The organism is Pseudomonas sp. F-14 TE3623, from assembly GCF_053629015.1.
In genome coordinates this window covers 5,207,364-5,264,321 of sequence record NZ_JBRJHM010000001.1, presented here as the reverse complement: position 1 = coordinate 5,264,321, position 56,958 = coordinate 5,207,364, and the positions used below count along the sequence as shown (strand labels likewise).

Below are 56,958 nucleotides of genomic sequence, written 5' to 3'. Positions count from 1 at the left end.
TGAGCCAGTGTCCTCTATCAGAACTGAGGTGTTTCTGGCCAAAATGAAAGCAACTCATGCTCGCGGCGACCTAGGTTGCTATGCCTGGCCTTGCGTTTGGCAAGGATTGCTGGCCTGCCAGACATGTTGGAGGTCTATAAAGACAGTCGACGTAGTTGCGCGGCTTATACTGAATGCGTCACCTGTTCGATGATGGCGTATTGCCCAGCTAATTGATCTGTCAGTGTTCTTGATTCAGAGAGTAGGCATCGAAAGTGAGATTGATTTCTTTTACATTGCCCACTAACAATGCTCAGTCAGGTAATTTTAATGTGGGGCGGTGACAAAACAATGACAATGCAAATCATGACATTATTGATTATCCCTTTCATAAAACCAAGTTGCCTTGAGTGATAGCTATAGCTTGCTGGAATAGTGTTCGGTAAACCGAATGTGGCCACTAAAGACAGTAGTATTTTGGCAACAGAGGGGGCTGAATCGAAAGCCGATGTGGCACATACCCATCATTCATGGTATTCAAGATGAATCTAATTCATTTTGCGGCTGACTTCCCTTCCCGGAGTAATACGTTGATAGCGGGCGAATAAGGAGTCGGAGTGTATGAGTTAACCATTGGAGGATGCCGTTTTGCTTGGTACGGTACGGGAACCAAGAGTGGAACAGTTTCAGGTATTCCCAAGCTTCAATTGAAGAGATTATTGGGTTGGGGACTCTATGAATATTGAATGTTTACAGATGGATCATGAGATTCTCGATATCTTTGGCACGCTGCAGTCCTTCATAAGAAAGGCCGCCCCGCTCAAGGTCGATATGGTTCTGGAGGGCGAAACCGGGACGGGCAAGGATACGCTGGCGCGACGCATTCATCAGTTGTCTCGTCGTGAAGGCCCCCTGATTGCGCTGAACTGCGCAGCAGTGCCGGAGCAGTTGGCAGAAAGTGAATTGTTCGGTGTCATGGCGGGGGCCTACACCGGCGCATCAAAGTCCAGAGCGGGTTATATCGAGGCATCGGATCAGGGCACGCTGTATCTGGACGAAGTCGACAGTATGCCGTTGTTGTTGCAGGCCAAGCTGCTCAGGGTCCTTGAAATGCGCGGGATCGAACGTCTGGGCTCGACCCGCTTCGTATCCCTGGATCTGCGGGTGATCGTGGCCACGCAAACCCCATTGGAAAAGCTGGTCGAAGAAGGGCGATTCCGTCGGGATTTGTTCTTTCGTCTCAATGTCATCAAGATTCAGATGCCGACCCTGCGTTCGTGTCTGGACCATATACCGATATTGTTCGAGCGCTTCGTTCATGAAGCCACCTGCAAACATAGCCAGCCGACCCCGCTGAAGGGACCGGATCTGCTCAAGCTGCTACTTAGTCATCGCTGGCCGGGAAATATTCGGGAACTCAAATGCGCGGCCGAGCGTTTCGTTCTGGGCATGCCACCTTTGCAGGGGGAAGGCTGCTGTGCAATGAAACCGATGGCGCCGCTCAAGATCTATCTGCAACTGTTCGAAAAAGCATTGATTCAGGACTCCCTTTCCCGACATCCGAAATGCATCGACGCGGTGATCCGTGAGCTGGGCATACCCCGACGCACCCTCTATCACCGAATGAAAAGCCTGAACATCAATTCTGCTGGGGCTTAGGTCGCTACTCAATCGCCTGCGAGTGGCTGTGAACGTATTTAACTTTCGTATCTTTCAAATGACGTTGGAACTGGTTTGTCGAAGGGGCCACTCATTGATCGAACATCATTGATCCAAGGTGTTCGAACCCCCCTTCGACTATCAGGAGTAATAAAAATGGCGAGTCTTGCAGCATCGACCGCAGCTTCGGGCGTCATGGACGCAGCTTCAGCAGCAAACACAACGAAGCAGGCTGCAGCATCGGCGGCCAAAATGACGGCTGATACCGATAGTGCAATTTCAACGGGCCAACAGGATTCTGCAGTTAAAGCGCAGAACGCTGCCGTGCAAACCGCAAAGGCTATCACCTACTAAGTTGTTGTGTGCTCTCTCGACGGGTGTCGGGGGAGCCATGACTTACGCAGTTTCAAGGAGTAGAACTATGCAGCCTTCTTCAATTGGCGCCTCTCAGGCCGGGTTATCCCAGAGCAACTTCAGTCTTTCTACAGGTCCTGTCTTCAAGAGTGAAACGAGTAACCCTGCAGCAGGGAAGATCGCATCGTTGCTCCAAGACACCTTGTTCGAAAAGAACGGTGACGGCGCCAATATTCGCAATCAAGATAGCCCATTGCTGGGCATGGTCGCCGATTATATGGACAAGAAGCCGGACACGTTCGGCAAGCCTCACGATGCCACTGGCAACGTCGGGGGCTGGAAGGATGAAGTGAAGGAGGATGGCTACCTCAACAATCACGAGACGGAGTCTTTCACCAAAGGTCTGGAAGGGTTTATCAGCGATATGTTGGGTGGTGGCGCCGACTCGAAACAGGGCTTGGGCAACAACTCCTTCGGGGGACAATCATCCGGCGCCACTAACTCCGATTCGCCCGGGGAGCTCAAGGATATGCTGTCTTCGCTGCTGGGCAGCCTGGGTGAAGACAAGCTCGACAACATGCTCAAGACGCCAAGTGACCCGAGTCGTCAAATGCGCGGGGAAAAGGAGTTTAACCCTGACGATAAAGATCAGCTCAAAGAAGTGTCGCGCTTTATGGATATGCACCCGGAAGAGTTCGGCAAACCCGATGGTGATTCCAAGGACTGGATGGGTGAACTGTCGGAAGGCGACAACTTTATGTCCAAGCCCGAAGGCGAGCAGTTCCAGAAGGCGATCGACATGATGAAGTCAGAAGTCAAAGACAGCGCCCACGGTAATTCGATGAGTGGATTATTCCCCGACGCCGAACAGAACTTTCAGAATGGTGGTGCTGGCAACACGCTGAAAACCGATGCCAGTGTTGCGGCTGGTAATTTGCTGTCGGTGCTGACTCAGCAGAACACAACCCGCTAATACAGCTGAGTGAAAACCTTCGTCTTGGCAGGAGAAAAATGATGTCGATTGCACGTGTGACAGGTAGCAACTTGGGGCTGTCCGGTTTCGAAGTCGCATCAAGTGAGGCTCCTGCCCAGGCGGATGTTGCCTGGTTCAAGGCGGCGATGCACAAAGGCGCCGACCAGCCGACCACGGTCAGTGCCGATTCAGCAAGCCAACCGCTGACCATCGCTTCGATGTCCAGCCAGCACTCTTCCGAAAAGGCTTCCCGGGCGTTGCAAAAAGCCGCGAAGTCTGTTGATCCGCAACAGGTATTGCAGGCCAACCGCTCGCTGTCCTCGTTTTATCTAGAGAGCATGCTGAGCACCAAACTGGTCAGCAAGGCGACACAGAGTGTGGAAAAACTCACCAGTCTGCAATAAGGCGTGAACATGTATTGCAAGGCTTTGGGGTGGCTGGTGATCCCGTTATTGGTCGTGTTGCTGGCCGCCTGTGGCGATCGGATGGAGTTACATCGAGCACTGTCCGAGCAAGATGCCAACGAGGTACTGGCCGAACTCGCGAGCAAGCACATCGATGCGCAGAAACGCCTGGATAAAACCGGTGTTTCAGTATTGGTCCCGACCCAGGATATTTCGCGGGCGGTCAGGGCGCTGGAGGCTGTCGGTCTACCTCGTCAATCCCGTTCAAGCCTGGGTGATGTGTTTCGCAAGGAAGGGGTGATTTCCTCGCCCTTGGAGGAGCGCGCCCGCTACATCTACGCCCTGTCCCAGGAACTGGAGCAGACCCTGTCGCAAATCGATGGGGTGATCGTGGCAAGAGTGCATGTGGTCCTGCCTGAGCGGATAGCGCCAGGCGAGCCGGTACAGCCGGCTTCGGCGGCGGTGTTTATCAAACACAGTGCTGATTTCGATCCCGACAGCGTGCGGCCACGGATCCAGCGCATGGTCGCCAGTAGTATTCCGGGCATGGCCAATGCCAATCAGCAAAAACTCGCGGTGGTCTTCGTACCTGCCCAGAACTTTAAGGAACTCGAAGATAACGTGGCCCTGGGGCCCTTCACCATGACTCGCGAACGCCTAGAGTTCTGGCAATGGATAGCGGCCATTTGTGCAATCGGTGTGTTGCTCTTGTTCGCCGGGTTGTTGGCTCTTAATCCCGCATGGCGACAACGTCTGGCAGGCCGAGTCAAATCTGGCGCAAGCCCGGCATCTGATCCTCAGTGAGACTGGCTAACCCGAGTCAATCGCTCTATTGGGTTCGCTGGTGGGCTCAGGGTTGGTGCGATACCCATGCCGGTTGGCAATTACCTGCCGAACCGCAACTGCCTCTGCCGATGCTGGAGCTTCTGCGCAAAACCCGCGGTGCCTGGCTGGATCGCCGATTGGGCTTCATGACGAGTATACCGCCCCCGCCGCCTATCGCGCTGTTGCCCTTGTTGCCCTTGGCACCCGAGCAATGGCAATACGTGTTTAATCTGGTTGTCACGGTGTGCGGTGGCAGTGTGGTGCGATCACCGAACCTGGTCGCAGAGCCAGACCATATCTGGTGTCGGCGCCTGGGCAAAGCGTTGCAACCCGGGCAGTGGTTACCTGCAACCTGGCGAGAATGCCGGGCCGAGGCGGTGGGGCTGGCTTTATTGCGAGCCTGGGTCGGGGAAAGGGTCTGGGGGAAACTGCGGCTGAGATTTCTGCGCTTTGACGTCGAAGAGGCCGAGCGCATGACCTGCGACACCATTCCCCACGTCAAATTGACCGCTTTGTGGCAAGCCGTAGCCTGGTATGTCCTGAACTTCACCCAGCAAGGACCCCCTCATGTTGACCCGTCGGAGCCTGACACTCGTCAGCCATCAGCAACGCATCAGTGAACCGCTGTTGCGTCGAGAGGTCATCGAGCGTTGCCTGTTGGCCGAACAGTTGCTCGAAGCGGTACAGGCCCAGGCCGACGCGCTGATCGAAACGGCCCGCGAGGATGCCCGACAATTGCGCGAGGAAGCCGGTGACAGGGCGCGCGCTGAAGTCTGGCAAGAGGCGAAAACCCTCTTCGAGGACTGGCAGGCGCAGCGAGAGCACATGTGGTTGCACATCGAGCAAAGCGCTCGGGAGTTACTGCTCCAAGGGCTGCAAATCGTTCTTGGGGAACAGCCCTTGGCTGCCCGCGTGGATGCGTTGTTCCTGCACTTGAAGTCAGCACAACCGGCTGATGAAGCGGGGATCTTGCATTGCCATCCGGACTTGCTGGAAGTCGTCGCCGAGCGCATGAAGGTCGACGGCAGCCGACCTTGGACCCTGCGCGCCGACCCGCTCCTGGGGCACGACGCGTTGTGCCTGCAAGGTGAGCAGGGGGATTTCAAATTGAGCTGGAGTGTTTTGCAGAGGTGGGCCTTGCCTTCAGCACCCTAGTAGTAAGCGGCTGGCTATCCCACCTTGCGCAATTACACGACGTAACCGCACGCAGCCCGCTTCGGCATGTCGAAGGGCGTGCATATGTTCTGGAATGGGTCGTATGGTCAATGAGTCGTTTAGGAGTTGTTCCCGTTGAAATTCGATTTAACTGAACTAGACACAAAATATGCAGGCGCGGCAGACCCGGCCCTCGGCCATATTCCGAACGATCTGATAGCTGCTATCCAGGATGTGTACAAGCCGGCGGGAATGCAATTGACGGATCTGGCTCTACGCGAGGCTGAGAGTGTCGAGTATGGTGCCTCCCGCTTTGGCCTCGACGGACACACCATTGTCTTCCGTGTGGCTAAAACAACGCCGACGAAGATTGGACAGTTCGTCACAATATGGAAGCGCCCGACGTCAGGCGGCATCATTGCACCTCTCGATGTCGATGATGGCGTAGCCTTTGTTGTGGTGAGTGTGTTCGATGCAACTCATCGCGGACAGTTTGTTTTCGACCAGAAAATACTGGCATCAAAGGGCATCATGGCGATTAACGGTAAAGGCGGTAAGCGCGCTATCCGCGTTTATCCACCTTGGGTCAAACCAGTCGCCAAAGAGGCCGTTAGGACACAACAATGGCAACTACGATACTTCCTTCCTCTTGAACAAAGCGGAAGCGCCGATTCCGTGCAGGTGCGTCGGTTATTTGAAGTTTAAGATCCTTATCCGTCATTCTTGAGCGTTCTGGGTAAGCCCGACGTCCACCTATGCGGCAGCAACTGATCAATTTCACTCGCCCGCTGCGTCGGCAGACGCGTGAGAACGTCCTTCAAATAAGCATACGGATCATGCCCGTTGAGTCGCGCAGATTGGATCAAACTCATGATCGCCGCCGCCCGTTTTCCGCTGCGTAGCGACCCTGCGAAGAGCCAGTTCTTGCGTCCAAGAGCCCAAGGCCGGATCTGGTTCTCTGCCCAATTATTATCAATGGGAACAGTTCCGTCATCGAGGTAGCGCGACAGCGCTGCCCAGCGTTGCAGACTGTAATCCAACGCTCTGCTGATAGCCGATCCTTCGGGTACAAGATCACGCTGCGCGATCATCCAGGCATGCAGCCTATCCATCACCGGTACGGCTTTTTCTTGCCGTATTCGGCGCCGTAAATCCGGATCCAGGTCGCGGACTTCACTTTCGATTTCGTACAGCAACTGGATATAGCGCAGGGCTTGCTCGGCGAGCATGCTCTTGTTGGTGGCATGCAATTCGAAGAACTTACGCCGCGCATGGGCCATGCAACCGATCTCCGTCACGCCGAGTTCGAAGCTGGCCTTGTAACCGCCAAAATCATCACAGACCAGCTTGCCCTTCCAGCCTTGCAGGAAGTTGCGAGCATGCTCACCAGCGCGGCTGGGACTGAAGTCATAGACGACAGCCGCTGTTTCGCAGAACTGGCTGGTGGCGTAGGCCCACACATAAGAGCGGTGAGTTTTCTTCGAGCCCGGAGCGAGCATCTGCGCCGGTGTTTCATCAGCATGGATGACTTGCTGCCCAAGCACCACGTCGCGCAGCGCGTCGACCAGAGGCTGCAACTGCACGCCAGCTACGCCAACCCATTGAGCCAACGTTGAGCGCGGAATCGCCAAGCCAGCTCGACCGAAAATCGACTCCTGGCGGTAAAGCGGAAGATGGTCGGCAAACTTGGCGATCATGACGTGGGCCAGCAGCCCGGCAGTCGGGATGCCCTTGTCGATGACCTGCGCCGGAACGGGTGCCTGGATCAGCGTTTCGCAGTCATCGCAGACCCACTTGCCACGGACATGGCGCTCGACGGTAAATACGCCGGGCGTGTAGTCCAGCTTCTCGCTGACGTCCTCACCGGGCGCTTGAGTGCACAGCCGCATGGGCAGTGGGTGTTGTCCGGTTCGTGATGGATCAACGTGCGTGGAAATTCTGCCGGCAGCGCGGTGCGCTTGGGCTTTTGCTTTTTCTCGGTCGCCGCTGACGCGGTTTGCAAGGCTTGAAGCTCAGCTTCAATCGCCGCGATATCGGTATCGATCAAGTCATCGAGCAAGTTGGCCTGCTGCGGATTCAACTGCTCGCTGCGCTTGGCAAACTTCAAGCGCTTGAGTTGTGCGATCTCATGGGTCAGTTTCTCGATCACCGTTTGGTCGCGGTTGATCTCTTGCCCATGGTCTCGACCGTCTTACCCATCGTCTCGACTTGCTGGTCGAGCGTCTCGACACGCTGTATCAACTGCGCCGCCAAAGCGCGCAGTTGTTCAGGGGTAAGGTGATCGAGATTGGGGAGCGAAATCATGCACTTTTGGTTGGCCAGTTCGCTTTGACGGTACCGCGCGGGTGCTGGATTTCAACGCAGATATTTGATGATGCTGCGTGCGAATTTGCTACGACCAGCTGCATGGGTAACGGAATGAATGCAGATTGCAGCGCCGTGCTTTTCTGCGCTTGCACCCGAATCCATTTGTGTACGAGGTTTGCGTTGAGACCATGGCTGAGCGCGATGCAGGCAATCGAAGCGCCGGGCTGGGCACACTCTTGAATGACTTGGGCCTTGAAGGACTTGGAGTAGGAACGGCGTTGTGGCTGCATGAAATACCCGCTTAAAAGGCTGGAACTGGTGTGCACTTAAATTTAGGTGCACACCATGTCCTGGCCTTGCGGGGCTGGGTAGATGAGTTGGCCGGACGGTTACCCCTAGCAGCCGTTGCCGCTTGAGTTCAGGGGGGCTGCCGGGAATGTATGTCGCGGGATAGAACCCTGCGACCGCCGCGCACTATTTCTCCATGCCGGGGAACCAAATTCGGCCGGTGGCCACTCAGGGAGCAGCAAACAAACCTGGAGTATCAAAATGCTTTCTTCAGACGCACTTCGACGCCGCCTCGACAACAACTTTGATCATGCGCAGAAAGGTCTGGATTCGGCAGCCATGAATATGGATGCCTTCTCCCAGGATGACTGGCATGCTTTCAACTCGGCCATGCGTCAATCCGCCACTGCCAGTTGGGCGGCCAACCAGGAAGTCCTAGTCAAACACAACCTGGCCAAGGCGATCCTCAATGAAATCCGCTGAGCTCATCGCCACTGTCGAAGGTTGGCTCGATAGTGGCGATGTTGAGCTGAAACTGAGTATTGATCACGCACCGATCAAGATTCAGCGGCGTCATAACGGTTTGTTGTGTATCGCGATGCTCAGCGTTAGCTGGTGCGGGGATGACGCAAGCCTTGAAGCGGCCCTGAGCCTTTGCGGTCCAAGCCTCGAGCGCTTCAGCGGTGCCTTGGCGCTCGACCCGACCGAGCGCCGCCTCTGCCTGCTGCTGCAACTGGAGTTTGATTGCACCGCCACGATCATTCATGCACTCGAGTCCCTGGCTAATCAGCGGGATGTCTGGGAGTCGATGCTCGATAACACGGCCACGCCGTTGCCCAGGCGTTTGAACCAATCCGGTTCAACAGGAAGGCTGTATGTTTAGGCGTCTCTGCGGGTGGTCGTTGCTCAGTGCTTTGGCTTGGCCGAGCCCTGCCACTGCCGCCGTTCCCGAGCAATGGCGGCAGTCGCCTTATGCCTATGAGGCGACGCAAACACCCTTGGCAACAGTGCTCGCTGATTTTGCCAATTCATTTGGCGTGAGTCTGGACGTGGGGGGGGTGTCAGGTGTGGTGGACGCCAAAATCCGTTCGGCCAATGCCCAGGAGTTTCTCGATCGGCTGGCCCTGGAGCATCAGTTCCAATGGTTTCTTTACAACGGCAAGTTGTATATCAGCCCGCAGAACACGCAATCGGCACGGCGCCTTGAAGTGTCTGCCGACGCTGTGCCCGATCTGAAACAGGCCCTGACCGACATTGGTCTGCTGGACAAGCGCTTTGGTTGGGGAGAGTTACCCGATGAAGGGATGGTGCTGGTGAGTGGACCGGCGCGCTATGTGGAGTTGGTCCGTAATTTCAGCAAAGAGAAAGTCAAGGCAGAAGACAAGCAGCAGATCATGATGTTTCCGTTGCGTTATGCGACGGTCGCGGACCGAAAGGTCAATTATCGGGACCAGAGCATAACGATTCCGGGAGTCGCCAATATTCTCGATGACCTGCTCAGCAGTCGGAGCTCACGATCCGTGACCCAGGATCCCCAGGCTAATATCCAGGCCTTGAAGAACATGAGCGATTTCAGTCGCAACAAAATCATGAGTTCGGCTAACGAGCGCACTTCCGGGCAAGCCGAAACCAATGGCAGCAAGACTTCGAGCAAGACATCGAGCAACCGCCGCGTGGCTGCGGATGTACGTAACAACGCGGTGTTGATTTTCGATAACCCGGAGAAACGCCCGATTTATGAGCAGTTGATCGCCCAGCTTGATGTCCCGCGTAACCTGGTGGAAATCGATGCAATCATTCTGGATATCGATCGTACGCAACTGTGGCGTCTGGAGTCGCGCTGGGGAGGCCGGGCCGGCTCTGTGCAGTTTGGCAGTAACTTGCTGACGGGTGGAGCTTCTACATTGTCCATTTCTGACTTCAACCGCTTTTTTGCCGATATTCAGGCCCTCGAAGGGCAGGGCGTGGCCTCGGTCGTCGCCCAGCCCTCGGTGCTGACCCTGGAGAATCAACCCGCTGTCATCGATTTCAGTCGCACAGCCTATATCCAGACCACCGGGGAGCGGGTCGCCAATGTCCAGCCCGTCACCGCCGGCACCAGCCTGCAAGTGATCCCCCGGAGCATCCCGGGGGGGGAGCAGAACCGCTTTCAGTTGATCGTCGACATCGAAGACGGTCAGCTCGAGCAAAGTCAGGATGACGCGATCCCTGGCGTAAAAAAAGGCACCGTCAGCACCCAGGCTGTGATCAGTGAGAACCGCTCTTTGGTGATCGGCGGATTTCATGTCGACGAAAGTGCTGACCATAATGATCGGGTCCCCATACTGGGCAGTCTTCCACTGATCGGGTCGTTTTTTTCCTCCAAACGTCAAAACGTTTCAAAGCGAGAACGAATGTTTATTCTGACCCCCAAATTGATTGGCGATCAGGTCGATCCTGCCCGCTATGTTGCTGCCGAGAACAAGCCGCAACTGGATACAGCGTTGGCACGCGCCAGGCAACCGGATAAAACCACGTTGCTGCGTGAAGCAATTTCCGTGGCGTTTGCCGACCTGGCAAAAGGGCGGGTTCCCGGTAATGCCAAAGAGGCAGTATCTGGAGCGATGGTGCATAACGTGTGTAGAGTGGGGCCAGGCTTGGTAATGGATCCAAAGCGTGGCCAGTGGTTTAGTGGTGCTGATTTCGATATTGCCGTAGGCGTGGTGCGAAATGCCAGCGATCACCCCGAACTGCTCGATGAAGCTTTTTGCGCGGGTTCGCAGACACTAGCAGTAACTGTTTCTCCGAGAGCGCGCTTGCAACCCGGTGAATCGGTTGAGGTTTTCATTGCGTTGCGACCAGCCGTTACACCGACAGTGCCAGGGCGAACATCCAGGGTATCGATGTTGCCTCTTTGAACGCTGGCACCCATTAAGTCATTACTTAGCCCCCAACCAAGTTGTTTCTATAGAGTGGCGCGCCTACGGAATAAGGCCGTCAGTAGACTCCAGCGACAGGAGACTGAAACATGAAATTCAGGTATTTCAGATTTTTTCTGATAATAAGCGTTTTATTTTTGAACGCCTGTTCTGCAATGACAGATAACACCTGCTCTTCAGTTGAGTGTCAGCAATTTGAGGCCCAGAACACTGAGCTGAAAGTCTGGTGGTCACCGGCTTTACGTAACAGCGTTGATGAATACAGCCTGGTACCTGTTCATGAGTGAGATGATTACGCATAGCGCTGATCAGCAGGATTTTCTGGCCTGTGTTGGCAAGGAGCGAGCAAGCATCTGGCGATGGGCGCCGGGTATCGAGTTTGTTTACCGCAAGGAAAGTATCGGCTGGGGGGTGGCATTGAATATTCAACGCAAAGCCCAGCGCCCCCACCTGTTTTCCGACACCCTCAAACGCCGCTTCGAGGATGTCGAGTCTTATGATGGCTATTATCTGTGTCTGGACAGCCAGCAAACCTTTGTGGTCTGGCACGCGGTGTCCAATGAGTGCCTCAGTGTGGCACTTATGCAAGGCCTGATAAACGGCTTGCTGGAGTTGGTGGGTTTGACGCATTTATCCTCCACTTCATCTTTAGTGGAACCCTTCGCCGTTATTCGTCCACTCAGAACGCGCCATTCCCTGGCGTAATCAATCCGAGGAAATGACGATGGCGAATACCAAACCTGATATCCAGCGTTTCATCGCCTGTTTGAGCGAAAAACTGGGCACTCCTCTGACGCTGCAGAACGGGGTGTGTGCGCTCTACGATCATGAGCAGCGTCAGGTAGCAGTGATCGAGTTACCCGAGCACAGTGACAGTGTGGTGTTTCACTGCCGGCTGGGTGGGATGCAAAAGGACGCAGGCAACCTGCAGCACCTGTTGGAGATGAATTTCGATGTGTCGACCTTGCGCGGTTGCTGGTTCGCCCTGGACCAGGGAGATGTGCGTCTGTGCACCCAACGCGAACTGACGGGGCTTGATGAAGAACACTTTTGTAATGTGGTCAGTGGGTTTATGGCTCAAGTGCAAGAGACTCGCGTCACCCTGGGGCGTTTGTTGAGTTGAGGGGAGGTCGAACTGCCCGGTGAAGTGTATTGAGGTTTAGCCGTTCAAGGCTTTGCCAGAACCTGAAATGAAAACGGACTCATAGCAATATGAGTCCGTTTTTTATGCGTGGGGACTTCCGGACAGAGATTTTGAGGCTGCCTTCTCGAACTCCGGGTACTGAATGATCAACCAGATTCAGGCCGGCCTGGCCGGCGTGGGAACGATCGAAAGAACCCTCAGCTTTTTAGCTCAAACCCATCTTTCTTCAGCGCACCAACTGTACTTTTCAGGCTTTGCGTGGGCTTGCCGAGTTCGCCGTCCAAGACGTATTTTTTTGGCGTGTCCTGATTCTCGCCATAAGAAAAGCTGATCTTGCCCAGGGTTTTAGTGACGATCAGAGCGGCGGAGCTGTTGGAGCTGAGTAACGGCAGCGGGGAGGTAAAATCTTCCTTTTGGCTGGCGCTCTGGAACACGGTAATGGCTTTGATCCGCATATTGTCGCGGTCAGCCAGCAGGGCTGCCAGAGCCGTTTGTGACAGCGCGCCGCTGCGACTGCCTTGATCGATCTTGTCCTGGACGTGATCCTTGAGTTCAAGTCGAACCCTAGCCAGGTTGCCATCGGAGGATTGCAGCTGTTTGATCAGGGACTTGAGCGTTGGGTCATCACGCAGCAATGCGCAGACTTGTTCGGCGTTGCTGGGTGAATGCATCGAACTCACCAGACTCATGACTTTGGACACCACCCCTTGCTCGCTCAGGCGCGACAAGTTGGTGTAGGAACTCTCGAAGCGTGCGCTGTCAAGCATGCTGTGTTTCTTGTCCGCCGCCTCCTGTTGAACCGAGGAGCGTTTCAACGCTCGCAGGGCCGCATATTGTTCGTCGTTTGCCACGGGCTTGTCGCAAAAGTACTGACTCAGCCCCTCAAGGTGTCGCTGGATTTTTTCCTTGGGTGTTGCTTCGGCGAATTCCGGCTGCCGATCATTGGCCAGCCTGCTGAGTTCTGCCTGAGAAGCACGATCCTTGAAGGCTGTGCCGAGACTCTTGGAGAGTTTGCTCAGGTTGGCGGTGGTCAAGGGGTTGGCTTGTGTATAAGACAAATCGATTCGCTTGGTGGTTTTCGAGTCCGCGGAAGCGCTCAGATTGGCACTTATCAAGGGTATGGCAATCGATTGCGATGCAGTGGCTTTCGTCGGATCCGTTGGATTCTTGGGGGCCGTGTGCGCTGCACTGAGTGGGGTACGGAAATAAACCCCGGCATCCAGCTTGTTCATCAGGCGCGCACGGTTCATCCCGCCTTCGCGCAGTTCGCTTTTATCGCTGCTTTTGGTCAGTGAATAATCAGTGAAGTTCAGCAAGTTGACGTTGACTGTTCCACCCATCCCGATACGGCTGGCGACTGATAATGGAGAGCTGTTCTTATCGGTTATGCCCAGCCCGACATTAAGTTCGGCTGTGCCGCTGGCATTAAGGTCGAAACTCAAGTGCATGCCATTTTGGGTTTTATGGTCGACGCCTTTTGTCATGATCTCCAGTGGGTTGAGTTTGCCGCTGAACAGGTTGTCGACAAAGTGATCGATGTCCTCGTCCGGTACGGTAAACACCACGCCATGGTGTTGGGTTGCGGTGGCTGTGGCGGTGAGATTCGCTCCCAAACGAATAGCCGGTACAAGTTGACGTTCGTTGCCCATATCGACCTTGGGTTCGTTTGGCCAAAAATTCTTGCTGGCGCCTACACCTGCGTTTGCCGTGCCTATACCCGCGTGTGACAGGTCAGCGATGATGCCATTTTCGCCTCGCGCGAACTTCAGGCTGTATTTGCGTCCGCCTGCCACTGAACCGCTGGGAAAGGGGCCTGTACCGAGTTGGGCCAGGCTAATGAAGGGGGTGCTCAGGCTCACCCCATAGCCGCTCTGCAGGCTGATCTCATCGTCGGGATGCTCCAGTTGCTTGAGCGATGCCTTGAGTTTATCTGCCAACTCCGCCTGGCTCTTGCTGCCGGTGGCCGCGCGCAAGTTGACGCTAATGGCATGGTCTTCTTTCTTGAGCCCTTTGCTGAATGCCTTGATCGCGTCATAGGAGTTTTCGAGGCTGGTGTGGTCGATAAAACCCATATCGGTAATTTGTTTGATCGGGTGTTCGGCATAGGTGTTGTCGCGCAACAGGTTGAATTTTTGCTGCAGTTGGTCCAGTTTTTTGCTGTTGTCCGCACCGGGAGGGATGGGCATCTCGGCGTAGTCGAGCAACATGCCGAAGTCTTTGAGGGTAATCACGTCAAGGGTCAGGCGAGACTTGGTCAGGGCCTGGCCGTCGCTGAAGTCGCGTCGCTGTCCGAGGGGCACATCGGCTTTCTGGTGGGCGATTTTCATGCCGTTGTCTTGTAACGTTTTGAGCAGCGCGCCCGTGTGGTTCTCGGCCGAAGGGGCGAATTGGGTCAAGACGTCTTGCAGTTCCTTGAGCAAGTCGTGCCCGGAGCTGTTCAGGTTGCGTTTCTCGGACGCAGTGGACAGTGCCATGCTCAGCGCAGTGCGCTTCGATGGCTCGGAAACTTCGCCATGAATGTTCAGCAGGCCCTCTTTCTGGCGCAGCAGTTTCGACTGCCCGTGCTGGTGCCCCAAGTGCATGGCCGCCCGGTGGCTGTTGTCTTCCAGCTCAGTGCGGAAGGCTTCCAGATCCGTGAGCAACCCGGCACCTGGCGCACCGAGGTCGAGCCTGGCGATACGCGATTTGAAGTCGTTCCCAGCTCCAGGAGCCTTACCTGAATCTTTGTGGATCATATCCAGGCGCTCAAACAGCTTGGACTCGGTTTCGTAAATCGGGCGCAGACCTTCACGGCCGTGATGATGATGTTGGATGTTGTTGCCGATATTTTTCAGCGGCCGAGGTATTTCCAGAGTGTTCTTGTAAATATGGGCCCGGAAAAATTCGGACGCGCTCGATTTGTTGCTGCTTTCCCCCGAGCGCCCCATCAGATTGATGGCGACGCGCAGGGTGCCACCCGTGAACGGGATGCGTTTGCTGTTTTCGCTGCCGCGTACATTGGTGAACAAGTCGTTCAAGGCATTGTGGTCGGTGGGACGCGGTATCAGTGGTTGCCATTCGCCCTGTTTGAGATGCACCTGGGTATGGCTTCTGTTACGCACGGTGGCACTCAGGCTGCCGTCGTCAGCGGTACGGATACTGGCTAGTAATCGCGGAGGATTGTCCGATGTCACGACCGGCTTCCAGTTGGCCTCGGGGCGTGCTTCGGGGGCTTGCCAGTCATCCTTGGCCAGGACAAACAACTCACCCTGAGTGGTCAATGCATGGAGGTTGTGGTTCTCGTCCAGCGCAAGGGAGCTTACTTTGTCGGGCAGACCATGGTGCGTCAGCTCGCTAGGGTCGCCGGTCTTGTGATGAGCCGTGAGCCTGTTTTGGTCGTCGCAGACGGCAAACTGCTTATCGTTGAGCATGGTGAAGGTGGTGACGGTGCGATTTTCCAGTCCCGGAAGTTCGTCGCCGACGCTCACGTTGGTCGAACGTGACGTTTGGGTCAGGGTGTGGCCGGTACCGACGGCCACCGGGGTGTAGTGGGGGCTGACATCGAGCTTGGCGATCTTTCCGTCCTTGAGCATGTAGGCCTTGTTGTCGGCGCCGCGCTGCAATTGCTCGACATCTTTGATGCCGGTGTCTTTCCAGTCCTGGGTGGTTGGGTCCCATTGCTGGATTCGCTTGTCGGTGATACCCATGCGGCCGGAAGGACCGAGGTCGAAGGTGTTGGCCGGGGTTGGGTCGGCACCACCGGCCAGGCCGCGCTTATTGTCCAGCACCAGCGCATCGGTGAGATTCCAGCTGCTCTTGAGACCCTTGCTCTGCTCGTCGAGCGGGTGTGCATGAGTCTGGCCCAAATGATCAGTGACCAGAATATGCAGCGCGCCGTCGTCGCCATGCATAAAGCCGGTCACCTGTTTGCCAGCACCGAACTTTTCTCCGACGGGCTGGAAGTCCTGCTCGGGTGCCAGGTTCAGGTTCCGTTCCCCGGTGTTCAACTCGTTGCGCCCGACGCTGTAGAGCTTGCCTTCGGTGTCGGCGATAAACAGTCGGTCGTTGCTCAGTCCGACACTCAGCGCCTCGGACTTCCCGTCATTGAGCTTCAGTCTCCTGGACGGCGACAGCTGGGCTTCCTGAAGCACATCCACTAAACGAATATCTTGCTGATCATGCTTGTGGATCAGACAAACAGCGACGTTGTCCGAGGCCACGGAGAACGTCTTGAGGTTCTTGAATATGTCGTCACCTTGCCCGTAGACAGCGCCATTGCCATGGGTCGATAGCTGACTCAAGACCTTACCCTCGCTGCCAGGTTTCGGCTCCCAACTGGTGGTAGAGGCGTTGAAACGATGCAGACGCCCCTCATGCACGCGCAGTTGCTCGCCATTCTTTTCTTCATGAATGCCAGTCAGTTGCGCGAGATGTGCTTTTCCGGGGATTTGCAAGGGGGTACTTTTGAGGCCGCCGGTGGCGATCTGAGTGTTGTTACCGTGGACTTCGAAAGTGGACGCGTCCCTGGTGAGGGCGCTCGATGGGGCTTCTGCCTGGCTGCTTCTCAGCACCACCAAGGCTGTGGGTGACTGCTTCAGGTGCAGCACACTGCCTTGTTGATCGAGCAGCAGATGATCCTGGCCGTTCTCCAGGCTGTGCTGCGCCTGGTAGGTTTGCTTCGGTTGGCCCAGGATGCTTTTCAGCAGGTCGGTTAGAGCCGGTGGGGTGAAGCCCAGGAAGTCGGGCTGGCCTTTGGCATTCAGGCTGATACCTGGTTTTTGCGCCGTGGTGGAATTGGGCTGCTGAAGATGGGCATTCTGGCCGCTGGAGGTGCCGGCCGTGTGATGGTTGGGTGGCAAGTAAAGACGAGGTTGCCGGTTCGTTAATTGCCGTAAATTCTCCGCGGTGTAATTGGGCTGCTGAGGATGGGCATTCTGGCCGCTGGTAGTGCCGTCCGTGTGACGGCTGGGTGGCAAGTAAAGATGAGGTTCCTTGATCATTAATTGTCGTAATTTTTCTGCGGCGTATTGGGGCGGCTGAGGATGGGTATTCTGGTCGCTGGAAGCGCCTGCCGTGTGACGGCTGGGTGGTAAGTGAGCATCAGGTTGCACCCTTTTCGAGGGTTGCGCCCCGGTGTTCTGATGCGGTCGGTCAACCCACTGCTTCTGGCGCATGCCGAAATTGGCGAGGCTGGACGAGGCGTTTTGGGTCGGCCGTTCGGACCGTTGCTCCAGCCCCGGTCGAACTGTCAGCCCTTGCACATTCGGGGTGCTGACAGCGGGTGTCGAGTTGATCGAATTATGAGGCATGGCGCTTTTCCTTCACGGGGACAGACATCGCAACTTCATTACGGCTACTCAGGATGTTCAGGTAAATTCCTTTGCTCTGAGTGGGATGGCCGCAGGGTCTGGTTCCTCGCGAACAGGGGAGAAGCCTGCTCAGGCGCATCCGGCATCTCAATCAGCTCTTTGTCGGAGTGCTCATCCAGTTCCCGCAGCAGGCGGTAGACCTGTGCCACGGCTTGCAAGGTTGCGCGCGGGATAAAGTGGCCGACATCGCTGTGATACAGCGTGCGCGCGAGCCAGACGAAACGGATCACCGGTACCCCGGCCTGACGGGCACGTTCGATCAGCTCTCGGGCCTGGGCATCATGACCTTTGCAGACGATGCGTGGCAGAGGTGTTTGTTCCGGCCGGTAGAACAAGGCCACCGCGTAGTGCGTCGGGTTGACCAACAGCATATCGGCATCTTCCACGGGGGCCCTGATGGAGGCCTGGGAGCCGGGTTCCTTGGTCAGCTCGCGGGCCAGCGACTTGCGTTGAGACTTCATATGGGGGTCGCCTTCCATCTCCTTGTACTCTTTACGTATGTCTTCGTGGTCCATGCGCTGACCCTTCATGAAGAAATACTTTTGCAAGCCGAAGTCGATGGCCGCGAGTACCAGCAGCACGCCCAGACAGGTGTGCGAAAGGCGAGAAAACAGATCGATCATCGCCAGCCAATAGGTGTCCAGATCGGTGTTGGCCAAGCCGATCAAGTCGCCCAGCGCCGGTGGCAATACCAGGTACAGCACGGTTGAAATCAGCACGGCCTTGCACAGGCTATTGAACAGATTGAACAACTGCTTGGAAGAAAACATCTGCTTGAATTGATTCAGTGGGTTGAGTCGATTGAAGTCGAGCTTGATGGCTGCGGGCGCGAACAATAGACCGAACTGGATCCAGCCGCCGATCAGACGCATCGCCACTGCCACTCCTAATACAGGCAGCATGAATAGCAGCAAGTCCCAGCCGGCCTTGCTCAAGACCTCATTCACTCCGGCGGCGAAGGGGCGGTCCAATTGGGCGAGGGGTAGGGCGACCAGTGCCTTGAGCTTGGCAATACCGCTGCTGGCGAGAGTGAGGATCAGCTCCAGCAGGGCGGCAAAGATAAACAGTTTGTGCACGTCCTGACTCTGCCCTACTTCGCCTTTTTTGCGGCCATCGTCGAGTTTTTTCTGGGTTGGCTGTTCGGTTTTTTCACCCATGGACGATTCCTTTTGATTCCTGGTCGATGGCGAGCATTACGCGCCCGTTCATCCCGGTGGCTTCAATAGCAATGGCAGGAGGTGACGAAGATCGCTCAACTCGTTCAGGCGACCATCGCCGAGCCAGCAGAGCATCGGCAGATACACCACCAGGAAGCCCAGGCCGACCAGACTCTTGGCCGGCATTGCCAGGGTTGAGACTTGCAGTTGCGGGCTGTACAGACTGAGGATCGCCATGCCGAATTCGATTAACAGCAGTAGGCCCACCAGTGGTGCGGCATAGAGCACCATAAAGCGAAAGGTGCTGGCCAGAAGCGTCAGGTAGACGTTGAAGCCCTCGGCTCTGGGGATGGGTGTCCATTGGGTCGCGGGCCAGACGCTGTAACTGTCCCAGATAATCTGGGTCAGGCTTGAGTAGCCGCCACCGAGAATCATCAGCAAAATCAATACCTGCTTGAACATATGCCCCAGCTCCGAGGTGTTATCACCGAGGGCCGGATTGATCTGCCCGCCGATCAGGGCACCGCGCTGGTTATCAAACAGGCAGCCGACTGATTCGAACAGCCAGAATGGCATGGCTATCAGCAACCCGAGCAGCAGGCCGATGACGCTTTCCTTGAGTACCAGTGCGCCGACGTCCAGCCAGCCCAACTCCTGACCGGCCAAGGCTGCGCGGATACCCGGCATCGGCACAAGGGCCAAGGCCAGGACAACGGAGTTACGCAACATCCCCTTGATTTCGTGAAAAGAGAACGCCGGGATCAGAAACAGACAGGGGTACAGGCGGGCCATGCCCAGGGTGAGGGCGAGGATCGATTCGGACAGTTCGTGCAAGGCCGGCTCGAACATCTCAGGCCCTCGTCTGCGCGATCATACCGAACGCCAGGTTGGTCAATTGCATCAGCTCGATTCCGATCCAGCGCCCGGTCAGCGCCAAAGCGATGCCCACCGCCACCAGCTTGACGGCGAATGGCAGGGTCTGGTCCTGCAATTGCATCACCGCTTGCAGCAATGAGGTGATGATGCCGACGACCACCGCCACGATCAGCGCCGGGGCAGACAGCACCACCACCAGCAGCATGGCCTGCTTGAACAGCGTCAGGGTTTCCATAAAGCCTCGGTTTGTCACAGATAGCTGTAGAACAGCCCGTCGAGCAAACGCGTCCAGCCGTCCACCAGAACGAACAGCAGAATTTTCAGCGGCAATGAGATGGTCATGGGTGCAACCATCTGCATGCCCAAGGCAAGCAGGATGTTGGACACGATCAGATCGATGACGATGAACGGGATGTAGATCAAGAATCCGATTTGAAAACCGGCCTGCAACTCCGATAGAACAAAGGCCGGTACGGTGAGCAGTAAGTCGTCGCGGCTGGCCTTGGCCGACATTTCCGCTGGCCACATTCGCTGGGTGTTTTCCAGCAGGTGGGTCTGGATATCCGGGTTGACGTTACGCGCCATAAACTGACGCAAGGGTTCGACCACGTGATTGGCGCCGCTTTGCATGGCCTCGAAATCCTCCATTTGCTCCGGCAGGCTCTTGACGCGTTGCCCCATATCGCTGAATACCGGGGCCATGATGAATAACGTCGCCGCCAGGGCGATGCCATACAGGGCCATGTTCGGCGGTACCTGCTGCACGCCGATGGCGTTGCGAGTGATCAGCAGGACCATGGAGATTTTCAGAAAAGCGGTGCAGATCATCATCAGCAACGGCACCAGGGACAAGGCACCGAGAAATAGCGCCAACGTCAGCGGATCGACGTTCTGCAGGTTCACCGTTGTGTTTCCAGGCGGGTGATTTGCAGACCCAGGCGCCCCTCGACATCTACCAGTTCGCCATGGGCCAGCGGTCGTTCGCCATGGCACAGGGTTGCATTGCCTGGGGCACAGCCGCTGAAAGTCAGTACCGAACCCACCGCCAGCGTACTCATTTGTCCCAGCGTCAAGGACAGGCTGCCCGCGCGCAGGGTCAGGGCAAGGGGCAGGTCGGCGAAACGTGCGAGTCTGTCATCGGCTTGTCGCGCATCGTTGAGTTCCGGGAGCTCTGGGTCGAGAGTCGCGAGTGCGTCGACAGCAGCAAGATTATCGATCGATGCATTCATAAGATTTTCTTCCAGGTCGGTGATGCTGAAACGCAGCGGGTTCGTCTCGTCCTGACGCAGGCCGAGGCGACAACCGCCAATGTGCAGGGTGCCTTGGCCGTCGGGGGCGAACAGGGGGTGCTCGGGCAAGAGAATGTCACCTGGACGCAGGGAGGCTGTTTGTGAACTGCTCAGCTCGGTGCGACCCAACAGAAGCGGGAGGATAACCAGCCAGTCGGCCTGCATGCTGCTCTGCCGGGGTTCCCAGCCGCCCTGGCCGAGCAGACCGAGAAGAGTCGCTGGGAGTAAGCGGACGCGGCTGTAAACCCGTAAACCATTGATTTGCGCCTCCAACAGACATTCCATGGCCCCTTCGACGACCGTTACCGTCGGCTGTAAATGGCCAAACAGGGTTTGCAGCTCGGGGCTCAGGTAGTGGTTGTAGAGCTGCCAGTACCAAGCATCATCCGGATCTTCGGACGCCGTTTCAGGTAGCAGCGCCGGACAGCTGGAGAGCAGGCCGAGCAAGGCTGTGGCGTCGCTGAGCCAGAGTGCGCCGGACTCGCTGGCGAGAACTCTGCCAGGCGTCCGGCCGAATGGTGTGGGCGCCAGGCGCAGGTTCAGGGAACCGGATGCCTGCTCAAGGCGAAACCGCAGGCTCAGGCCCTGACCTACACGTTGTCGGGCCAGGGCTTCATCGGCGGGCATGGCGCGAAAACTCAAGGTGCGAACCGACATTTCAATGCGCCTGCGCATCGAGAGTCAGTTGCACGCGGCGCCCGAGTCGTTGGCTGAGCCATTCGCGGAACACCTCACGGTTTGGCTGGCAGCGCTTGCAGGCTTCGCTCTGAGCGAAACGTACGGCGATCTCCAGGCTGTCACCGCAATTGATCAGCTGTACCGCCACTTTGCCCAGTTGCGGAAACTCGAAAAACGCTTCCATGGGGGCTTCACTGGATGGCGTCAGGTGGGTGTCGATGTGCGCGAGCAAGGCATCCCACAACTGCGTGGTGTGGGCGGGTGGCGAAGACGTCAGGGTGGATACGTGTTGCTCGTCGGCAAAACCGTCCGAGAAGCCGTCACCATTGAAGTCGGGGAAAAATGCCAGGCTGTTCGCGTCCGGATTCATCAGGTTCTGGAACAGTTCGCCTTCCTGCCGGGTCTCGCTCTCAAACTCGCGCGTGAACTCGATACGTGGTGCCCAATGGGGCTGTTCTGGGCGTGGCGGTTGCTCGGTACTGCGAGCGTTTGGTTTGAGCGGGGGATGCCTGGGGTTCATGACGCCTCCTGGGCCAGGTCAATCAGGTAATCGAGCTTTTCCATTTCGCGCTGACGCCGACGCATTTCCAGGCGGCTTCCCTCGACCCATTGAGACTGCTGCCGATACTCCTGCTCCAAGGCTTTATAAGTCCGTTCGTCGTCCTCGATACGGCGGATCGATTGTTGCTCCCTGGCTAGCCAGGTGTTCATTTCGCTGATGGACAGCGGCCGGTTGGCGTGCTGCTCGCGCAGTTCAATACGACTCTGACGATGGGCCTCATGCAACAGCTGCCGCTCCTGTTCCATGACTTCCAGGCGCTCGCGCAAGGTCTTGAGCACCTTCTGCTGGCGGTGCCAGCTCAGCTCGGCCATGCTCATGCGGTGTCGGCGAATCGGCGCCAGCAGGTCGAGGGTCTGGCCGAGGACGACCCTGCCAGGATCGTTGACGGGAACTTGCGAGTCGGGGTCAGAGTGGGACATCGGCAGTTACCTGTGAGAGGTGATCCAGGGTTTCTTCCAAAGACCGGGGTTCACGCAGCGACTGCTGCAAAAAGGCCGCGATCCGGGCATGTGAGTCCACTGCGCAATCGGTCAGGGGGTCGTTGCCTTGTTGGTACTCGCCGAGCTTGAGGAGCATCTCCACCTGCTGGTAAGCCGCCATGAGTTTGCGTATCTGCGTGGCATTACGCAGCTGTTTGGTTCCCACCACATTGCCCATTGTCCGGCTCAGGCTGGCGAGTACATCCACTGCCGGGAAATGCCCACGCTCGGCGAGTTGTCGAGACAGGACGATGTGCCCGTCGAGCAGCGAGCGAACTTCATCGGCAATCGGGTCATTCATCGAGTCTTGTTCGATCAGCACCGAGTACAGGGCGGTGATCACCCCGCTGTTGGTGCGTCCGGCCCGTTCCACCAGACGTGGCAATAGCCCATAGACCGACGGTGGCAACCCGCCACGCCCAGCAGGTTCACCACTGGCCAGGCCGATTTCTCGCTGGGCCCGGGCAAAGCGGGTCAGGGAGTCGATAATCAGCAAGGTCGACTTGCCTTGCTGGCGAAAGCCCTCGGCGATGGCAGTCGCGGTAAAGGCTGCGCGGGCGCGTTCCATGCTGCTGCGGTCCGAGGTGGCACAGACCAGCACCGTGCGGCTGCGCAGTTCGTCGTCGAGTTCGTGGTCGAGAAACTCGCGCAGTTCCCGTCCGCGCTCACCGATCAAGCCAAACACAATCGCTTTGCACGGGGTGTTACGCGCCAGCTCGGCCAACAGGGTGGTCTTGCCGCAGCCGGCCCCGGCAAAGATGCCGACGCGCTGGCCTTCACCCAGGGTCAGCAGGCCATCGATGGAACGCAGCCCGGTCGACAACGGTGACTCGATACGGGGTCGCTCGGTCGCTGCCGGTGCATCGCGGATCACCGGCAGTGCACCTGGGGTGCCCGCCTCGGCAAAGGCCGAAGGCCCGTCGTTGCTCAAGGATCTGCCGAAACCATCAAGCACCGCCCCTAACAGCTCATCCCCGACCACCAGGCTGTGGGGCTGGAACAAAGGGATGACCCGCGCGCCGATGGCAATGCCGTCCAGCGCTCCAAGGGCCGCCAGCAGGGTGTGCTGTCGGTCGAAGCCGACGATTTCCGCCATGACTTCAGTGCCATCGGCACGCTGGATCTGACACAGGTCACCGATCCGCGCCCTCGGCATCCGGCTGTGCAACAGGATGCCGTTGACCCCGACTATACGGCCATTGATTTCCACCGGCGCGCGGCGTTCCAGGCGTTCACGTTCGCTCTGGTGCCAGTGAGTGAGGCGCTCAAGAGCGGCCTGCATCACCAACTCAACTCGACACGACGGTCGCCTTCAAAGATCACTCGATGATCATTGATTTCCACTAGACGTACACCGTCCACTTCATCACCGAGAAACAGTCGCCGTCCATCGCTGGTCAGTATATGGGCCGGTCGGGTACCGCTGATCTGCACCACGTGGAACGGCAACAATGGGGCGGCTTCAGGCAGGGCGCTGAGCACTTGCAGTGGGCTTTGATAAAGATGCTCGAAGCGTTGCAGCATGCGCTCGGTCAATTGCAGGAGGTCATCTTCTTCAAAGCGCCCGTGCAGGTAGATCTTGCCATTTTCTTCGACGACGCTGATCCGCCCTTGCAGCTCACGCTCATTGAGCATTTTGCCCAGCACCTTTTGCACCTGGGCCGAGTCTTTGAGAATGCTCTTGGGCGCCGGTCCCTGGACCACCGGCAAAGGTTCCTGCCGGTTGTAGACCCAGAGCAGGGCCATCAGGAACGTCACCAGGGCACCGATCAGCAGCAGCGGTCCGAGCAACGATCGGGGGGCGCGAGCAGCCTGCACCCGGGACTCATCGTGTTCGGCGATCAACAGCTGGGGCTCCGTCGCCGGCTCGGTAGTGTCCCGAGGCTCGTCGTCCTCAGGCGGCCAATCGGTATTGGCACTGACCACTGATAACCAGACTCCATTCAGGGCGAAGGGCGTGCCGGGTTTGAACATGGCAATTTCGTCGACCCGGTGCCCTTCGCTGTCGGTAATGGCGCCTTCCTTGCGCACCAGGGACCATGTGTCGTCGATCAGTTGCAACAGGCAATGGTGATCCTTGATCCCGGGGTCATACAGGGCAAGGTCAGCGCTGGACGAAGAACCGATGCTCCATTGTTCACCTGTCAGTGGCAAGGCTGCCCCTCGGTGCAGGCCGGTGAGCACGCGTAACTCATACAGCATGTTGGGTTTCATGAGCATGCTCCGTCAGGCAACGTGTGCCTCCTCCAGATCGATGCGTCCGAGTACGTTGACTTGCGCGGAGGACAACAATTCGGCGAAAGACAGCACTGGCACATGATTGAACTCGTCGTTCAGCAGGCCATGCAGCGGGCTGCGCAGGTCCTGGGCTACCAGCAGCACCGGTGCTGGCCGTGTCCGCAACGGGAAGGCTTCGCGCAATTGCTCAATCAACGCACTACCCATTTCCGGCTCGAGGGCGAAGTAGGACTCACTCTGGGTCTGGCGCAGGGCATCGCGCAGCAACACTTCGGTTTCCGGGGTCACCAGCCAGGCGTGGAGGGTGCCGAGTTCAGAGTGCTGATGGCAGATCTGCGCCTTGAGTGCGATGCGCACGTAATCGGTCAGGACATTCAGGTCGCGTTCATGCTGGCCTTGCTCGATCAGGGTCTCGGCAATCGGTCGCATCGACCGCAGCGACACCAGTTCGGCGGACAGCCGCTGCAGTACGGAGGCGAAACGAGCCAGGGGCAGGGTGCGTTGCAGCTCCTGGGCCAGTTCCGGTTGTTCTCTTTCCAGCCAGCCGATGATCGCCTTGCTTTCCTGCAAACCGAGAAATTGCGGCCCGGTGGACTGGAAGGCGCGCCCCATACGCTCAAGGATCAATTCGTTGGCATGAATGCTCTCCACAACGTCTTTGAGCAGCAGCGGATCATCGGCCTCGAACCACAGCCATAGCCCCTCGTCGCGATCGGCGCGGCCGGGCAAGCCACCATCGTTTTCGTCAACCTGGCGATAGTCCACGGCGCGTCGGCTGGTGGTGAAAGTGGCGCGAATAAACGGCACTTCATAGACACAGAAGCGGAATTCGTCGACCTCGTGCAACTCGATGAATTCGATATCGAATGAGGGCAGTGTCAAGCCGAACTGATGCACCAGGGTATTACGTCGTTGACGGATGCTTTGCAGCAGTTGTTCCAGCTCGGGACTGTCCTTGTGGCTCGGATGAAATTGCAGCAGGTAAGCCCGTGAGGGGTTGAAACGCCGGATATCTTCGTACCCGTTCAGTTCCGGGGCGCCATTGCGCGAAGCATCGTCGTGGTCTTGCTGGATCTGTTTTTGGCGAATGCGCCAGAGCTGGAGCAAACCGCAGAACATACACAGCAGGCTGATGCTGACGAACACCAGGCTGGGCATCCCCGGAATGGCGGCAAAGCCGAGCATGCCGATGGACGAAAAAACCCAGGCCTTGGGTTGGCTGGTCAGTTGCTCGGCGATTTCGTGGCCGATGTTGGCATCCATCGCCTGGCTGTCCGGTGCCACGCGGGTGATGATCATCCCCGCCGTCAGAGAGATCAGCAGTGCCGGAATCTGTGCGATAAGGCCGTCACCGATGGTCAGCACCGAGTACAGGTGCATCGAGTCCGCCGGTTCCATATCGTTTTGCAACACGCCGATGGAAAAGCCGCCGATCAAGTTAATGAAGACGATAACCAGGCCGGCGATGGCATCGCCCTTGACGAATTTCATGGCGCCATCCATAGCGCCGAACAGCTGGCTTTCCTTGGACAATTGCTCGCGCCGCACGCGCGCTTCGTGGACATTGATAAGGTTGGCGCGCAGGTCACTGTCGATGGACATCTGCTTGCCCGGCATGGCGTCGAGGGTGAACCGTGCTGCCACTTCGGCGACCCGTTCCGAGCCTTTGGTAATCACCAGGAAGTTGACGATGGTCAGAATCAGGAAGATCACCAGCCCGACCGCCAGGTTGCCGCCAACCACGAAACTGCCAAAGGCTTCGACGATATGCCCGGCGTCCTGTTGCAGCAGAATCAGCCGGGTGGTAGCGATGGACAGCGCCAGGCGGAACATCGTGGTCAGCAACAGCACTGCCGGAAAGGTCGAGAATGCCAACGGGCGCGGCAAGTACATGGCCAGCACAATCAGCAGCGATGAAATGCAAATGTTCAGCGCAATCAGCACATCTACCAAGGCGGTGGGCAGGGGCAGGATCATCATAAAGACAATCGCCATGACCATCATCGCTCCGACGATTTCGGTGCGGCGCACTACCGCGATCGCCAGGCGGTTGAGCCAGTAGATCAAACGGTTCATGGTGCGGGGCGGCCGGTATCGGGCACGCCCATTATCTGACGCTCGTGCCTTGCGTGTTCATCCATCAGGTTCTGCAACAGCCGCAGGCCGTTCTGGCGGGATTTCAGGTCTTTCCACAGGGTAAGTGGCAGAGCCTGTAATAACGGATACAAACCATTGAAAAACAGCGGCTGCAAACGAGGTGCGTGGCCGATGGTTTCTTCGGCGAGCAGGGTCAGGTCGCGGGCGAAGACTCCGATGCCACAGAAACGCAGTACCCGCTTACCCATGGTCATTGCGGTCATGGTGTCGCCAGGTTTTTGGGGGGGGAATCGCTCAAGTAGGGCCTGGCAGGTTTTAAGCAGGTTGTTCAGCTGACCGGAGGCTCCCAGTCCCCGCAACATCGAACGTAGAACACTGGTGGGCAAGGACGGCGCAAGGGCGGCGATATCATCCGCCAGAGCCCGCTGCAACGTGCGCAGGCCCCGTGGAAACTGCTCTTCAGTGAAGCGTTCGAGCAGGGCTTCGAGCAAGATGGCCAGCGGCTGCTGCTGCCCGATTGCTTTGTAATACACCTGGCGCATGGCACTGCGTTGTTCCGGATCGCGGCTGAACAAGGCAATCGCGCTGGCGGTATTCAAGCCCGCGCGGATCTTCTCGCCATGCAACTGACGCAGTTCGTCGATGGCCGTGCGAGTGATGTCCGTGTCTGTTTCACGACCTTCGGCCATGGCCAGGCGCAAGGTCTGTTGAAGAACAATATCGGTGAGTGCTGGATCGTTACCGGTCGTCTGCAACAGGTCCGGCATTGAAGGCTGCTGTTGCAACAGCGACTGCATGCGCCGGGCCTGCTGCTCCAGACTTGGCTGGTCGGTGCGTTCGAGCAGGCGATACATCTCGACCAGCTTCTCGACCCGCTCGACCCGCTGCGATTTGCTTGACTCACTGACATTGCGCTCATCAAGGCCCTTGCTGTGACGCTCCACACTTTCGCTGAACTTCAGTGCCACCTCTTCCATGGAGTCGACCAATGGGTTTCTGGCACTGGTTGCCCTTTCACTGCCGAATGCTTGCCGGGGAGCGATATCGAGAGGGGGCATCACATCGTTATCGTTTCTGATCTTCATCGGGGATCGCCACAGCACATGTGTGTTCTGTGTGGCGAATGGAGGCTGCCGGTTCCATGGTTTTTTTAACAACATGAATGCTGTGCCAGAACAGGCACGGCGTTTGTGTCGATAGTGCAACAAGTGGCAAAAAAAGCTTATTTCTGAACAATAAAACCATATGTATCAACTACTTGATAATGTAAAAAAGTTGGTACATTCGCTGCTCTCTCTTCTCCCTCACCAATGTTGGCAATCATGAGTGATGAGGGATTAAACGTGGAACTGAACAACGTTCAGAAGGAAGTGAAAGTCGCTGGCGCGACCCATATGGATCTGGGTGAGGTAGTTAAAGGCAGTGAGAAAAAACTCCGGTTTTTTATCATGAAACGGGTCTTCAATCGGGCCGATGTCGATGACCTGATGCAAATGACTTATCTGGAAGCCCTGCGCAATCAACATAAATTTCTTGGTGCCTCGAAACCGGAAACCTGGTTATTCGGCATTGCTCGCAACCTCGTGAGCAACTACTTCAAAAGAATGTATAACCAGCCTCAGTTCGGTGTGCTGGAAGAACTGGCAGTCGAACGTCTTGAGTGCGGTCACGACCCGAGCCATGTCAGTGAGCATCATCGGGTGTTGAACCGGACCATGGCGGCAATCGACGAACTGTCCATGGAAATGCGCACAGTGATCAACCTGGTGGTCGATTCCGATATCACTTACCAGGATGCGGCCGAACGCTTGGGCATACCCATTGGCACCGTGCGTTCGCGAATCGCCAGGGCGCGCGACAAGCTGAAAATGAGCGTTTACGCAGGGAGGATCCAATCATGAATGACTTCATTGCAATAACCCCTGCAACACCTGCGCAAATCCTGCCCCGGGGTATTCGCGAGTCAACGGACAGCGATCTGCCGGCGATGATGGAGATATTCAATGAAACCGCCGGCACTGGCTCCAACTCGCCGGTGACGCGGGCATTGACCCTGGAGGAGGTGGCTTTCCAGATTAACCTCTACAAGTGCGACAAAATGCCTGTGTACGTCCTCGAGCGCGACGGCGAAGTGCTTGGCTGGTTGTCGATCAATCGTTTCTGTTGGGGCAGTCAGGCCTGCCACACTACCGGAGAAATGGGGATTTATGTGCGTGCCGATCACTGTGGCACCGGGATGGGCGTGCGCCTCGCCCGGACCGCGGTGATCCTCGGCCGACAGTATGGTCTTGAAACCATCGTAGGCTGGATCATGGCTGCGAACCTTCCGAGTCAGCGCATGGCTCAGGCCATTGGCGCACGTTTGTGGGCGCGAATGCCGAACATCGCACGCTTTGGTCAAAAGCGTGCCGATGTATTGATGTTCGGTCTGCCATTGTACGAGGAGTTGCCCACGGAACCAGGCGACGAGGCGGCTTCGGCGGCGAATGGAATGCAGACCTCATAACTCTGAAACCCCTGAAGGGCAGTGAGCTACCGCACCACAGGCCGACCCGCCCAGCCGCGATCTGTCGTTGCACCATGAGTCTTTTCATGGAGACCGATCGCGGTGTGGGGCTTCTCTTCAAATCGGTAGCGGTCCCATCCACGGCCACTTCACCGCGGGCGATGACTAACGCAGTTAACCTCATCACCTTTTCAGCACGTTCCAACCTCTGATGGAACACAACAACCACTCATCATTGAAATACAAAGCAACCTAACTATTGCGTTGACATTCGCTGCCTAGGCAGTAACATCTCGTCATACATTCTCTGCCTAGGCAGCTAATCGGTGGTTAGATGAAGCATTTCACCCCAGAAAATTTCCAGCATTGCCATCTCGGCCTTCTGCTCGGGCGTGCCGCGCTGCTCAAGGACCGGATCATCGACACACACATGGAACCCCACGGCATCACGGCCGCGCAGTTCAAAGTGCTGATCATCATGGCCCAGTTCGGCGTCAACACTCCGGCTGAGCTGTGCCGTCACCTGTCGCTGGACAGCGGTTCGATGACCCGCATGCTCGATCGTCTGGAACAGAAAAGTTTCCTCGCCCGCCAACGCTCCGAGGCAGACCGGCGTCAGGTGCAGCTGGTGCTGACCGAACAGGGCCAGCAGTTGACCGATCAGCTGCCGCAGATCGGCGCCGATGCCATGAATGAGCTGGCCGGCGCCATTACCCCGGAAGAATTGAAAACCCTGGAACAAATCCTGAAGAAAATTCTGGTAGCCGCGGGTGACTCGATCACGTTGCTGCGGGTAGGTGGCAATGAACAGTAAAAGCCTGCGTAGCGGCCTGAGCCTGGTGCTGTTGGCCATGAGCCTCGCCGGCTGCGCCAGTTACAGCGGCCTGACCACCGAAGGCGTCAGCCTCGATGCGAAAAATCTTAAGGCCGGGCAATCCCTCACCGGCGTGACCCTATCGCCCGCGGCATGGCCAAAAAGCGATTGGTGGAAAAGCCTTGGCGATCCGCAGCTCGACGGTCTGATCCGCGAAGCCCTGCACGACAGCCCCGACATGCAAATCGCCGACGCCCGCGCCCATCAGGCCAGCGCTGCCGCGTATGCCGCCGGCGCCGCGCGGATGCCGACCCTGGATGCCAGCGCCGGCGTCAGCCGTTCGCGTCTGGCTCGCGATCAGGACCCGAGCGGGCAGGGTGGCACCTATTCCACCGTGCGTAATCTCGGTGCGAGTTTCAACTACAACTTCGACCTTTGGGGCGGCCAGCGCGATGCCTGGGAAGCCGCATTGGGTCAGGCCCGTGCCGCCGAAGTCGATCAGCAGGCCGCACAGCTGACCTTGTCCGCTGACGTCGCCCGCGCCTACAGCGATCTGGGGCAGGCGCACATCATCCATGACCTGGCCAGCGAAGACCTCAAGCGCACCCAACAAATGCTCGACCTCAGCCAACGTCGCCTGAGCTCGGGGATCGACAGCCAGTACCAGTTCCAGCAGACCGAAAGCCTGGAAGCCAGCGCCCAGGCCAGCCTGATCGACGCCGAGAAACGCCTGCAAAGCGCAAAAATCGCCTTGGCGGTGCTGCTGGGCAAAGGCCCGGATCGCGGCAATGAAATCGCCCGACCGAAAGTTCTTCAGGCCAGCGCCGTGGCTTTGCCGTCGGTGCTGCCGGCGGAATTGCTTGGGCGTCGTCCGGACCTGGTGGCGGCACGCTGGCGGGTTGAAGCCGCGAGCAAAAACATCGCGGCGGGCAAGACTCAGTTCTACCCCAACCTCAACCTGAGCGCGGCGGCGGGTGTCGAGTCGTTGCTGGGCGATGCGATGTTCGGTTCCGCCAGTCGCTTCTTCAATGTCGCGCCGACGATCTCGGTGCCGATTTTTGACGGTGGCCGTTTGCGGGCCGACCTCGACTCCCGTGACGCCGATTACGACCTCGCGGTGGCGCAGTACAACAAAAGCCTGGTGAAAGCCTTGGGCGATGTCAGCGACACCATCAACCAGTTGCGCGATATCGGTCGGCAAATCGGCGCCCAGCAGCACGCCACCGACATTGCCCAGGATTCTTACAACACCGTGGTCCAGCGTTACGGTTCCGGCATCGGTAACTACCTGGACGTACTCAGCATCGAGCAGCAATTGCTCCAGGCCCAGCGTCAGCTGGCCAACCTGAATGCCGAGCAGATCGACCTGTCGATTCAACTGATGCAAGCGCTGGGCGGCGGCTTCCAGGGCGAAACCCTGACCGCGGCCAACGCAACCCCAGCCACGCAGCACAACTAATTCAAGGTACCCGTCATGGCCACTGTCGATACATCCCAAGCCCCTGACAACGCTCAAGACACGAGCAATCCACGCAAACGCAAAGTGATGCTGTTTGTACTAACCATCGTGGTGATCCTCGCCGGGCTCGGAGTCTGGGGTTATCACGAATTCTTCGGTCGCTGGAATGAAAGCACCGACGACGCCTATGTGAACGGCAACGTGGTGGAAATCACTCCGCTGGTCACCGGCACCGTGGTCAGTATTGGCGCTGATGATGGCGATCTGGTCCACGAAGGCCAGGTGCTGGTCAACTTCGACCCGAACGACGCCGAAGTCGGTCTGCAAAGTGCCCAGGCCAATCTGGCCCGCACCGTGCGCCAGGTGCGCGGTTTGTACAGCAACGTCGACGGCATGAAAGCCCAGGTCAATGCGCAGCAGGCCGAGGTGCAAAAGGCTCAGGACAACTTCAATCGCCGGAAAAACCTCGCCGCTGGTGGGGCGATTTCCCAGGAAGAACTGTCCCATGCCCGCGACGATCTGACCTCGGCGCAAAACGCCTTGGCCAACGCCAAACAACAGCTCATGACCACCAGCGCGCTAGTGGATGACACCGTGGTGTCGTCGCACCCGGACGTGATGTCCGCCGCCGCGCAATTGCGTCAGGCGTACCTCACCCATGCCCGCAGCACTTTGATCGCGCCGGTCACCGGTTACGTTGCCAAACGCAGTGTGCAACTCGGTCAGCGGGTCCAGCCGGGCACCGCGCTGATGGCGGTGATCCCGCTGGATCAGCTGTGGATCGACGCCAACTTCAAGGAAACCCAACTGCGTGACATGCGCATCGGTCAGCCGGTAGACATCGAGGCCGACCTCTACGGCAGCGACGTCAAATACAGCGGCACCATCGACAGCCTCGGTGCCGGGACCGGCAGCGCGTTTGCCTTGCTGCCGGCGCAGAACGCCACCGGTAACTGGATCAAGATCGTCCAGCGGGTGCCGGTGCGGATTCACATCAACGCCGAAGAACTGGCCAAGCACCCATTGCGGGTCGGCCTGTCGACTCAGGTCGATGTGAACCTGCGTGACCAGAGCGGTCCGGTGCTGGCGCAACAGCCGCCGCAAAAGGCTTCGTTCAGCACCGGCATCTACGACCGTCAGTTGGCCGAGGCCGATGCGATGATCACCCAGCTAATCCACGACAACAGCGCCGCGGTCACTAAAACCGCGCACCGCTGATTCGCCATCACACCGACCCTGTGGGAGCGAGCTTTTGTGGCGAGGGGGCTTGTCGGAACGCCGCATCGCCCCGTTGGACTGCGCAGCAGTCCCATCTTCTAGGGCCGCTTCGCGACCCAACGGGGGCAAGCCCCCTCGCCACAGCTCGCTCCCATAAGGTCAGCTGCGTCAGTAACAGGCGCTGCGCCAATCAGGTTTCAAAGGATTTGCGATGAGCAATAACGCGTCTTTCACGCCGCCCAGCCTGCTGCTCAGCACCATCGGCCTGTCGCTGGCGACCTTCATGCAGGTGCTCGACACCACTATCGCCAACGTGGCCTTGCCGACGATTTCCGGCAACCTGGGCGTGAGTTCGGAGCAGGGCACCTGGGTCATCACCTCGTTTGCCGTAAGCAACGCCATTGCGCTGCCGCTGACCGGTTGGCTCAGCCGGCGTTTTGGTGAGGTGAAGCTGTTTCTCTGGGCGACGATGCTGTTCGTGCTGGCGTCGTTTCTCTGTGGCATCTCGACCTCAATGCCGGAGCTGATCGGCTTTCGGGTGCTTCAAGGCCTGGTGGCCGGGCCGTTGTATCCGATGACGCAGACGCTGTTGATCGCGGTCTATCCGCCCGCCAGGCGAGGCATGGCCCTGGCGTTGCTGGCGATGGTCACGGTGGTGGCGCCGATTGCCGGGCCGATTCTCGGCGGTTGGATCACCGACAGTTACAGCTGGCCGTGGATCTTCTTTATCAACGTACCGATCGGGATTTTCGCGGTGATGGTAGTGCGCCAGCAACTCAAGGCGCGTCCAGTGGTGACCAGTTACCAGCCAATGGATTACGTGGGTTTGATCACGTTGATCATCGGTGTCGGCGCGTTGCAGGTGATCCTCGACAAGGGCAATGACCTGGACTGGTTTGAGTCGAATTTCATCATCATCGGCGCGGCTATTTCAGTGATTGCGCTGGCGGTGTTCGTGATCTGGGAAATGACCGACAAGCATCCGGTGGTCAACCTGCGGCTGTTCGCCCACCGCAACTTCCGCATCGGCACCATCGTGCTGGTGGGCGGTTACGCCGGTTTCTTCGGCATCAACCTGATCCTGCCGCAATGGCTGCAAACCCAAATGGGCTACACCGCCACCTGGGCCGGATTGGCGGTGGCACCGATCGGCATTCTGCCGGTGCTGCTGTCGCCGTTTGTCGGCAAGTACGCGCACAAATTCGACCTGCGACTGTTGGCCGGTGGCGCGTTCCTGTGCATCGGGTTGAGTTGCTTCATGCGCGCCGGGTTTACCAACGAAGTGGACTTCCAGCACATCGCCCTGGTGCAGCTGTTCATGGGCATTGGCGTGGCGCTGTTCTTCATGCCGACCTTGAGCATTTTGATGTCGGATTTGCCGCCGAGCCAGATTGCCGATGGCGCGGGCCTTGCGACGTTCCTGCGGACCTTGGGCGGCAGTTTTGCGGCGTCGTTGACCACCTGGATCTGGATTCGCCGCGCCGATCAGCACCATGCGTATTTGAGTGAAAGCATCACCACGTACGAGCCGGCGACCCGGGATGCCTTGAATGCGTTGGGCGGGGCGGGTAACCCGGCTTACGCGCAGCTGGATCATGTGCTGACCAGCCAAGCGTACATGCTCTCCACCGTTGATTACTTCACGTTGCTGGGATGGGCGTTCATGGGGTTGATTCTGCTGGTGTGGCTGGCGAAACCGCCGTTTGCGGCGAAGGCAGGACCGGCCTCGGCAGGCCATTGAGGCAAAACGCGGTCAATGTGGGAGCGGGCTTGCTCGCGAAGGCGGTGTGACAGTCAACAGAGATGCTGAATGTGAATCCGTCTTCGCGAGCAAGCCCGCTCCCACAAGGGTTTTGTGTTTGGCCGTTAGTTTGCGGGTGCTGCCAGTTGTGGCGGCGGGGTGAAATCAAACGGCGCCAACGCAAACCCTTGCTCATCCACCTGCAACGCCCAGCCCTGACGATCCCAATCCCCCAACACAATGCGTTTGGCCGACTGCTCGCCAATCTGCAATTTGTGGATGGCGGGGCGATGGGTGTGCCCGTGGATCAAGGTCTTCACACCATATTGCTGCATGACCCGCGGCACTTCTTCCGGAGTGACATCAACAATGTCATTGGCCTTCATCCGCGTTTGTGCACGGCTTTCACTTCGCAGCTTGCGCCCCAGTTTGTGGCGAGTGCGCAAGGGCAGATGCCGCAGGATGAACAGGGTAATCGGGTTGCGCAGGTAGCGCCGCAGCTTCATATAAGCTTCGTCGCGGGTGCAGAGGCTGTCGCCGTGCATCAACAGCACAGGCTCGCCGTAAAACTGCACGACACTCGGGTCTTTCAACAACGTGCAGCCGGCCTGTTTGCAGAAGGCCTGGCCAAGCATGAAGTCGCGATTGCCGTGCATCAGAAAAATGGCCGTGCCGCTGTCGCTAAGTTCGCGCAGGGCCTGGCAGATGGAACGCTGGAAGGCTGTCATGGCATCGTCGCCAATCCACGCCTCGAAAAAGTCGCCCAGAATGTACAGCGCACTCGCGGAGCGGGCACGTCTAGCGAGCAAATCCAGAAACGCCCGGGTAATGTCCGGGCGCTCCTCTTCCAGATGCAAGTCTGAAATCAGCAGTATCACTCAATGATCTCGGCTTTCTCGATGATCACGTCTTCTGCTGGTACGTCCTGGTGGCCGGCTTTGGAAGTCGTGGCCACGCCTTTGATCTTGTCGACCACGTCGGTGCCTTCAACTACTTTAGCGAATACGGCGTAGCCCCAACCCTGAGCGGTTTTGCCGCTGTGGTTCAGGAAGCTGTTGTCAGCCACGTTGATGAAGAACTGGGCGGAAGCCGAATGCGGCTCCATGGTCCGGGCCATGGCTACGCTGTACTTCACGTTCGGCAGGCCGTTGTCGGCTTCGTTCTGGATGCTTGGGCGCTTGTCTTTCTTTTCTTTCATGCCTGGCTCGAAACCGCCGCCCTGGATCATGAAGTTACCGATGACACGGTGGAAAACAGTGTTTTCGTAGTGACCGGCTTTAACGTACTCGATGAAGTTGGCCACGGTGATCGGGGCTTTCTCAGCGTTCAGCTCCAGGACGATGTCGCCATGGTTGGTGGTCAGTTTGACTTGGGTCATGATCGGTACTCTTTTTTCTATGAATTCGTGGGTTTCGGGGCGTTCAGGCCCTCAACCAGTCCGGCCAGTGTCGGCCAAGGCAGGCAGTTTAGCGTGCCGGGCGCGAATTTCGAGGCTGTTTTTCATTGGCAGCCGATTAAATGCAGCCGATTGCCGGCCTGCTCTGTCAGCCACTTGACAGCATCGGCTATGATAAGCCCCTTTGATTTATAACAGCCGCTTTGATTTGGCCAACTGGCCGCGCACTTGTACGTTCAAGGATCCTATGAGCAAGCCCACTGTCGACCCTACCTCGAATTCCAAGACCGGCCCTGCCGTGCCGGTCAATTTCCTGCGCCCGATCATCCAGGCGGACCTGGACTCGGGTAAGCACACGCAGATCGTCACCCGTTTCCCGCCTGAGCCCAACGGCTACCTGCACATCGGTCACGCCAAGTCGATCTGTGTGAACTTCGGTCTGGCTCAGGAATTCGGCGGCGTCACGCACCTGCGTTTCGACGACACCAACCCGGCCAAGGAAGACCAGGAATACATCGACGCGATCGAAAGCGACGTCAAATGGCTGGGCTTCGAATGGTCCGGTGAAGTGCGCTATGCCTCGCAGTATTTCGACCAGTTGCACGACTGGGCGGTTGAGCTGATCAAGGCCGGCAAGGCTTACGTTGATGACTTGAGCCCTGAACAAGCCAAGGAATATCGCGGCACGCTGACCGAGCCGGGCAAGAACAGCCCGTTCCGTGACCGCTCCGTGGAAGAAAACCTCGACTGGTTCGCCCGCATGCGCGCCGGTGAATTCCCGGACGGCGCACGTGTGCTGCGGGCCAAGATCGACATGGCCTCGCCGAACATGAACCTGCGCGACCCGATCATGTATCGCATCCGTCACGCGCATCACCACCAGACCGGCGACAAGTGGTGCATCTACCCGAACTACGACTTCACCCACGGTCAGTCGGACGCCATCGAAGGCATCACCCATTCGATCTGCACCCTGGAGTTCGAAAGCCACCGTCCGCTGTACGAGTGGTTCCTCGACAACCTGCCCGTACCGGCGAAGCCGCGTCAGTATGAGTTCAGCCGCCTGAACCTGAACTACACCATCACCAGCAAGCGCAAGCTCAAGCAACTGGTCGATGAAAAGCACGTTCATGGCTGGGACGATCCGCGCATGTCCACGCTGTCGGGCTTCCGCCGCCGTGGCTACACGCCGAAATCGATCCGCAACTTCTGCGAAATGATCGGCACCAACCGTTCCGACGGCGTCGTCGATTTCGGCATGCTCGAATTCAGCATCCGTGACGACCTCGACCACAGCGCCCCGCGTGCCATGTGCGTATTGCGTCCGCTGAAAGTCGTGATCACCAACTACCCGGAAGGCCAGGTCGAAAACCTCGAATTGGCGTGCCACCCGAAAGAAGACATGGGCGTGCGCGTATTGCCATTTGCCCGTGAACTCTACATCGACCGTGAAGACTTCATGGAAGAGCCGCCAAAAGGCTACAAGCGCCTGGAGCCGAACGGCGAAGTGCGTCTGCGCGGCAGCTACGTGATCCGTGCCGACGAAGCGATCAAGGACGCCGATGGCAACATCGTCGAACTGCGTTGCTCCTACGATCCGCAAACCCTGGGCAAGAACCCTGAAGGCCGCAAGGTCAAAGGCGTGGTGCACTGGGTGCCGGCCGCGGCCAGCGTCGAATGCGAAGTGCGTCTGTACGATCGCCTGTTCCGTTCGGCCAACCCTGAAAAGGCCGAAGACAGCGCCAGTTTCCTGGACAACATCAACCCTGACTCGCTGCAAGTCCTCACCGGTTGTCGTGCCGAACCTTCGCTTGGCAATGCACAGCCGGAAGACCGTTTCCAGTTCGAGCGCGAAGGTTACTTCGTCGCGGATATCAAGGACTCGAAGCCCGGTCATCCGGTGTTCAACCGTACCGTGACCCTGCGCGATTCGTGGGGCCAGTGATTCAGCGTTAAGGAAGGAGCATTCGTGCTTACGATCTACAACACGCTCACCAAGAGCAAAGAAGTCTTCAAGCCTCTGGATGGCAACAATGTGCGCATGTACGTCTGCGGGATGACCGTGTACGACTACTGCCACATTGGCCATGGCCGCAGCATGGTCGCGTTCGACCTGGTGACCCGCTGGTTGCGGTTCAGCGGTTATAACCTGACCTATGTGCGCAACATCACCGACATCGAAGACAAGATCATCAATCGGGCGAAGGAAAACGGCGAGCCGTTCGATGCGCTGACCGAGCGCATGATTACCGCGATGCACGAGGACGAGGCGCGCCTCAACATCCTCAAGCCGGACATGGAACCGCGGGCCACCGATCATATCCCTGGCATGCAGAGCATGATCCAGACCCTGATCGACAAGGGCTATGCCTATGCACCGGGCAATGGCGACGTGTACTACCGCGTCGCCAAGTTCATGGGCTACGGCAAGCTGTCGCGCAAGAAGATCGAAGACCTGCGCATCGGCGCACGGATCGAAGTCGACGAGTCGAAGCAGGATCCGCTGGACTTCGTGCTGTGGAAAGGCGCCAAGCCGGGCGAGCCGAGCTGGCCTTCGCCGTGGGGCGATGGACGTCCGGGCTGGCACATCGAGTGCTCGGTGATGTCGACCTGCTGCCTCGGCGAGACCTTCGACATTCATGGCGGCGGCAGCGACCTTGAGTTCCCGCACCATGAAAACGAAATCGCCCAGAGCGAAGCGGCCACTGGCAAGACCTACGCCAACACGTGGATGCATTGCGGCATGATTCGCATCAATGGCGAGAAGATGTCCAAGTCCTTGAACAACTTCTTCACCATTCGCGACGTGCTGGAAAAGTACCACCCGGAAGTCGTGCGTTATCTGCTGGTGTCGAGCCACTACCGCAGCGCGATCAACTATTCGGAAGACAATCTCAAGGACGCCAAGGGCGCACTCGAGCGTTTCTACCACGCGTTGAAAGGCCTGCCGAAGGTGGCGCCGGCTGGTGGCGAACCCTTCGTCGAGCGCTTCACTCAGGTGATGAACGACGACTTCGGTACTCCGGAAGCTTGTGCGGTACTGTTCGAGATGGTTCGCGAGATCAACCGTCTGCGCGAGAGCGATCTCGATGCGGCGGCGGGTTTGGCGGCTCGTTTGAAAGAATTGGCGAGCGTGTTGGGTGTGTTGCAACTTGAAGCCGATGACTTCCTGCAGGCCGGTGCCGAAGGGCGGGTTGATGCGGCTGAGGTTGATGCTCTGATTCAGGCGCGTTTGACGGCTCGTGCCAATAAAGACTGGGCCGAATCCGACCGTATCCGCGACCAGCTCACCGCCATGGGCGTAGTGCTGGAAGACGGGAAGGGCGGGACGACCTGGCGATTGGCTGACTGATTGCTGTGTAGTGCTTACAAAACAAAACCCGCCTTGTGCGGGTTTTTGTTTTTGGGGTGGCCGCTAATTCTGCAGTGACAGGACTGACGCCTTCGCGAGCAAGCCCGCTCCCACACTGGATTTGTGACGTACACAAAACTCAAACACACCGAAGATCAAATGTGGGAGCGGGCTTGCTCGCGAAGGTCTCAAGCCGAACGCCGCTAGTGCGGCTCACTCAATTATTTAGCCTGGCGTAGGCGTTTATAGAGGGTATTGCGGCTCACCCCGAGCCGACGGGCTAAATGGGAAATATTCCCCCCAGCCGCCTGCAACTGCCGATTCAATTGCTCGGCATCATTCAAATCAACCGCCAATGTCTCCGGTGAATCCACCGGCTCCATCTCCAGATCGACAAAAAAATCATCCGGCAAATGCTCCGGCCGTACGGGTTGTTCCTCGGCCATGGCTAGTGCCACCTGCATCACACTGCTGACCTGACGCAAATTCCCCGGCCACGGATGACGACTGAACAGTTCCATCACCTCGGGGCTTAACCCGGCCCACTGCGACGGTTCACGATGCTGTTCCCACAGACGCTTGAACAGCGCCTGCTTGTCGCTGCGTTCCCGTAGCGGCGGCAGTTCCAGGGTCAAACCACCGATGCGGTAATACAAATCCTCACGAAACCGTCCCAGCTGAACCTGTTCGCGCAACGAGCGGTTGGTCGCTGAAATGATCCGTATGTCCACCGGGAACAGCTCACTGCTGCCCACCGGTTGCACGCAACGCTCCTGCAACACCCGCAGCAACCGGGCCTGGGTCGGCAGCGGCATGTCGCCGATTTCATCGAGGAACAGGGTGCCTTTGTCGGCCTTGCGGATCAGCCCGATGCTGCCTTTCTGGTTGGCGCCGGTGAATGCGCCTTTCTCATAGCCAAACAATTCGGATTCCACCAGTTCGGCGGGGATCGCTGCACAGTTGACGGCAATGAACGGCTGTTTGCTGCGTGAACTGGCCTGATGCAGGGCTTTAACGAAGACTTCCTTGCCGACTCCGGTTTCCCCGTGGATTAACAGCGGAATGTCCTTTTCCAGCAAGCGTTCGGCCTGGCGCACGGCTTTTTCCACGCGGCTGTCGCCAAAATGCAGGGTATTGAGGCTGATCGCGGCGGGCGCCATCACGGTGGGTTCGGCAAACACTCGCGCCTGAATAGGTACCTGTTTCGGCCGCTTCAACAGGCATTGAAAACGGTTGCGCCCCGAGGCTTGCAGGGCAAACGGCAGACCGTCCGGCTGGTTTAGCAGTTCCAGCAAAGAGACTTTGAACAGGCTTTCGACGCTGACCCGCGACAGGCTGATGCCCAGTAGATTGTCGGCCCGGCGATTGGCGGACAGCACCTGACCGGTTTCATCGAAGATCAGCAACCCGGCCCATTGGCTGTCGAGGTTGTTCAGCCCAGTGTTGAAGGTCAGTTGGAAATGCTGGCCGTGGAACAGGTTGAGGATCAGCCGGTTCTCCACGGTCTGACTCATCATCTTGACCATGCCCAAGGTGTGCGATGGCGGCAGGTAGCTGTCGCTGGACACATCCAGCACCGCGATCACCTTGCGCTCGGCATCGAAAATCGGCGCGGCAGAACCGGTCATGAAGCGGTTGGCCTTGAGAAAATGTTCATCGTGTTCGATGTGCACTGCCTGTTCGCAGGCTAGCGCGGTGCCGATCGCATTGGTGCCGCTGCAACGCTCCATCCAGCTGGCGCCGGCGCTGAAACCGCGAGTCAGGCTCGGCTCGATGAAACGCTGGGTGCCCCAGGACGTCAGCACCTGGCCCTGATTGTCGGCGAGCATGATCAGGCAATTGGAGTTGCTGAGGATGTTCTCGTAATACGGCAGGACTTCCTGATGGGTGGTCTGCACCAGTGAATGCTGGCTCTCCAGCAACTGGGCGATACCATCAGCCGGCAGCTGATCGAACGCCGGCGCGCTCTGATGATCGAGCCCGAACGCGCGGCAGCGGGACCAGGAGTCCTGGATGATGGCGTCGTGGGAGAGCGGCGGGGCAGGTGCGGCCATGGCATTCAGCCTCTGAATAAAGCTTTTTATTGTTGTTATGAGATTCCATGTGGGAGCGGGCTTGCTCGCGAATGCGGTGGGTCAAACACCAATAATGTGTCTGACCCACCGCATTCGCGAGCAAGCCCGCTCCCACAGAGTGTTGTTCACATTTGTTCATTGTCAACCTTTGAACTGTTCAATTGTTCAGTCGCGGTTGTTCATTTCTGTTCAGCAACGAACGCGGTTTTCCCATCTTTTTTGTGTTTTTCAAGCCAGATCAACCGCTTGGAATTTCTGGCACGAATGTCGCTGTAGTGACCCGGTCGCTTGACTCCAATAATAAAAAGGCCGAGCCATGTCATTAATCCTGGAGCACGTCAGCCGTACCGTCGAGGGCCAGACCTGGATCGACGATGCGTGCCTTAACTTCGAACCCGGATCGTTCAACGTTTTGCTCGGTCGCACGCTGTCCGGCAAAACCAGCCTCATGCGCCTGATGGCAGGTCTGGACAAGCCCGACAGCGGCCGCATCCTGATGAACGGCGTCGATGTCACCCAGCGCCCGGTGCGTTTGCGCAACGTGTCGATGGTCTATCAGCAGTTCATCAATTACCCAACCATGACGGTGTTCGAGAACATCGCCTCGCCGCTGCGACAGTCCGGTATTTCCAATGAGCTGATCCAGAGCAAAGTGCTGGAAACCGCGAAGATGCTGCGCATCGAGAAATTCCTCCAGCGCCATCCTCTGGAACTCTCTGGCGGCCAGCAACAACGCACGGCGATGGCCCGGGCGCTGGTCAAGGACGCGGAGCTGATTCTGTTCGACGAGCCGCTGGTCAACCTCGACTACAAGCTGCGCGAAGAGCTGCGTCAGGAAATGCGCGAGCTGTTCAAGGCCCGGCACACCATCGCGATTTACGCCACCACAGAACCCAACGAAGCCCTGGCGCTGGGCGGCACCACCACGATTCTTCACGAAGGTCGGGTGATTCAGAGCGGCAAGTCCTCCGAGGTTTATCACCAGCCGCAAACCGTGCTGGCGGCGGAATTGTTCTCCGAACCGCCGATCAACTTGATGCCGGGGCGTATCGCCGGCAACGAAGTCAGTTTCGCCAATTTTGTGCACTTCCCGTTGAACGTCGATCTGCGACCGGTGGGCGAGGGCGAGTTCCGTTTCGGCGTGCGCCCCAGCCACATTTCCCTAGTGCCGAGCAACGACGATGACCTGGAGCTGGCGGTGACCGTCGAGGTGGCCGAGATCAGCGGTTCGGAAACCTTCCTGCACGTGCGCAATGAGTATTTCCTGCTGGTGCTGCACTTGCCGGGTGTTCACGAATACGACGTCGATGCGCCGATTCGCATCTATATCCCGACCCATAAACTGTTTGTGTTCGATATGCAGGGGCAGCTGGTTCAGGCGCCCGGTCGCCGTATTGCGAGGGTAGCCTGATGGCCGAAATCCGTTTGCAGAACCTTGCTCATAGCTACACCCCAACGCCGACCGGCCCTGAGGATTACGCGATCCGCGAGATGGACCATGTCTGGGAGCAGGGCGGTGCTTATGCGCTGCTCGGGCCTTCGGGGTGCGGCAAGTCAACCTTGCTCAACATCATTTCCGGTTTGCTCAGTCCGTCCCAGGGCCAGGTGCTGTTCGACAGTAAAGTGGTCAACGAACTGACCCCGGAAAAGCGCAACATCGCCCAGGTTTTCCAGTTCCCGGTGGTCTACGACACCATGACGGTGTTCGATAACCTTGCCTTTCCATTACGCAATCAGGGCATGGACGAGGCGAAAATTCACACCAAAGTGCACGAAATCGCTGAAGTCCTCGACCTCCAGGCATTGCTGTCCAAGAAGGCGCGCAACCTCACCGCCGATGAAAAGCAGAAAGTCTCCATGGGCCGTGGGCTGGTGCGCGATGACGTGTCGGCGATCCTCTTCGATGAACCGCTGACGGTGATCGACCCGCACCTGAAGTGGAAGCTGCGACGCAAGCTCAAGCAGATCCACGAGCAGTTCAACATCACCATGGTCTACGTCACCCACGATCAGCTCGAGGCTTCGACCTTCGCTGACAAGATCGCGGTGATGTATGGCGGCCAAATCGTGCAGTTCGGTACGCCACGGGAATTGTTCGAGCGACCGAGCCACACCTTTGTCGGTTATTTCATTGGCAGCCCGGGGATGAACCTGATCGAGGTCCAGCCACAAGCCGGCGGTGTCGGTTTTGCCGGGACCCATTTGCCGCTGTCCGACGCGATGCAGAAACGAATCGCCGAGTCCGAATGGAAAACCCTGAAGGTCGGCATTCGTCCGGAGTTCGTTCATGTGTGGGACGAACCCTGTGATGACGCGATGCAGGCACAGGTCGTACACGTCGAAGACTTGGGCACCTACAAGATCATGACCCTGAATCTCGACGGCGCGCCGCTGAAAGTACGCTTGGCCGAAGACAAACCAGTGCCCGAAGGCACGGCGTACATCAGTTTTCCGGCGCAATGGCTGATGGTCTATGCCGATGAATACCTGCTGGAGGTGCTGCCATGAACAAGGTGCAGAACAACAAGGCCTGGTGGCTGGTATTGCCGGTGTTCCTGCTGGTGGCATTCAGTGCGGTGATCCCGATGATGACCGTGGTCAACTACTCGGTGCAGGACATCTTCGACCAGTCCAGCCGCTACTTCGTCGGTGCCGACTGGTACAGGCAGGTGCTGCTCGACCCACGGTTGCATGATTCGCTGCTGCGCCAGTTCATCTACTCCGGCTGCGTGCTGTTGATCGAAATTCCGTTGGGTATCGCCATCGCCCTGACCATGCCGATCAAGGGCCGTTGGTCGTCGCTGGTGCTGATTATTCTGGCGATTCCGCTGCTGATTCCGTGGAACGTGGTCGGCACCATCTGGCAGATTTTCGGCCGGGCCGACATCGGGTTGCTCGGTTCGAGCCTCAATGCCATGGGCATCAACTACAACTATGCGTCCAACACCATGGACGCCTGGGTCACGGTGTTGGTGATGGACGTGTGGCACTGGACGTCGCTGGTGGCGCTGTTGTGTTTCTCCGGCTTGCGGGCGATTCCGGACGTGTATTACCAGGCGGCGCGGATTGATCGGGCATCGGCCTGGGCGGTTTTCCGACACATCCAGTTGCCCAAGCTCAAGAGTGTGCTGCTGATCGCGGTGATGCTGCGGTTCATGGACAGTTTCATGATCTATACCGAACCGTTCGTACTGACCGGTGGCGGTCCGGGGAATGCCACGACTTTCTTGAGTCAGACACTGACCCAAATGGCCATCGGGCAGTTCGACCTTGGCCCGGCGGCGGCTTTCTCGCTGGTGTACTTCCTGATCATCCTGTTGGTGTCGTGGCTGTTCTATACCGCCATGACTCACTCTGACGCCAATCGGTGAGGCCTGCCATGAGCAAGAGAAAGCTAATCCCGTTGCTGATCTACATCCTGTTCCTGCTGGTGCCGATCTACTGGCTGCTGAACATGTCCTTCAAGAGCAACACTGAAATCCTCGGCGGTCTGACGCTGTTTCCCCAGGATTTCACCTTTGCAAACTACAAGGTGATCTTCACTGACCCGAGCTGGTACACCGGTTATCTCAACTCGCTGTACTACGTGAGCCTGAACACGGTGATCTCCCTGAGCGTGGCGCTGCCGGCGGCGTATGCGTTTTCGCGCTATCGTTTCCTCGGCGACAAACACCTGTTTTTCTGGCTGCTGACCAACCGCATGGCACCACCGGCGGTGTTCCTGTTGCCGTTTTTTCAGTTGTATTCCTCGATTGGGCTGTTCGATACCCATATCGCGGTGGCGCTGGCTCACTGTCTGTTCAACGTGCCGTTGGCGGTGTGGATTCTTGAGGGCTTCATGTCTGGCGTTCCCAAGGAAATTGACGAAACCGCCTACATCGACGGCTACAGTTTCCCCAAGTTCTTCGTGAAGATCTTCGTCCCGCTGATCGGCTCCGGGATCGGCGTCACGGCGTTTTTCTGCTTCATGTTTTCCTGGGTCGAGCTGTTGCTGGCGCGAACCCTGACCTCGGTGAACGCCAAACCCATCGCGGCGGTGATGACCCGCACGGTCTCGGCGTCCGGCATCGACTGGGGTGTGCTGGCGGCGGCGGGGGTGTTGACCATCCTGCCGGGCATGCTGGTGATCTGGTTTGTTCGCAACCACGTGGCCAAAGGCTTTGCCCTGGGTCGGGTATGAGGAACTGATGATGGAATGGATGAGTTGGACCGGCCCCACGGCGGCATTCTTTAGCGTCATTGCTTTGATCCTGGCGGGTATGACGACCTGGGAGTTGCGTTCGCCGAGTGTCCCTCGGCGTGGTTTTTTGCCGATTGCTACTACTCGTGGCGATCGGCTGTTTATCGGTCTTCTCGGCAGCGCCTACCTGCATTTGCTGGTAATCGGCGTCACCGACTGGAGCATCTGGGTAGCGTTCGCGTTGTCCCTGGTGTGGCTGTTGGCTGTGATGCGTTGGGGCTAGTCGAATCGCTCGGCAATGTTGCTCCGAAACCTAAACAGGAGGTCTCTATGTTCGACAAAAACAATAAGCTGCGACATAGCGTTTCATTGGCAGCCATGCTGGCACTCAGCGGGTTGAGCGCTGCGGCCTGGGCCGATGCCTATGAAGACGCCGCCAAGAAATGGATTGGCAGCGAGTTCAAACCATCCACCCTGACCGAAGCCCAGCAGCTCGAAGAGCTGAAGTGGTTTATCAAAGCGTCCGAGCCGTTTCGCGGGATGAACATCAAGGTGGTTTCGGAAACCATTGCCACCCACGAATATGAATCCAAAGTGCTGGCCAAGGCTTTCACCGAGATCACCGGGATCAAGCTGACCCACGACTTGCTGCAGGAAGGCGATGTGGTGGAAAAGCTGCAGACCCAGATGCAATCGGACAAGAACATCTATGACGGCTGGGTCAACGACTCGGACCTGATCGGTACGCACTTTCGCTACGGCAAGACCGAATCGATCACCGATCTGATGGCCAACGAAGGCAAGGCCTACACCTCGCCGACGCTGGACATCAAAGACTTCATCGGCATCTCGTTCACCACAGCGCCAGACGGCAAAGTCTATCAACTGCCCGACCAGCAGTTCGCCAACCTCTACTGGTTCCGCGCCGACTGGTTCGAACGAGCGGATCTGAAAGCGAAATTCAAAGAAAAATACGGTTATGAACTGGGCGTGCCGGTGAACTGGTCGGCCTATGAAGACATCGCCAAATTCTTCAGCGAAGACGTCAAGGAAATCGACGGCAAGCGTATCTACGGGCACATGGACTACGGCAAGAAAGACCCGTCGCTGGGTTGGCGTTTCACTGATGCGTGGTTCTCCATGGCTGGCGCTGGCGACAAGGGCATTCCCAACGGCTTGCCGGTGGACGAGTGGGGCATCCGTGTCGAAGACTGCCATCCGGTTGGTTCCAGCGTAACCCGCGGTGGCGATACCAACGGCCCGGCGGCGGTGTATGCGACCACCAAATACGTCGACTGGATGAAAAAATACGCGCCACCGGAAGCGGCGGGCATGACCTTCTCCGAATCCGGGCCGGTGCCGTCCCAGGGCAACATCGCCCAGCAGATCTTCTGGTACACCGCGTTTACCGCCGACATGACCAAACCAGGCTTGCCGGTGATGAACGCCGACGGCACGCCGAAGTGGCGCATGGCACCGTCGCCGAAAGGTCCGTACTGGGAGGAGGGCATGAAACTCGGTTATCAGGACGCCGGTTCCTGGACCTTCCTCAAGTCCACGCCTGAAAAGCAAAAACTCGCGGCCTGGCTGTACGCGCAGTTCGTGACGTCGAAAACCGTATCCCTGAAGAAAACCATCGTTGGTCTGACCCCGATTCGCGAGTCGGACATCAACTCGCAAGCCATGACCGACCTGGCGCCGAAACTCGGTGGTCTGGTGGAGTTCTATCGCAGCCCGGCCCGCGTGCAATGGACCCCGACCGGGACCAACGTGCCGGACTATCCTCGTTTGGCGCAACTGTGGTGGAGCCATATCGCGGAAGCGGCCAGTGGCGAGAAAACGCCACAACAGGCACTGGACGGTCTGGCCAAGGATCAGGATGCGATCATGACCCGCCTGGAACGCTCCAAGGTACAACCGACCTGCGGACCGAAAATGAATCCTGAGCGGGATGCGCAGTACTGGTTCGATCAGCCGGGTGCGCCGAAAGCGAAACTGGCGAACGAGAAGCCTAAAGGCGAAACCGTGAGCTATGCCGAACTGCTGAAATCGTGGGAGGCGGCGCGTAAGTAATCGTCTGTAATGTGAAACGCGAACGGCACCGTAAGGTGCCGTTTTTGTTTGTGCCTGTTCCACCGCCATCGCGAGCAGGCTCGCTCCCACATTGAACTGCATTCTTTCTGACAGAACGTGGTCCCCTGTGGGAGCGAGCCTGCTCGCGAAGGCGTCATTGAAAACGCCGCAAACACTTCAGGTCAGCGCCGCCAGTTGTTGAACCGTCTCCGGAAAGCGCTCAACCAGCCGGATCAATGTTGTCGCCTGAGCATTAGGTTTCGCCCGTCCTTGCTCCCAGTTCTCCAGCGTCCGGGTGTTGGTGCGCAAGTACATCGCGAATACCGAACGGGAAAGGTTGAGCTGTTGGCGTATGGCTACCACTTCCTCGGCAGTGATTGGCACCAGTTTTGGCAGTTTGACCTTGTGGGTTCGCAGCGTGACCTTGCCTTGGCGCTCGTCGGCCAAGGCTTCAAGGCCTTCCATCAGTTCGGCAAAAATGTCACGTTTCATGGTGGGATCTCGTGTTGATTTCGCTATCTAGAGTTTGTCTGAAAAGTTTCTTCTGGGAGGGCGACAAGTCGTCTTGCTCGTTTTTGCTATATACGGTGAACAGCCAGAATTGATCAAAACCCGACCACCAGTAATAAATCACCCTTAGTCCACTGCGCTTGCCTTTGCCTCGTCGCTGGTCGGAGAAACGGACCTTTCGCAACCCGCCCATACCTTCCACCAGGTCGCCAGTTTCCGGGTTTTTCAGCAGCTCCAGTTGAAAGCTGCGAAACAGTTCGTCGTCCAGGTAGTCATTTCTGTGCTTTTGAAATACGGGTAATTCGATAAAAAGAGCGTCCATGTTCTGTACGTTACCTGCGTATATTTCTATCACAAGAATCGAATAGGTCAAGGCTTCTGTTCCTGCCCAATTCGGTCAAGTCATTACGTTAAAGTTGACGGCAGGATTGGGATGTAGGACGCGGCTGATTCACCCGCGAGGCGATTCTGGATATCGGGGAGGAGAGGGGCGATAAGGTTCAAAAGCGTACGCAATACCCTGTAGGAGTCGCCGAAGGCTGCGATCTTTTGATCTTGTCCCCAAAACGCAAAAACGGCACCCGAAGGTGCCGTTTTTGTTTGTTACCGAGTATCGCTTAAGCGATCAACCCGCCAACCCCGATTGCTGAACCAGGTTCAGCAGCGGCTGTGGATACAGGCCGAGGAAGAACGCCAGTACGGCAATCGCCAGCAGCATCACGCCACCTGCACGCTGTTCCCAGTGCAGTTGAGCATCGTGGCGACGCAGGTTCGGTTCCATCAGGTACAGGGTGACCATCACGCGCAGGTAGTAGAAGACGCCAATGGCGCTGCCCAGTACCAGGGAGCCGACCAGCCACCATTGGTGCGATTCGACACCGGTAGCGATGATGTAGAACTTGCCGATGAAGCCCGCGGTCAGCGGGATACCGGCCAGGGACAGCATCATCACGGTCAGGACGGCGGTCAGGTACGGACGGCGCCAGAACAGGCCGCGGTATTCGTACAGGGCGTCCGCGTCACGGCCGTTGTATGGCGAGGACATTAGGGTGATCACGCCGAACGCGCCGAGGCTGGTGATCACGTAGGTGACCAGGTACACGCCGATGGCTTCCACGGCCAGGCCTTTGCTCGCCACCAGGGCGATCAGCAGGTAGCCGAAGTGGGCGATGGACGAGTAACCCAGCAGACGCTTGAGGTTGCTTTGGGTCAGTGCCAGCAGGTTACCGAACAGGATCGACGCGATGGCGATGATGGTCAGCACGTCGCTCAGCACACCGCTGCTCGCCGCTGGCGAGATCTGGAACAGACGCACCATCACTGCGAACACAGCGACTTTCGACGCGGTAGCCAGGAACGCTGCCACCGGTGCCGGAGCACCTTCGTAAACGTCCGGGGTCCAGAGGTGAAACGGTACCAGCGACAACTTGAACGCCAGGCCGATCAGCATCATGCCCAGGCCCAGTTGAGCCAGAGAGCTTGGCAGACCGGTGGCCGCCAGGGCCTGACCGATGCCGTTGAAGCTCAGGCTGCCAGCGTCGGCGTAGAGCAGGGCCATACCGAACAACAGGAACGCGGAACCGGCGGCCGACAGCACCATGTACTTGATACCGGCTTCCAGCGAACGTTTGTTGAAGAAGGCATACGCCACCAGACCGTAAACCGGTACCGAGAGCAGTTCCAGACCGACGAACAACCCGGCCAGGTGCTGCGCGCTGACCAAGACCAGGCCGCCGGCGGCGGCCATCAGGATCAGCAGGTAAAGTTCTTCACGGTTGCCCGGGTAACCCGAACCGCCATCGCCGAGGTAGGCGTGGGCGAGGGTGACACAAGCGAGGGTGGCGACCAGGATCAGCGCCATGTACAAGCAAGCGAAGGTGTCGATCTGCAGCAGTGGAGTCACGGCCAGCGGCGCGACTTTCAGGGCTGGCAGGATCGACAGCAGAGCCAGGTTCAGACCTGCCACCGACAGCAGGAAGGTCTGTGAGTGGTTGCGGCGCCATGCGATAGCCAGCATCACCACGATGATCGTGGCGCTGGTGATCAACAACGGCGCAAGCGCGATAAAGTGTTGAGTCGTGAATTCCATAGCGCTCTTACCGGGCCGAAGCGAGTTGAGTGAAGGCGGTGCCGAGCCACTGCTGCACGCCATGCATCGTCGCGGCAGAGGTATCGAGGAACGGTTGCGGGTACACGCCGATGTAGATCAGCAGTGCCGCAAGTCCAACCACCATGATCAGTTCGCGACCGTCCATGCCATGCAACACCGCGTCCGATTTCGACGGGCCGAAGAAGGCACGGTGGACCATGATCAGTGAGTAGACCGAACCGAACACCAGGCCGGACGTCGCAATCACAGTGATCCATGGGGCGCTGGCGAAGGTGCCGATCAGAATCAGGAACTCACCGACAAAGTTACCAGTCGCCGGCAAGCCCAGAGACGCGGCGGCGAAGAACAGGCTGAGAGCCGGCAGGTAGGCAATCTTCGACCACAGGCCACCCATCTCACGCATATCGCGGGTGTGGGTACGCTCGTACAGCTGACCGGAGAGGATAAAGAGTGCCGCGGCCGACAGACCGTGCGCCAGCATCTGCATCACTGCGCCCTGCAGCGCCAGTTGGCTGCCGGAGTAGATGCCGATCAGCACGAAGCCCATGTGGGAAACGGACGAGAAGGCGATCAGACGCTTGATGTCGGTTTGCGCAAAGGCCAGGAACGCACCGTAGAAAATCCCGATCAGACCCAGGGTCATCGCGAACGGCGCGAACTCGGCCGAGGCATTCGGGAACAGTGGCAGGGCGAAACGCAGCAGGCCATACGCAGCAGTCTTCAACAAGATACCGGCCAGGTCCACGGAACCCGCAGTCGGTGCCTGGGCGTGAGCGTCAGGCAACCAGGAGTGGAACGGCACTACTGGCAGCTTGACCGCGAAGGCGATGAAGAAGCCGAGCATCAGGATGTACTCGGTGGTCATCGACATCTTGGTCTTCAACAGGTCGGCGTAGTTGAAGGTAATCACGCCGGTGTCGTTGAAGTTGACCAGTACCAGACCCAGGATCGCCACCAACATGATCAGGCCGGAAGCCTGAGTGAAGATGAAGAACTTGGTCGCCGCGTAGATCCGGGTTTTCTTGCCGTCCGAAGAACTGTGACCCCAGAGCGCGATGAGGAAGTACATCGGCACCAGCATCATTTCCCAGAAGAAGAAGAACATGAACAGGTCGAGGGCGAGGAACACGCCGACGACACCGCCCAGGATCCACATCAGGTTCAGGTGGAAGAAGCCCACGTGACGCTGGATCTCTTTCCACGAGCAGAGTACCGAGAGGACACCCAGCAAGCCGGTCAGCAGGATCATCAACAGCGACAGGCCGTCGAGGGCCAGGTGCACGTTGATGCCGAAACGCTGGATCCAGACGTGTTTGAACTCAATCACCCAGGTCGGATCGGCGCCAGGCGCCGGAGCAAATGAATAGTCACCGTTGGCCCACAGCCAGAGGCCGAGGGAGAGCAGCAGGGACATGGTGATCAGCGCAATCCAGCGGGGGAGGGTAGCGCCGAAGCGCTCACCCATCCAGCACAGCAGGCCGCCGATGAAGGGGATCAGGATTAGCCAAGGCAGAATCATGACGGGCTCGTTTCCTTTCGCAAGTTCGCAAGGTTCATATCAGACCGCTACCAGCACGACGGCGCCGATTACCAGCACGGCACCAGCAGCCATTGAGGCGGCATACCAACGCAATTGACCGGTCTCGGTGCGGCTCAGGGCGGTGTGACCGCCTTTGGCCATACGCGGGATCAGACCGATAGTCTGGTCGAGCGGGTCTTTGCGCAGTACATGGCTGATCGCAAGGTAAGGCTTGACGAACAGTTTGTCGTAGATCCAGTCGAAGCCCCAGGCAGCAAACCACCAGGCCGAAAGGAAGCGGCCGACGCCGCTGTTGGCGACGGCGGTAACGAAGCGACGCTTGCCGAGGAACAGCAGCGCGGCCAGCAGGATACCGGCCAGGGCGATGGCGCCCGAGGCGATTTCCAGACTGTGCTTGGCTTCGCCGCCGGCATGGCCGACGCTTTCCGGCAGCACACCGTGCAGCGGCGGAACGATCATCGCGCCGACGAACGTCGACAGTACGATCAGTACCGACAGTGGCAGCCAGTGAGCAATGCCGTGACCGGCATGCGCTTCGGTCTTCGCTTCACCGTGGAACGCGATGAAGATCAGGCGGAAGGTGTACAGCGAGGTCATGAAGGCACCGACCAGACCTGCATAAAGCAGACCCTGGTTACCGCTGGCGAACGCTTCCCAGAGGATTTCATCCTTGGAGTAGAAGCCCGCGGTCACCAGAGGCAAGGCCGCCAGGGCCGCGCCACCGACGATGAAGCTGGCGTAGGCCAATGGCAGTTTCTTCCACAGGCCGCCCATCTTGAAGATGTTCTGCTCGTGGTGGCAGGCAACGATCACCGCACCGGACGCAAGGAACAACAGCGCCTTGAAGAAGGCGTGGGTCATCAGGTGGAAGATCGCGCCGTCCCACGCACCTACGCCCAGGGCCAGGAACATGTAGCCGATCTGGCTCATGGTCGAGTAGGCGAGGATACGTTTGATGTCGGTCTGAACCAGTGCGGCAAAACCTGCCAGCACCAGCGTCACGCCACCCACAACACCCACCAGGTGCAGGATATCCGGCGCCAGGGCGAACAGACCGTGGGTACGGGCGATCAGGTAGACACCGGCGGTCACCATGGTCGCGGCGTGGATCAGTGCCGAAACCGGAGTAGGGCCGGCCATCGCATCCGCCAGCCAGGTTTGCAGCGGCAGTTGCGCGGATTTACCGACAGCGCCGCCCAGCAGCATCAGGGTCGCCAGAACGATCCAGAAGTCGCCGGCCTTGAAGTGCTCAGGCGCCTTGACCAGCAGTTCCTGAATGTTCAGCGTGCCCAACTGTTGGAACAGGATGAACAGGCCGATGGCCATGAACACGTCGCCGACGCGGGTCACGATGAAGGCTTTGAGTGCCGCGTTACCGTTGTTGCGGTTGCTGTAGTAAAAACCGATCAACAGGTACGAGCACAGGCCCACGCCTTCCCAGCCGAAGTACACGAACAGCAGGTTATCGGCCAGGACCAGGAACAGCATGCTGGCGATAAACAGGTTGGTGTAGGCGAAGAAGCGCGAGTAACCGGCTTCACCGCGCATGTACCAGGACGCGAACAGGTGGATCAGGAAGCCGACGCCGACCACCACACCGAGCATGGTCAGGGACAGACCATCCAGGTACAGCGCGAAGTTAGGCGTGAAGCCTTCTACCGCCATCCACTGCCACAACACGTGGGTGTAGTGACCGCCTTCAGGTGGTGCAACGTTGAACTGCCAGATTATGTAAGCAGTGACGATTGCCGACAGGCCAATGGAGCCGACGCCGATCAGCGCCGAAAGGTTTTCCGACCAGCGACCGCGTGAGAACGCCAGCAGCAGGAAACCTATGAGAGGGAATACGAAAGTCAGATAGAGAAGGTTCATCCGCGCATCTCGCTGGCAGCGTCGATATCGAGAGTGTGGAAGCGGCGATACAGCTGCAACAGAATCGCCAGGCCAATACTGGCCTCGGCGGCTGCCAGGCTGATCACCAGAATGAACATGATCTGTCCATCCGGCTGCGCCCAGCGGCTACCGGCAACGATGAACGCCAACGCGGAGGCATTCATCATGACCTCCAGGCTCATCAGCACGAAAAGAATGTTGCGCCGGACCATCAGGCCGACCAGACCGAGGCAGAACAGAATGCCGGCAACCGCCAGACCATGCTCCATAGGGATAGCAGGCATCGTCATTGCTCCTTGGCTTCGTTGCGGCCCAAGTGGAACGCCGTGACGGCTGCGGCGAGCAGCAGCATCGAGGCGAGTTCGACCACCAGCAGGTAAGGACCGAACAGGCTGATGCCCACGGCCTTCGCGTCTACGGTGGTGTGGCCGATGGCCTGACCGCTGGCATCGCTGAACAACACGTACAGCAGTTCAACCAGCAGCAGGGTGCCGAGGGCGACCGGGCCGAGCCAGATGCCGGGCTTGAGCCAGACGCGCTCTTGCTGAACCGAGGCGGGGCCCAGGTTCAGCATCATCACCACGAACACGAACAGCACCATGATGGCGCCAGCGTAGGCGATCACTTCCAGTACACCGGCAAACGGTGCGCCGAGGGCGAAGAACGTCATGGCCACGGCGATCAGCGAAATGATCAGGTAGAGCAGGGCGTGCACGGGGTTGGTGTTGGTGATCACGCGAAGCGTGGACACAACAGCGATACCCGATGCGAAATAGAAAGCGAATTCCATCTTTCTTCCTTAAGGCAGCAAGCTCTTCACGTTGATCGGTTCGGCTTCATTCTGCGCGGAGCCTTTTGGCTTACCGGCAATCGCCATACCTGCAACACGATAGAAGTTGTAATCAGGGTTTTTGCCGGGGCCGGAGATCAACAGATCTTCTTTCTCGTACACCAGGTCCTGACGTTTGAACTCGGCCATCTCGAAATCCGGTGTCAGCTGGATCGCGGTGGTCGGGCAGGCTTCCTCGCAGAGGCCGCAGAAAATGCAGCGCGAGAAGTTGATACGGAAAAACTCCGGGTACCAGCGACCGTCGTCGGTTTCAGCTTTCTGCAGCGAGATGCAACCGACCGGGCACGCCACGGCGCACAGGTTGCAGGCTACACAACGCTCTTCGCCGTCGGGGTCGCGGGTCAGCACGATACGCCCACGAAAGCGCGGCGGCAGGTACACGGCTTCTTCCGGGTACTGCAGCGTGTCGCGCTTGCGGAAGGCGTGGCCGAAGATCATCACCAGGCTGCGAAGCTGGGTGAAGAAGCCATGCACGATGTCAAAAATGTACTTCATGATTCTCTATCCTCACTGAGCCGCGACGGCGGGCGTGTTGAGCAACACGACCGCAGCGGTCACCAGCATGTTGACGAGGGTCAGCGGCAGGCAGAACTTCCAGCTGAAATCCATCACTTGGTCATACCGTGGGCGCGGAATCGAGGCGCGCAGCAGGATGAAGAACATGATGAAGAACGCGGTTTTCAGCGCGAACCAGATGAACGGGATCTGCGGCAGAATGCCGAACGGACCGTGCCAGCCACCGAAGAACAACGTCACCAGCAGCGCCGAAATCAGCACGATGCCGATGTACTCACCGACGAAGAACATGCCCCATTTCATGCCGGCATATTCAATGTGGTAACCGTCGGCCAGTTCCTGTTCCGCTTCCGGCTGGTCGAACGGGTGACGGTGAGTCACGGCGACGCCAGCGATGAAGAAGGTCAGGAAACCGAAGATCTGCGGAATGACGAACCACAGGTTCTGCGCCTGGTATTCAACGATGTCGCGCATGTTGAACGAGCCGACCTGGATCACGATGCCCATCAGCGACAGGCCCATGAACACTTCGTACGACACGGTTTGCGCCGAGGCCCGCAAGCTGCCCAACAGGGCGAACTTGTTGTTACTCGACCAGCCGGCGAACAGCACCGCGTAGACCGACAGACCGGCCATGGCGAAGAAGAACAGGATGCCGATGTTGATGTCCGCCACGCCCCAGGTCGGGGTGATCGGGATGATCGCGAAGGCAATCAGCAAGGCGCTCATGGCCACGACCGGTGCCAACGTGAAGATCACTTTGTCGGCGAACGGCGGGGTCCAGTCTTCCTTGAAGAACATCTTGATCATGTCGGCGGCGATCTGGAACGCGCCGAACGGGCCGACGCGGTTCGGACCGTAACGGTCCTGCCAGAGGGCGAGCAGACGACGCTCGACCCAGCTCAGCAGCGCGCCGCACACCACAACGGCGAGCAGAATCACGATGGCCTTGAGGACCGCGATGATTACGTCGATCACTTCAGGAGTGAACAAGGTCATAGCGCTGCCTCCTGCAGACCGTCAACGGATTTGCCAAAAATCGCAGGTGGAATGCCAGCGATACCGGCCGGCAATGCGACCAGACCGGCACCCAGCTCTTCGTTGATGCGCAGCGGCAGACGCAGGGTCTGGCCGGCCACGTTCAGGCTCAGCAGGGCACCGTCATTGACACCCAGACGATCGGCTTCGGACTTGGCCAGCGACAGGTAAGCAGCTGGAATGCGTTCTTGAACCGGCGCGGCTTTGGAAGAGTTCTCTTCGCTGCCGAACAGGTGGAAGAACGGCACGACCTGCCAGGTGCCCGGAGCCGGGTTGAACGCGCGCGGAACACTGGCGAACCAGTTCAGCGAATCACCGGTGCTTTCGATCAGGCGAGTGCCCGGGTCGCCAGCGCGGATGTGACCACCGACTTCGTCCTGGAACTTGTTCCAGGCTTGCGGCGAGTTCCAGCCCGGAGACCAGGCGAATGGTACTTGCTGACGCGGTTCGACCGAGCCCGAGTAACCTTCCATGGAGAACGAGAACGCGGTGTCGTTGTCCTGGGAAGTACGCGGTTCGTGCACGCTGATGTCGGCGCGCATGGCAGTCCGGCCGCTGTAACGCAGTGGTTCGCGAGCCAGTTTCAAGCCTTTGATGCGGAACGCAGCGGACGGTGCGGCATCGACGATGCGCGCCAGTTGCGGTTTGCTCGCAGCAACGGCAGCGGTGACGTGGTCCAGTTGGGTCCAGTCAATCGGCTGGTTCAGCAGGGTCGAACGCAGGGCATGCAGCCAGCGCCAGCCTTCGTGAACCAGAATGCTTGCGTCGAGGTAAGTCGGGTCGAAGACCTGGAAGAAACGCTGGGCGCGGCCTTCCTGGCTGACCAGCGTACCGTCGCCTTCAGCGAAGCTGGCGGCTGGCAGAACCAGGTGCGCGCGATCGCTGGTGGCGGTCTTCTGATGGTCCGCCACGATCACCACTTTTGCGGCGTTCAGGGCAGCATCGACCTTGGCTTTG

Annotated in this window: 53 protein-coding genes and 1 pseudogene (1 of these 54 cut by a window edge); 27 read left to right on the top strand and 27 right to left on the bottom strand. The window is 58.2% G+C overall.

What is annotated here, in order from left to right; all coding sequences use genetic code 11:
* Positions 1-714 precede the first annotated feature (714 nt).
* The 8 genes from AB7M29_RS24620 to AB7M29_RS24585 all read left to right on the top strand — a co-directional run bounded on the left by AB7M29_RS24620 (position 715) and on the right by AB7M29_RS24585 (position 6,054).
* Entirely contained in the window at positions 715-1,638 is a 924-nt protein-coding gene (locus AB7M29_RS24620; protein WP_217857192.1) for a sigma-54-dependent transcriptional regulator, read from the top strand.
* Positions 1,639-1,794: 156 nt separating this feature from the next.
* Positions 1,795-1,992, top strand: a complete 198-nt coding sequence (locus AB7M29_RS24615) for an ATP-dependent helicase HrpA (RefSeq protein ID WP_217857191.1) — start codon at positions 1,795-1,797, stop codon at positions 1,990-1,992.
* Between the two features lie 67 nt (positions 1,993-2,059).
* Positions 2,060-2,965 (top strand): harpin HrpZ family protein, encoded by a 906-nt coding sequence (locus AB7M29_RS24610; RefSeq protein WP_217857190.1) that lies wholly within the window; start codon positions 2,060-2,062, stop codon positions 2,963-2,965.
* Between the two features lie 41 nt (positions 2,966-3,006).
* Positions 3,007-3,369, top strand: coding sequence for a type III secretion system inner rod subunit SctI (gene sctI, locus AB7M29_RS24605; protein WP_217857189.1), 363 nt, complete (start codon positions 3,007-3,009; stop codon positions 3,367-3,369).
* 9 nt (positions 3,370-3,378) lie between these two features.
* The gene (gene sctJ / locus AB7M29_RS24600) at positions 3,379-4,173 is read left to right on the top strand and encodes a type III secretion system inner membrane ring lipoprotein SctJ (protein WP_217857188.1); all 795 of its coding nucleotides are present in this window, start codon (positions 3,379-3,381) and stop codon (positions 4,171-4,173) included.
* Positions 4,170-4,814 (top strand): hypothetical protein, encoded by a 645-nt coding sequence (locus AB7M29_RS24595; RefSeq protein ID WP_217857187.1) that lies wholly within the window; start codon positions 4,170-4,172, stop codon positions 4,812-4,814. The genes sctJ and AB7M29_RS24595 overlap by 4 nt, the downstream gene beginning before the upstream one ends.
* A complete protein-coding gene (locus AB7M29_RS24590) occupies positions 4,762-5,349 on the top strand; it encodes an HrpE/YscL family type III secretion apparatus protein (RefSeq protein WP_217857186.1) in 588 nt (195 codons plus the stop codon). Before AB7M29_RS24595 ends, AB7M29_RS24590 begins: the two co-directional genes overlap by 53 nt.
* A 135-nt stretch (positions 5,350-5,484) precedes the next feature.
* The gene (locus AB7M29_RS24585) at positions 5,485-6,054 is read left to right on the top strand and encodes a MepB family protein (protein WP_217857185.1); all 570 of its coding nucleotides are present in this window, start codon (positions 5,485-5,487) and stop codon (positions 6,052-6,054) included.
* Between the two features lie 5 nt (positions 6,055-6,059).
* Here the strand turns inward: AB7M29_RS24585 and tnpC are convergent.
* A pseudogene (tnpC, locus tag AB7M29_RS24580) lies at positions 6,060-7,653 on the bottom strand (IS66 family transposase).
* Positions 7,650-7,946, bottom strand: a complete 297-nt coding sequence (gene tnpA / locus AB7M29_RS24575; protein WP_454248196.1) for an IS66-like element accessory protein TnpA — start codon at positions 7,944-7,946, stop codon at positions 7,650-7,652. Before tnpA ends, tnpC begins: the two are co-directional and overlap by 4 nt.
* A 259-nt stretch (positions 7,947-8,205) precedes the next feature.
* Here tnpA and AB7M29_RS24570 point away from each other — a divergent pair, with 259 nt between their 5' ends.
* From AB7M29_RS24570 to AB7M29_RS24550, 5 genes are all read left to right on the top strand, one after another.
* The gene (locus AB7M29_RS24570; RefSeq protein WP_217857183.1) at positions 8,206-8,427 is read left to right on the top strand and encodes a type III secretion protein HrpF; all 222 of its coding nucleotides are present in this window, start codon (positions 8,206-8,208) and stop codon (positions 8,425-8,427) included.
* Positions 8,414-8,827: a type III secretion system chaperone gene (locus tag AB7M29_RS24565; protein WP_217857182.1), complete on the top strand. Its 414-nt coding sequence runs from the start codon at positions 8,414-8,416 to the stop codon at positions 8,825-8,827. The genes AB7M29_RS24570 and AB7M29_RS24565 overlap by 14 nt, the downstream gene beginning before the upstream one ends.
* Positions 8,820-10,841 carry a type III secretion system outer membrane ring subunit SctC gene (gene sctC / locus AB7M29_RS24560; protein ID WP_217857181.1) on the top strand — a complete coding sequence of 674 codons (2,022 nt, stop codon included), beginning with the start codon at positions 8,820-8,822 and terminating at the stop codon, positions 10,839-10,841. Before AB7M29_RS24565 ends, sctC begins: the two co-directional genes overlap by 8 nt.
* Before the next feature lie 300 nt (positions 10,842-11,141).
* On the top strand, positions 11,142-11,567 hold the full coding sequence (locus tag AB7M29_RS24555) for a negative regulator of hrp expression HrpV (RefSeq protein ID WP_225923184.1): 426 nt from the start codon (positions 11,142-11,144) through the stop codon (positions 11,565-11,567).
* 19 nt (positions 11,568-11,586) lie between these two features.
* Positions 11,587-11,985: a type III secretion system chaperone gene (locus AB7M29_RS24550; RefSeq protein WP_454248195.1), complete on the top strand. Its 399-nt coding sequence runs from the start codon at positions 11,587-11,589 to the stop codon at positions 11,983-11,985.
* A 218-nt stretch (positions 11,986-12,203) separates the two neighbouring features.
* On the opposite strand, the gene AB7M29_RS24545 is transcribed toward AB7M29_RS24550, so the two are convergent.
* The 12 genes from AB7M29_RS24545 to sctW are packed head-to-tail and all read right to left on the bottom strand — an operon-like array spanning position 12,204 to position 27,815.
* On the bottom strand, positions 12,204-17,294 hold the full coding sequence (locus AB7M29_RS24545) for an AvrE-family type 3 secretion system effector (protein ID WP_454248194.1): 5,091 nt from the start codon (positions 17,292-17,294) through the stop codon (positions 12,204-12,206).
* A 44-nt stretch (positions 17,295-17,338) separates the two neighbouring features.
* Positions 17,339-18,511: a type III secretion system export apparatus subunit SctU gene (gene sctU / locus AB7M29_RS24540; RefSeq protein WP_454248193.1), complete on the bottom strand. Its 1,173-nt coding sequence runs from the start codon at positions 18,509-18,511 to the stop codon at positions 17,339-17,341.
* Positions 18,512-18,559: 48 nt separating this feature from the next.
* Positions 18,560-19,360 (bottom strand): type III secretion system export apparatus subunit SctT, encoded by an 801-nt coding sequence (gene sctT / locus AB7M29_RS24535; protein WP_217857177.1) that lies wholly within the window; start codon positions 19,358-19,360, stop codon positions 18,560-18,562.
* Between the two features lies 1 nt (position 19,361).
* Positions 19,362-19,622: a type III secretion system export apparatus subunit SctS gene (sctS, locus tag AB7M29_RS24530; RefSeq protein ID WP_217857176.1), complete on the bottom strand. Its 261-nt coding sequence runs from the start codon at positions 19,620-19,622 to the stop codon at positions 19,362-19,364.
* Positions 19,623-19,636: 14 nt separating this feature from the next.
* On the bottom strand, positions 19,637-20,290 hold the full coding sequence (gene sctR, locus AB7M29_RS24525; RefSeq protein ID WP_367616774.1) for a type III secretion system export apparatus subunit SctR: 654 nt from the start codon (positions 20,288-20,290) through the stop codon (positions 19,637-19,639).
* Entirely contained in the window at positions 20,287-21,333 is a 1,047-nt protein-coding gene (locus AB7M29_RS24520; RefSeq protein ID WP_217857175.1) for a FliM/FliN family flagellar motor switch protein, read from the bottom strand. Before AB7M29_RS24520 ends, sctR begins: the two co-directional genes overlap by 4 nt.
* Before the next feature lies 1 nt (position 21,334).
* Positions 21,335-21,874: a type III secretion system HrpP C-terminal domain-containing protein gene (locus tag AB7M29_RS24515; protein WP_217857174.1), complete on the bottom strand. Its 540-nt coding sequence runs from the start codon at positions 21,872-21,874 to the stop codon at positions 21,335-21,337.
* The gene (locus tag AB7M29_RS24510) at positions 21,871-22,335 is read right to left on the bottom strand and encodes a type III secretion protein (protein ID WP_454248192.1); all 465 of its coding nucleotides are present in this window, start codon (positions 22,333-22,335) and stop codon (positions 21,871-21,873) included. The genes AB7M29_RS24515 and AB7M29_RS24510 overlap by 4 nt, the downstream gene beginning before the upstream one ends.
* Positions 22,322-23,677, bottom strand: a complete 1,356-nt coding sequence (locus AB7M29_RS24505) for a FliI/YscN family ATPase (protein ID WP_217857172.1) — start codon at positions 23,675-23,677, stop codon at positions 22,322-22,324. The genes AB7M29_RS24510 and AB7M29_RS24505 overlap by 14 nt, the downstream gene beginning before the upstream one ends.
* Positions 23,677-24,609, bottom strand: a complete 933-nt coding sequence (locus AB7M29_RS24500) for an FHA domain-containing protein (RefSeq protein WP_454248191.1) — start codon at positions 24,607-24,609, stop codon at positions 23,677-23,679. Before AB7M29_RS24500 ends, AB7M29_RS24505 begins: the two co-directional genes overlap by 1 nt.
* Positions 24,610-24,621: 12 nt before the next feature.
* A complete protein-coding gene (sctV, locus tag AB7M29_RS24495) occupies positions 24,622-26,709 on the bottom strand; it encodes a type III secretion system export apparatus subunit SctV (protein ID WP_217857171.1) in 2,088 nt (695 codons plus the stop codon).
* On the bottom strand, positions 26,706-27,815 hold the full coding sequence (gene sctW / locus AB7M29_RS24490; RefSeq protein WP_217857170.1) for a type III secretion system gatekeeper subunit SctW: 1,110 nt from the start codon (positions 27,813-27,815) through the stop codon (positions 26,706-26,708). The genes sctV and sctW overlap by 4 nt, the downstream gene beginning before the upstream one ends.
* 258 nt (positions 27,816-28,073) lie before the next feature.
* Here sctW and AB7M29_RS24485 point away from each other — a divergent pair, with 258 nt between their 5' ends.
* The 6 genes from AB7M29_RS24485 (at position 28,074) to AB7M29_RS24460 (ending at position 34,468) form a co-directional block, all read left to right on the top strand.
* Positions 28,074-28,631, top strand: coding sequence for an RNA polymerase sigma factor (locus tag AB7M29_RS24485; protein WP_217857169.1), 558 nt, complete (start codon positions 28,074-28,076; stop codon positions 28,629-28,631).
* Entirely contained in the window at positions 28,628-29,236 is a 609-nt protein-coding gene (locus AB7M29_RS24480) for a GNAT family N-acetyltransferase (RefSeq protein WP_217857168.1), read from the top strand. The genes AB7M29_RS24485 and AB7M29_RS24480 overlap by 4 nt, the downstream gene beginning before the upstream one ends.
* 334 nt (positions 29,237-29,570) lie before the next feature.
* Positions 29,571-30,050 (top strand): MarR family winged helix-turn-helix transcriptional regulator, encoded by a 480-nt coding sequence (locus AB7M29_RS24475; protein WP_454248190.1) that lies wholly within the window; start codon positions 29,571-29,573, stop codon positions 30,048-30,050.
* The gene (locus AB7M29_RS24470; RefSeq protein ID WP_454248189.1) at positions 30,040-31,509 is read left to right on the top strand and encodes an efflux transporter outer membrane subunit; all 1,470 of its coding nucleotides are present in this window, start codon (positions 30,040-30,042) and stop codon (positions 31,507-31,509) included. The genes AB7M29_RS24475 and AB7M29_RS24470 overlap by 11 nt, the downstream gene beginning before the upstream one ends.
* A gap of 15 nt (positions 31,510-31,524) precedes the next feature.
* The gene (locus tag AB7M29_RS24465; protein WP_217857165.1) at positions 31,525-32,727 is read left to right on the top strand and encodes an HlyD family secretion protein; all 1,203 of its coding nucleotides are present in this window, start codon (positions 31,525-31,527) and stop codon (positions 32,725-32,727) included.
* A gap of 211 nt (positions 32,728-32,938) precedes the next feature.
* Positions 32,939-34,468 carry a DHA2 family efflux MFS transporter permease subunit gene (locus tag AB7M29_RS24460; protein ID WP_454248188.1) on the top strand — a complete coding sequence of 510 codons (1,530 nt, stop codon included), beginning with the start codon at positions 32,939-32,941 and terminating at the stop codon, positions 34,466-34,468.
* 125 nt (positions 34,469-34,593) lie between these two features.
* Here the strand turns inward: AB7M29_RS24460 and lpxH are convergent, their stop codons facing one another.
* Both lpxH and AB7M29_RS24450 read right to left on the bottom strand, forming a co-directional pair.
* The gene (lpxH, locus tag AB7M29_RS24455; protein ID WP_217857163.1) at positions 34,594-35,346 is read right to left on the bottom strand and encodes a UDP-2,3-diacylglucosamine diphosphatase; all 753 of its coding nucleotides are present in this window, start codon (positions 35,344-35,346) and stop codon (positions 34,594-34,596) included.
* Positions 35,343-35,846 (bottom strand): peptidylprolyl isomerase, encoded by a 504-nt coding sequence (locus tag AB7M29_RS24450; RefSeq protein ID WP_052967714.1) that lies wholly within the window; start codon positions 35,844-35,846, stop codon positions 35,343-35,345. Before AB7M29_RS24450 ends, lpxH begins: the two co-directional genes overlap by 4 nt.
* A 265-nt stretch (positions 35,847-36,111) precedes the next feature.
* Between AB7M29_RS24450 and AB7M29_RS24445 the strand changes: the two genes are divergently transcribed.
* Positions 36,112-37,809: a glutamine--tRNA ligase/YqeY domain fusion protein gene (locus AB7M29_RS24445; protein ID WP_217857162.1), complete on the top strand. Its 1,698-nt coding sequence runs from the start codon at positions 36,112-36,114 to the stop codon at positions 37,807-37,809.
* Positions 37,810-37,833: 24 nt separating this feature from the next.
* Positions 37,834-39,216, top strand: coding sequence for a cysteine--tRNA ligase (gene cysS, locus AB7M29_RS24440; protein ID WP_217857161.1), 1,383 nt, complete (start codon positions 37,834-37,836; stop codon positions 39,214-39,216).
* A 221-nt stretch (positions 39,217-39,437) separates the two neighbouring features.
* Here cysS and AB7M29_RS24435 read toward each other — a convergent pair whose 3' ends face one another.
* The gene (locus AB7M29_RS24435) at positions 39,438-41,270 is read right to left on the bottom strand and encodes a sigma-54-dependent Fis family transcriptional regulator (protein WP_454248187.1); all 1,833 of its coding nucleotides are present in this window, start codon (positions 41,268-41,270) and stop codon (positions 39,438-39,440) included.
* A gap of 337 nt (positions 41,271-41,607) precedes the next feature.
* Here AB7M29_RS24435 and AB7M29_RS24430 point away from each other — a divergent pair, with 337 nt between their 5' ends.
* From AB7M29_RS24430 to AB7M29_RS24405, 6 genes are read left to right on the top strand one after another with little or no spacing between them, the layout of a single operon-like run.
* Positions 41,608-42,702, top strand: coding sequence for an ABC transporter ATP-binding protein (locus AB7M29_RS24430; RefSeq protein ID WP_454248186.1), 1,095 nt, complete (start codon positions 41,608-41,610; stop codon positions 42,700-42,702).
* A complete protein-coding gene (locus tag AB7M29_RS24425) occupies positions 42,702-43,799 on the top strand; it encodes an ABC transporter ATP-binding protein (RefSeq protein ID WP_217857159.1) in 1,098 nt (365 codons plus the stop codon). The genes AB7M29_RS24430 and AB7M29_RS24425 overlap by 1 nt, the downstream gene beginning before the upstream one ends.
* Complete coding sequence (locus AB7M29_RS24420) at positions 43,796-44,662, top strand: carbohydrate ABC transporter permease (RefSeq protein ID WP_052967034.1); 867 nt, start codon at positions 43,796-43,798, stop codon at positions 44,660-44,662. The genes AB7M29_RS24425 and AB7M29_RS24420 overlap by 4 nt, the downstream gene beginning before the upstream one ends.
* 8 nt (positions 44,663-44,670) lie before the next feature.
* Complete coding sequence (locus tag AB7M29_RS24415; protein ID WP_007896138.1) at positions 44,671-45,471, top strand: carbohydrate ABC transporter permease; 801 nt, start codon at positions 44,671-44,673, stop codon at positions 45,469-45,471.
* Between the two features lie 10 nt (positions 45,472-45,481).
* On the top strand, positions 45,482-45,754 hold the full coding sequence (locus tag AB7M29_RS24410) for a DUF2160 domain-containing protein (RefSeq protein WP_052967033.1): 273 nt from the start codon (positions 45,482-45,484) through the stop codon (positions 45,752-45,754).
* Positions 45,755-45,801: 47 nt separating this feature from the next.
* Positions 45,802-47,544, top strand: coding sequence for an ABC transporter substrate-binding protein (locus AB7M29_RS24405; protein WP_123722010.1), 1,743 nt, complete (start codon positions 45,802-45,804; stop codon positions 47,542-47,544).
* Positions 47,545-47,721: 177 nt separating this feature from the next.
* Here the strand turns inward: AB7M29_RS24405 and AB7M29_RS24400 are convergent, their stop codons facing one another.
* The 10 genes from AB7M29_RS24400 to nuoG all read right to left on the bottom strand — a co-directional run.
* The gene (locus AB7M29_RS24400; protein ID WP_217857158.1) at positions 47,722-48,036 is read right to left on the bottom strand and encodes a helix-turn-helix domain-containing protein; all 315 of its coding nucleotides are present in this window, start codon (positions 48,034-48,036) and stop codon (positions 47,722-47,724) included.
* A complete protein-coding gene (locus AB7M29_RS24395) occupies positions 48,026-48,376 on the bottom strand; it encodes a type II toxin-antitoxin system RelE/ParE family toxin (protein WP_038983665.1) in 351 nt (116 codons plus the stop codon). The genes AB7M29_RS24400 and AB7M29_RS24395 overlap by 11 nt, the downstream gene beginning before the upstream one ends.
* Before the next feature lie 303 nt (positions 48,377-48,679).
* A complete protein-coding gene (gene nuoN, locus AB7M29_RS24390; RefSeq protein ID WP_008014910.1) occupies positions 48,680-50,143 on the bottom strand; it encodes an NADH-quinone oxidoreductase subunit NuoN in 1,464 nt (487 codons plus the stop codon).
* A 7-nt stretch (positions 50,144-50,150) separates the two neighbouring features.
* Positions 50,151-51,683: an NADH-quinone oxidoreductase subunit M gene (gene nuoM / locus AB7M29_RS24385; RefSeq protein WP_217857157.1), complete on the bottom strand. Its 1,533-nt coding sequence runs from the start codon at positions 51,681-51,683 to the stop codon at positions 50,151-50,153.
* A gap of 39 nt (positions 51,684-51,722) precedes the next feature.
* Entirely contained in the window at positions 51,723-53,576 is a 1,854-nt protein-coding gene (gene nuoL / locus AB7M29_RS24380; protein WP_123722020.1) for an NADH-quinone oxidoreductase subunit L, read from the bottom strand.
* Positions 53,573-53,881 (bottom strand): NADH-quinone oxidoreductase subunit NuoK, encoded by a 309-nt coding sequence (gene nuoK, locus AB7M29_RS24375; protein ID WP_007946416.1) that lies wholly within the window; start codon positions 53,879-53,881, stop codon positions 53,573-53,575. Before nuoK ends, nuoL begins: the two co-directional genes overlap by 4 nt.
* A 2-nt stretch (positions 53,882-53,883) precedes the next feature.
* Positions 53,884-54,387 (bottom strand): NADH-quinone oxidoreductase subunit J, encoded by a 504-nt coding sequence (gene nuoJ, locus AB7M29_RS24370; protein ID WP_007905076.1) that lies wholly within the window; start codon positions 54,385-54,387, stop codon positions 53,884-53,886.
* Positions 54,388-54,396: 9 nt separating this feature from the next.
* Positions 54,397-54,942, bottom strand: coding sequence for an NADH-quinone oxidoreductase subunit NuoI (gene nuoI / locus AB7M29_RS24365; protein ID WP_200889382.1), 546 nt, complete (start codon positions 54,940-54,942; stop codon positions 54,397-54,399).
* A 12-nt stretch (positions 54,943-54,954) separates the two neighbouring features.
* Positions 54,955-55,962: an NADH-quinone oxidoreductase subunit NuoH gene (gene nuoH / locus AB7M29_RS24360; protein ID WP_007905066.1), complete on the bottom strand. Its 1,008-nt coding sequence runs from the start codon at positions 55,960-55,962 to the stop codon at positions 54,955-54,957.
* Positions 55,959-56,958, bottom strand: partial view of an NADH-quinone oxidoreductase subunit NuoG gene (gene nuoG, locus AB7M29_RS24355; protein ID WP_217857155.1) — the 3' end only. 1,715 nt of this gene lie beyond the right edge of the window; only the last 1,000 of its 2,715 coding nucleotides appear in the window; its start codon lies beyond the right edge, outside the window; the stop codon is at positions 55,959-55,961. The genes nuoH and nuoG overlap by 4 nt, the downstream gene beginning before the upstream one ends.

What these genes read in the sequence shown, in the direction of transcription:
- AB7M29_RS24620 (WP_217857192.1), top strand. Translation starts at nt 715, where the DNA reads ATGAATATTGAATGTTTACAGATGGATCATGAGATTCTCGATATCTTT.
- AB7M29_RS24615 (WP_217857191.1), top strand. Translation starts at nt 1,795, where the DNA reads ATGGCGAGTCTTGCAGCATCGACCGCAGCTTCGGGCGTCATGGACGCA.
- AB7M29_RS24610 (WP_217857190.1), top strand. Translation starts at nt 2,060, where the DNA reads ATGCAGCCTTCTTCAATTGGCGCCTCTCAGGCCGGGTTATCCCAGAGC.
- sctI (WP_217857189.1), top strand. Translation starts at nt 3,007, where the DNA reads ATGTCGATTGCACGTGTGACAGGTAGCAACTTGGGGCTGTCCGGTTTC.
- sctJ (WP_217857188.1), top strand. Translation starts at nt 3,379, where the DNA reads ATGTATTGCAAGGCTTTGGGGTGGCTGGTGATCCCGTTATTGGTCGTG.
- AB7M29_RS24590 (WP_217857186.1), top strand. Translation starts at nt 4,762, where the DNA reads ATGTTGACCCGTCGGAGCCTGACACTCGTCAGCCATCAGCAACGCATC.
- tnpA (WP_454248196.1), bottom strand. Translation starts at nt 7,946, where the DNA reads ATGCAGCCACAACGCCGTTCCTACTCCAAGTCCTTCAAGGCCCAAGTC.
- AB7M29_RS24570 (WP_217857183.1), top strand. Translation starts at nt 8,206, where the DNA reads ATGCTTTCTTCAGACGCACTTCGACGCCGCCTCGACAACAACTTTGAT.
- AB7M29_RS24565 (WP_217857182.1), top strand. Translation starts at nt 8,414, where the DNA reads ATGAAATCCGCTGAGCTCATCGCCACTGTCGAAGGTTGGCTCGATAGT.
- sctC (WP_217857181.1), top strand. Translation starts at nt 8,820, where the DNA reads ATGTTTAGGCGTCTCTGCGGGTGGTCGTTGCTCAGTGCTTTGGCTTGG.
- AB7M29_RS24555 (WP_225923184.1), top strand. Translation starts at nt 11,142, where the DNA reads ATGAGTGAGATGATTACGCATAGCGCTGATCAGCAGGATTTTCTGGCC.
- AB7M29_RS24550 (WP_454248195.1), top strand. Translation starts at nt 11,587, where the DNA reads ATGGCGAATACCAAACCTGATATCCAGCGTTTCATCGCCTGTTTGAGC.
- AB7M29_RS24545 (WP_454248194.1), bottom strand. Translation starts at nt 17,294, where the DNA reads ATGCCTCATAATTCGATCAACTCGACACCCGCTGTCAGCACCCCGAAT.
- sctU (WP_454248193.1), bottom strand. Translation starts at nt 18,511, where the DNA reads ATGGGTGAAAAAACCGAACAGCCAACCCAGAAAAAACTCGACGATGGC.
- sctT (WP_217857177.1), bottom strand. Translation starts at nt 19,360, where the DNA reads ATGTTCGAGCCGGCCTTGCACGAACTGTCCGAATCGATCCTCGCCCTC.
- sctS (WP_217857176.1), bottom strand. Translation starts at nt 19,622, where the DNA reads ATGGAAACCCTGACGCTGTTCAAGCAGGCCATGCTGCTGGTGGTGGTG.
- AB7M29_RS24520 (WP_217857175.1), bottom strand. Translation starts at nt 21,333, where the DNA reads ATGTCGGTTCGCACCTTGAGTTTTCGCGCCATGCCCGCCGATGAAGCC.
- AB7M29_RS24515 (WP_217857174.1), bottom strand. Translation starts at nt 21,874, where the DNA reads ATGAACCCCAGGCATCCCCCGCTCAAACCAAACGCTCGCAGTACCGAG.
- AB7M29_RS24510 (WP_454248192.1), bottom strand. Translation starts at nt 22,335, where the DNA reads ATGTCCCACTCTGACCCCGACTCGCAAGTTCCCGTCAACGATCCTGGC.
- AB7M29_RS24505 (WP_217857172.1), bottom strand. Translation starts at nt 23,677, where the DNA reads ATGCAGGCCGCTCTTGAGCGCCTCACTCACTGGCACCAGAGCGAACGT.
- AB7M29_RS24500 (WP_454248191.1), bottom strand. Translation starts at nt 24,609, where the DNA reads ATGAAACCCAACATGCTGTATGAGTTACGCGTGCTCACCGGCCTGCAC.
- sctV (WP_217857171.1), bottom strand. Translation starts at nt 26,709, where the DNA reads ATGAACCGTTTGATCTACTGGCTCAACCGCCTGGCGATCGCGGTAGTG.
- sctW (WP_217857170.1), bottom strand. Translation starts at nt 27,815, where the DNA reads ATGAAGATCAGAAACGATAACGATGTGATGCCCCCTCTCGATATCGCT.
- AB7M29_RS24480 (WP_217857168.1), top strand. Translation starts at nt 28,628, where the DNA reads ATGAATGACTTCATTGCAATAACCCCTGCAACACCTGCGCAAATCCTG.
- AB7M29_RS24475 (WP_454248190.1), top strand. Translation starts at nt 29,571, where the DNA reads ATGAAGCATTTCACCCCAGAAAATTTCCAGCATTGCCATCTCGGCCTT.
- AB7M29_RS24470 (WP_454248189.1), top strand. Translation starts at nt 30,040, where the DNA reads ATGAACAGTAAAAGCCTGCGTAGCGGCCTGAGCCTGGTGCTGTTGGCC.
- AB7M29_RS24465 (WP_217857165.1), top strand. Translation starts at nt 31,525, where the DNA reads ATGGCCACTGTCGATACATCCCAAGCCCCTGACAACGCTCAAGACACG.
- AB7M29_RS24460 (WP_454248188.1), top strand. Translation starts at nt 32,939, where the DNA reads ATGAGCAATAACGCGTCTTTCACGCCGCCCAGCCTGCTGCTCAGCACC.
- AB7M29_RS24450 (WP_052967714.1), bottom strand. Translation starts at nt 35,846, where the DNA reads ATGACCCAAGTCAAACTGACCACCAACCATGGCGACATCGTCCTGGAG.
- AB7M29_RS24445 (WP_217857162.1), top strand. Translation starts at nt 36,112, where the DNA reads ATGAGCAAGCCCACTGTCGACCCTACCTCGAATTCCAAGACCGGCCCT.
- AB7M29_RS24435 (WP_454248187.1), bottom strand. Translation starts at nt 41,270, where the DNA reads ATGGCCGCACCTGCCCCGCCGCTCTCCCACGACGCCATCATCCAGGAC.
- AB7M29_RS24430 (WP_454248186.1), top strand. Translation starts at nt 41,608, where the DNA reads ATGTCATTAATCCTGGAGCACGTCAGCCGTACCGTCGAGGGCCAGACC.
- AB7M29_RS24425 (WP_217857159.1), top strand. Translation starts at nt 42,702, where the DNA reads ATGGCCGAAATCCGTTTGCAGAACCTTGCTCATAGCTACACCCCAACG.
- AB7M29_RS24420 (WP_052967034.1), top strand. Translation starts at nt 43,796, where the DNA reads ATGAACAAGGTGCAGAACAACAAGGCCTGGTGGCTGGTATTGCCGGTG.
- AB7M29_RS24415 (WP_007896138.1), top strand. Translation starts at nt 44,671, where the DNA reads ATGAGCAAGAGAAAGCTAATCCCGTTGCTGATCTACATCCTGTTCCTG.
- AB7M29_RS24410 (WP_052967033.1), top strand. Translation starts at nt 45,482, where the DNA reads ATGGAATGGATGAGTTGGACCGGCCCCACGGCGGCATTCTTTAGCGTC.
- AB7M29_RS24405 (WP_123722010.1), top strand. Translation starts at nt 45,802, where the DNA reads ATGTTCGACAAAAACAATAAGCTGCGACATAGCGTTTCATTGGCAGCC.
- AB7M29_RS24400 (WP_217857158.1), bottom strand. Translation starts at nt 48,036, where the DNA reads ATGAAACGTGACATTTTTGCCGAACTGATGGAAGGCCTTGAAGCCTTG.
- AB7M29_RS24395 (WP_038983665.1), bottom strand. Translation starts at nt 48,376, where the DNA reads ATGGACGCTCTTTTTATCGAATTACCCGTATTTCAAAAGCACAGAAAT.
- nuoN (WP_008014910.1), bottom strand. Translation starts at nt 50,143, where the DNA reads ATGGAATTCACGACTCAACACTTTATCGCGCTTGCGCCGTTGTTGATC.
- nuoM (WP_217857157.1), bottom strand. Translation starts at nt 51,683, where the DNA reads ATGATTCTGCCTTGGCTAATCCTGATCCCCTTCATCGGCGGCCTGCTG.
- nuoL (WP_123722020.1), bottom strand. Translation starts at nt 53,576, where the DNA reads ATGAACCTTCTCTATCTGACTTTCGTATTCCCTCTCATAGGTTTCCTG.
- nuoK (WP_007946416.1), bottom strand. Translation starts at nt 53,881, where the DNA reads ATGCCTGCTATCCCTATGGAGCATGGTCTGGCGGTTGCCGGCATTCTG.
- nuoJ (WP_007905076.1), bottom strand. Translation starts at nt 54,387, where the DNA reads ATGGAATTCGCTTTCTATTTCGCATCGGGTATCGCTGTTGTGTCCACG.
- nuoI (WP_200889382.1), bottom strand. Translation starts at nt 54,942, where the DNA reads ATGAAGTACATTTTTGACATCGTGCATGGCTTCTTCACCCAGCTTCGC.
- nuoH (WP_007905066.1), bottom strand. Translation starts at nt 55,962, where the DNA reads ATGACCTTGTTCACTCCTGAAGTGATCGACGTAATCATCGCGGTCCTC.